General features: G+C 62.7%; 58 protein-coding genes and 3 pseudogenes (1 of these 61 only partly in view). 26 read left to right on the top strand and 35 right to left on the bottom strand.

The genetic code is table 11. From position 1 onward, the window contains the following. Positions 1–374: 374 nt before the first annotated feature. From GGQ63_RS13725 to ppk2, 12 genes are all read left to right on the top strand, one after another. Positions 375–593, top strand: a complete 219-nt coding sequence (locus GGQ63_RS13725) for a hypothetical protein (protein WP_183856763.1) — start codon at positions 375–377, stop codon at positions 591–593. Next, positions 593–2,053, top strand: coding sequence for a TolC family protein (locus GGQ63_RS13720; RefSeq protein WP_183856988.1), 1,461 nt, complete (start codon positions 593–595; stop codon positions 2,051–2,053). Before GGQ63_RS13725 ends, GGQ63_RS13720 begins: the two co-directional genes overlap by 1 nt. A 19-nt stretch (positions 2,054–2,072) precedes the next feature. Further along, positions 2,073–3,470, top strand: coding sequence for a multicopper oxidase family protein (locus GGQ63_RS13715; RefSeq protein ID WP_183856760.1), 1,398 nt, complete (start codon positions 2,073–2,075; stop codon positions 3,468–3,470). Then, positions 3,457–3,954, top strand: coding sequence for a cupredoxin domain-containing protein (locus tag GGQ63_RS13710; RefSeq protein ID WP_210308508.1), 498 nt, complete (start codon positions 3,457–3,459; stop codon positions 3,952–3,954). The genes GGQ63_RS13715 and GGQ63_RS13710 overlap by 14 nt, the downstream gene beginning before the upstream one ends. Before the next feature lie 25 nt (positions 3,955–3,979). After that, positions 3,980–4,264: a copper-binding protein gene (locus GGQ63_RS13705; RefSeq protein ID WP_183856758.1), complete on the top strand. Its 285-nt coding sequence runs from the start codon at positions 3,980–3,982 to the stop codon at positions 4,262–4,264. A gap of 56 nt (positions 4,265–4,320) precedes the next feature. After that, on the top strand, positions 4,321–4,794 hold the full coding sequence (locus GGQ63_RS13700) for a DUF411 domain-containing protein (protein WP_183856756.1): 474 nt from the start codon (positions 4,321–4,323) through the stop codon (positions 4,792–4,794). Between the two features lie 118 nt (positions 4,795–4,912). Further along, positions 4,913–5,020: a hypothetical protein gene (locus tag GGQ63_RS21855; protein WP_210308519.1), complete on the top strand. Its 108-nt coding sequence runs from the start codon at positions 4,913–4,915 to the stop codon at positions 5,018–5,020. Positions 5,021–5,363: 343 nt separating this feature from the next. Beyond that, positions 5,364–7,466, top strand: coding sequence for a heavy metal translocating P-type ATPase (locus GGQ63_RS13690; protein WP_238123034.1), 2,103 nt, complete (start codon positions 5,364–5,366; stop codon positions 7,464–7,466). 278 nt (positions 7,467–7,744) lie between these two features. Next, positions 7,745–9,013, top strand: coding sequence for an MgtC/SapB family protein (locus GGQ63_RS13685; RefSeq protein WP_183856754.1), 1,269 nt, complete (start codon positions 7,745–7,747; stop codon positions 9,011–9,013). Between the two features lie 606 nt (positions 9,014–9,619). After that, positions 9,620–9,781, top strand: a complete 162-nt coding sequence (locus GGQ63_RS13680; RefSeq protein ID WP_183856752.1) for a hypothetical protein — start codon at positions 9,620–9,622, stop codon at positions 9,779–9,781. 35 nt (positions 9,782–9,816) lie between these two features. Beyond that, complete coding sequence (locus tag GGQ63_RS13675) at positions 9,817–11,040, top strand: MFS transporter (protein ID WP_183856750.1); 1,224 nt, start codon at positions 9,817–9,819, stop codon at positions 11,038–11,040. 77 nt (positions 11,041–11,117) lie between these two features. Then, complete coding sequence (gene ppk2 / locus GGQ63_RS13670) at positions 11,118–11,888, top strand: polyphosphate kinase 2 (protein WP_183856748.1); 771 nt, start codon at positions 11,118–11,120, stop codon at positions 11,886–11,888. Positions 11,889–11,973: 85 nt separating this feature from the next. Here ppk2 and GGQ63_RS13665 read toward each other — a convergent pair. Continuing rightward, positions 11,974–13,073, bottom strand: a pseudogene (locus GGQ63_RS13665) (zinc-binding dehydrogenase). A 271-nt stretch (positions 13,074–13,344) separates the two neighbouring features. On the opposite strand from GGQ63_RS13665, the gene GGQ63_RS13660 reads away from it, so the two are divergent. From GGQ63_RS13660 to GGQ63_RS13635, 6 genes are all read left to right on the top strand, one after another. Further along, entirely contained in the window at positions 13,345–14,622 is a 1,278-nt protein-coding gene (locus GGQ63_RS13660; protein ID WP_183856746.1) for an SAM-dependent methyltransferase, read from the top strand. 494 nt (positions 14,623–15,116) lie between these two features. Next, positions 15,117–15,797, top strand: a complete 681-nt coding sequence (locus GGQ63_RS13655; protein ID WP_183856743.1) for an RNA polymerase sigma factor — start codon at positions 15,117–15,119, stop codon at positions 15,795–15,797. Positions 15,798–15,812: 15 nt separating this feature from the next. After that, complete coding sequence (locus GGQ63_RS22410) at positions 15,813–16,121, top strand: SDR family oxidoreductase (RefSeq protein WP_183856741.1); 309 nt, start codon at positions 15,813–15,815, stop codon at positions 16,119–16,121. After that, entirely contained in the window at positions 16,052–17,239 is a 1,188-nt protein-coding gene (locus GGQ63_RS13645) for a thiolase family protein (RefSeq protein ID WP_183856739.1), read from the top strand. The genes GGQ63_RS22410 and GGQ63_RS13645 overlap by 70 nt, the downstream gene beginning before the upstream one ends. Before the next feature lie 84 nt (positions 17,240–17,323). Further along, positions 17,324–17,761: a hypothetical protein gene (locus tag GGQ63_RS13640; protein ID WP_183856737.1), complete on the top strand. Its 438-nt coding sequence runs from the start codon at positions 17,324–17,326 to the stop codon at positions 17,759–17,761. A 115-nt stretch (positions 17,762–17,876) separates the two neighbouring features. Further along, complete coding sequence (locus GGQ63_RS13635; RefSeq protein ID WP_394117595.1) at positions 17,877–19,709, top strand: DUF3141 domain-containing protein; 1,833 nt, start codon at positions 17,877–17,879, stop codon at positions 19,707–19,709. 398 nt (positions 19,710–20,107) lie between these two features. Here the strand turns inward: GGQ63_RS13635 and GGQ63_RS13630 are convergent, their stop codons facing one another. Next, positions 20,108–20,869, bottom strand: coding sequence for a Crp/Fnr family transcriptional regulator (locus GGQ63_RS13630; RefSeq protein WP_246429780.1), 762 nt, complete (start codon positions 20,867–20,869; stop codon positions 20,108–20,110). A 952-nt stretch (positions 20,870–21,821) separates the two neighbouring features. Here GGQ63_RS13630 and GGQ63_RS22440 point away from each other — a divergent pair. The 4 genes from GGQ63_RS22440 (at position 21,822) to GGQ63_RS22050 (ending at position 24,043) form a co-directional block, all read left to right on the top strand. Continuing rightward, a complete protein-coding gene (locus GGQ63_RS22440) occupies positions 21,822–22,223 on the top strand; it encodes a NifB/NifX family molybdenum-iron cluster-binding protein (RefSeq protein ID WP_484573313.1) in 402 nt (133 codons plus the stop codon). 238 nt (positions 22,224–22,461) lie between these two features. After that, the gene (locus GGQ63_RS13620) at positions 22,462–22,734 is read left to right on the top strand and encodes a DUF2933 domain-containing protein (protein WP_183856733.1); all 273 of its coding nucleotides are present in this window, start codon (positions 22,462–22,464) and stop codon (positions 22,732–22,734) included. 28 nt (positions 22,735–22,762) lie between these two features. Next, a complete protein-coding gene (locus GGQ63_RS13615) occupies positions 22,763–23,425 on the top strand; it encodes a methyltransferase family protein (RefSeq protein ID WP_183856731.1) in 663 nt (220 codons plus the stop codon). A gap of 90 nt (positions 23,426–23,515) precedes the next feature. Next, on the top strand, positions 23,516–24,043 hold the full coding sequence (locus tag GGQ63_RS22050) for a Spy/CpxP family protein refolding chaperone (protein WP_246429779.1): 528 nt from the start codon (positions 23,516–23,518) through the stop codon (positions 24,041–24,043). Positions 24,044–24,118: 75 nt separating this feature from the next. On the opposite strand, the pseudogene GGQ63_RS22405 reads toward GGQ63_RS22050, so the two are convergent. Next, a pseudogene (locus GGQ63_RS22405) lies at positions 24,119–24,289 on the bottom strand (transposase); the annotation flags it as partial. A gap of 12 nt (positions 24,290–24,301) precedes the next feature. Then, positions 24,302–24,667, bottom strand: a pseudogene (locus tag GGQ63_RS13605) (transposase); the annotation flags it as partial. Between GGQ63_RS13605 and GGQ63_RS13600 the strand changes: the two are divergent. Beyond that, positions 24,639–25,670 carry a LysR family transcriptional regulator gene (locus tag GGQ63_RS13600; protein WP_246429778.1) on the top strand — a complete coding sequence of 344 codons (1,032 nt, stop codon included), beginning with the start codon at positions 24,639–24,641 and terminating at the stop codon, positions 25,668–25,670. The pseudogene GGQ63_RS13605 and the gene GGQ63_RS13600 sit on opposite strands and share 29 nt — an antisense overlap. On the opposite strand, the gene GGQ63_RS13595 is transcribed toward GGQ63_RS13600, so the two are convergent. From GGQ63_RS13595 to GGQ63_RS13475, 26 genes are all read right to left on the bottom strand, one after another. After that, entirely contained in the window at positions 25,632–25,895 is a 264-nt protein-coding gene (locus GGQ63_RS13595; protein WP_183856727.1) for a DUF2274 domain-containing protein, read from the bottom strand. The genes GGQ63_RS13600 and GGQ63_RS13595 overlap by 39 nt on opposite strands. Beyond that, positions 25,892–27,166, bottom strand: a complete 1,275-nt coding sequence (locus GGQ63_RS13590) for a TraB/TrbI/VirB10 family type IV secretion system protein (protein ID WP_183856725.1) — start codon at positions 27,164–27,166, stop codon at positions 25,892–25,894. Before GGQ63_RS13590 ends, GGQ63_RS13595 begins: the two co-directional genes overlap by 4 nt. Further along, entirely contained in the window at positions 27,163–28,155 is a 993-nt protein-coding gene (gene trbG / locus GGQ63_RS13585; protein ID WP_210308507.1) for a P-type conjugative transfer protein TrbG, read from the bottom strand. The genes GGQ63_RS13590 and trbG overlap by 4 nt, the downstream gene beginning before the upstream one ends. A gap of 14 nt (positions 28,156–28,169) precedes the next feature. Then, positions 28,170–28,865: a conjugal transfer protein TrbF gene (trbF, locus tag GGQ63_RS13580; protein WP_183856723.1), complete on the bottom strand. Its 696-nt coding sequence runs from the start codon at positions 28,863–28,865 to the stop codon at positions 28,170–28,172. 3 nt (positions 28,866–28,868) lie between these two features. Beyond that, the gene (trbL, locus tag GGQ63_RS13575; protein ID WP_183856721.1) at positions 28,869–30,218 is read right to left on the bottom strand and encodes a P-type conjugative transfer protein TrbL; all 1,350 of its coding nucleotides are present in this window, start codon (positions 30,216–30,218) and stop codon (positions 28,869–28,871) included. A 6-nt stretch (positions 30,219–30,224) separates the two neighbouring features. Then, positions 30,225–30,548 carry an entry exclusion lipoprotein TrbK gene (locus GGQ63_RS13570; RefSeq protein ID WP_183856719.1) on the bottom strand — a complete coding sequence of 108 codons (324 nt, stop codon included), beginning with the start codon at positions 30,546–30,548 and terminating at the stop codon, positions 30,225–30,227. Positions 30,549–30,558: 10 nt separating this feature from the next. Then, positions 30,559–31,287, bottom strand: a complete 729-nt coding sequence (gene trbJ, locus GGQ63_RS13565) for a P-type conjugative transfer protein TrbJ (RefSeq protein WP_183856717.1) — start codon at positions 31,285–31,287, stop codon at positions 30,559–30,561. Further along, positions 31,284–33,716 carry a conjugal transfer protein TrbE gene (gene trbE / locus GGQ63_RS13560; RefSeq protein WP_183856715.1) on the bottom strand — a complete coding sequence of 811 codons (2,433 nt, stop codon included), beginning with the start codon at positions 33,714–33,716 and terminating at the stop codon, positions 31,284–31,286. The genes trbJ and trbE overlap by 4 nt, the downstream gene beginning before the upstream one ends. A 4-nt stretch (positions 33,717–33,720) precedes the next feature. After that, the gene (locus GGQ63_RS13555; RefSeq protein ID WP_110372410.1) at positions 33,721–33,984 is read right to left on the bottom strand and encodes a VirB3 family type IV secretion system protein; all 264 of its coding nucleotides are present in this window, start codon (positions 33,982–33,984) and stop codon (positions 33,721–33,723) included. Further along, complete coding sequence (locus GGQ63_RS13550; RefSeq protein ID WP_183856974.1) at positions 33,984–34,256, bottom strand: TrbC/VirB2 family type IV secretion system protein; 273 nt, start codon at positions 34,254–34,256, stop codon at positions 33,984–33,986. Before GGQ63_RS13550 ends, GGQ63_RS13555 begins: the two co-directional genes overlap by 1 nt. A gap of 182 nt (positions 34,257–34,438) precedes the next feature. Next, positions 34,439–35,407 (bottom strand): P-type conjugative transfer ATPase TrbB, encoded by a 969-nt coding sequence (gene trbB / locus GGQ63_RS13545; protein WP_183856713.1) that lies wholly within the window; start codon positions 35,405–35,407, stop codon positions 34,439–34,441. Further along, complete coding sequence (locus GGQ63_RS13540) at positions 35,397–35,900, bottom strand: Ada family protein (protein ID WP_183856711.1); 504 nt, start codon at positions 35,898–35,900, stop codon at positions 35,397–35,399. Before GGQ63_RS13540 ends, trbB begins: the two co-directional genes overlap by 11 nt. Further along, a complete protein-coding gene (locus GGQ63_RS13535; RefSeq protein WP_183856709.1) occupies positions 35,897–37,903 on the bottom strand; it encodes a conjugal transfer protein TraG in 2,007 nt (668 codons plus the stop codon). The genes GGQ63_RS13540 and GGQ63_RS13535 overlap by 4 nt, the downstream gene beginning before the upstream one ends. A 515-nt stretch (positions 37,904–38,418) precedes the next feature. Further along, complete coding sequence (locus GGQ63_RS13530; RefSeq protein ID WP_183856707.1) at positions 38,419–39,093, bottom strand: hypothetical protein; 675 nt, start codon at positions 39,091–39,093, stop codon at positions 38,419–38,421. Positions 39,094–39,269: 176 nt separating this feature from the next. Next, on the bottom strand, positions 39,270–41,234 hold the full coding sequence (locus GGQ63_RS13525) for a relaxase/mobilization nuclease and DUF3363 domain-containing protein (protein WP_183856705.1): 1,965 nt from the start codon (positions 41,232–41,234) through the stop codon (positions 39,270–39,272). A gap of 221 nt (positions 41,235–41,455) precedes the next feature. Beyond that, positions 41,456–42,163 carry a lytic transglycosylase domain-containing protein gene (locus GGQ63_RS13520; protein ID WP_210308506.1) on the bottom strand — a complete coding sequence of 236 codons (708 nt, stop codon included), beginning with the start codon at positions 42,161–42,163 and terminating at the stop codon, positions 41,456–41,458. A 241-nt stretch (positions 42,164–42,404) separates the two neighbouring features. Next, a complete protein-coding gene (locus tag GGQ63_RS13515; protein ID WP_110372405.1) occupies positions 42,405–42,734 on the bottom strand; it encodes a DUF736 domain-containing protein in 330 nt (109 codons plus the stop codon). A 33-nt stretch (positions 42,735–42,767) separates the two neighbouring features. Next, the gene (locus GGQ63_RS13510) at positions 42,768–43,319 is read right to left on the bottom strand and encodes a S26 family signal peptidase (RefSeq protein WP_183856703.1); all 552 of its coding nucleotides are present in this window, start codon (positions 43,317–43,319) and stop codon (positions 42,768–42,770) included. Continuing rightward, positions 43,316–43,786, bottom strand: a complete 471-nt coding sequence (locus GGQ63_RS13505; protein WP_183856701.1) for a DUF2840 domain-containing protein — start codon at positions 43,784–43,786, stop codon at positions 43,316–43,318. Before GGQ63_RS13505 ends, GGQ63_RS13510 begins: the two co-directional genes overlap by 4 nt. Then, a complete protein-coding gene (locus tag GGQ63_RS13500; protein WP_183856699.1) occupies positions 43,783–44,058 on the bottom strand; it encodes a ribbon-helix-helix protein in 276 nt (91 codons plus the stop codon). The genes GGQ63_RS13505 and GGQ63_RS13500 overlap by 4 nt, the downstream gene beginning before the upstream one ends. Then, positions 44,055–44,690, bottom strand: a complete 636-nt coding sequence (parA, locus tag GGQ63_RS13495) for a ParA family partition ATPase (RefSeq protein ID WP_183856697.1) — start codon at positions 44,688–44,690, stop codon at positions 44,055–44,057. The genes GGQ63_RS13500 and parA overlap by 4 nt, the downstream gene beginning before the upstream one ends. A gap of 337 nt (positions 44,691–45,027) precedes the next feature. Continuing rightward, positions 45,028–45,891, bottom strand: coding sequence for a replication initiator protein A (locus GGQ63_RS13490; RefSeq protein WP_183856694.1), 864 nt, complete (start codon positions 45,889–45,891; stop codon positions 45,028–45,030). Between the two features lie 9 nt (positions 45,892–45,900). After that, the gene (locus tag GGQ63_RS13485) at positions 45,901–46,131 is read right to left on the bottom strand and encodes a helix-turn-helix transcriptional regulator (RefSeq protein WP_183856692.1); all 231 of its coding nucleotides are present in this window, start codon (positions 46,129–46,131) and stop codon (positions 45,901–45,903) included. A 115-nt stretch (positions 46,132–46,246) separates the two neighbouring features. After that, the gene (locus tag GGQ63_RS13480; protein ID WP_210308505.1) at positions 46,247–46,888 is read right to left on the bottom strand and encodes a DUF2285 domain-containing protein; all 642 of its coding nucleotides are present in this window, start codon (positions 46,886–46,888) and stop codon (positions 46,247–46,249) included. After that, complete coding sequence (locus tag GGQ63_RS22345) at positions 46,809–47,024, bottom strand: transcriptional regulator domain-containing protein (RefSeq protein ID WP_343061149.1); 216 nt, start codon at positions 47,022–47,024, stop codon at positions 46,809–46,811. Before GGQ63_RS22345 ends, GGQ63_RS13480 begins: the two co-directional genes overlap by 80 nt. A gap of 279 nt (positions 47,025–47,303) precedes the next feature. Beyond that, a complete protein-coding gene (locus tag GGQ63_RS13475; protein ID WP_183856690.1) occupies positions 47,304–48,500 on the bottom strand; it encodes a DUF932 domain-containing protein in 1,197 nt (398 codons plus the stop codon). A 444-nt stretch (positions 48,501–48,944) separates the two neighbouring features. On the opposite strand from GGQ63_RS13475, the gene GGQ63_RS13470 reads away from it, so the two are divergent. Both GGQ63_RS13470 and GGQ63_RS13465 read left to right on the top strand, forming a co-directional pair. After that, positions 48,945–49,190 carry a type II toxin-antitoxin system Phd/YefM family antitoxin gene (locus tag GGQ63_RS13470; RefSeq protein WP_183856688.1) on the top strand — a complete coding sequence of 82 codons (246 nt, stop codon included), beginning with the start codon at positions 48,945–48,947 and terminating at the stop codon, positions 49,188–49,190. After that, positions 49,180–49,464, top strand: a complete 285-nt coding sequence (locus tag GGQ63_RS13465) for a type II toxin-antitoxin system RelE family toxin (protein WP_183856686.1) — start codon at positions 49,180–49,182, stop codon at positions 49,462–49,464. Before GGQ63_RS13470 ends, GGQ63_RS13465 begins: the two co-directional genes overlap by 11 nt. 119 nt (positions 49,465–49,583) lie before the next feature. Here the strand turns inward: GGQ63_RS13465 and GGQ63_RS13460 are convergent, their stop codons facing one another. The 3 genes from GGQ63_RS13460 to GGQ63_RS13450 all read right to left on the bottom strand — a co-directional run bounded on the left by GGQ63_RS13460 (position 49,584) and on the right by GGQ63_RS13450 (position 52,037). Then, on the bottom strand, positions 49,584–49,895 hold the full coding sequence (locus tag GGQ63_RS13460) for a DUF736 domain-containing protein (protein ID WP_183856684.1): 312 nt from the start codon (positions 49,893–49,895) through the stop codon (positions 49,584–49,586). Positions 49,896–50,802: 907 nt separating this feature from the next. Further along, positions 50,803–51,609: a sulfite exporter TauE/SafE family protein gene (locus GGQ63_RS13455; protein ID WP_246429777.1), complete on the bottom strand. Its 807-nt coding sequence runs from the start codon at positions 51,607–51,609 to the stop codon at positions 50,803–50,805. 236 nt (positions 51,610–51,845) lie between these two features. Then, positions 51,846–52,037 (bottom strand): helix-turn-helix domain-containing protein, encoded by a 192-nt coding sequence (locus tag GGQ63_RS13450; RefSeq protein WP_337927146.1) that lies wholly within the window; start codon positions 52,035–52,037, stop codon positions 51,846–51,848. Positions 52,038–52,207: 170 nt separating this feature from the next. On the opposite strand from GGQ63_RS13450, the gene GGQ63_RS13445 reads away from it, so the two are divergent. After that, complete coding sequence (locus GGQ63_RS13445) at positions 52,208–52,645, top strand: PDDEXK family nuclease (protein WP_183856679.1); 438 nt, start codon at positions 52,208–52,210, stop codon at positions 52,643–52,645. A gap of 192 nt (positions 52,646–52,837) precedes the next feature. On the opposite strand, the gene GGQ63_RS13440 is transcribed toward GGQ63_RS13445, so the two are convergent. Together GGQ63_RS13440 and GGQ63_RS13435 are read right to left on the bottom strand one after the other, a co-directional pair. Beyond that, entirely contained in the window at positions 52,838–55,018 is a 2,181-nt protein-coding gene (locus GGQ63_RS13440) for a ParB/RepB/Spo0J family partition protein (protein ID WP_183856677.1), read from the bottom strand. A gap of 404 nt (positions 55,019–55,422) precedes the next feature. After that, positions 55,423–55,512, bottom strand: partial view of a UvrD-helicase domain-containing protein gene (locus GGQ63_RS13435; protein WP_210308504.1) — the 3' portion only. It continues 1,833 nt past the right edge of the window; only the last 90 of its 1,923 coding nucleotides appear in the window; the start codon falls outside the window, past its right edge; the stop codon is at positions 55,423–55,425.

The following is a 55,512-nucleotide window of genomic DNA, read 5'->3' as shown; positions in this document are numbered from 1 at the left end:
CGCTGCTAAGCATCAACACAGCGACACATCGAGTTCCTGCTGCGCTATGGCCTGCCACACTGCAATTCCGGCTAGCGCATGCGCCATGGTCGTTATCGCCTTCGAGCGGACCATCGATCATCCGTCGCTTGAGGCGGGTGTAAAGGGATCGTCCGCGACGCGCCTTGAACGCCCGCCGAGATCCGCCGACGTCTGATCGTCGGCCGACTCCCTTCACGACCTCTGATCGCTGACGGACAAGATCCGTCTCCGTTTCTGTCTTCGGGTTTCTGCCGACGGCTTTTGCTGCTGCGTCTCCGCAGCCGCTGAAGATCGCTGTTCGATGCCGCGCGGCCATGCCGCTCGGGCCGACTGGGCCGATTCCGAGGATCTCCATGAAACCTGTCTTCCTGACGGCCTTCGCCGTCGTCCTGTCCGCATGTTCCGGACCACCTTTGATTGAGGTGGGTCCCAGCCCGTCCGACGCGAGTTCGAGCGTGAAGCCATTGCGCTACGCGCCCGTCACCGCGGGAACGGTCGACTACCGTCCGGTCGATCCGAAACCCTGGATTGAACGCAATGAGCGCGTCGCTCCCAAGACGGGGGGCGAATGATGGTGCTCACAATCGACAGCCAGGCGAAGCCTCTTCCTGCACCGCCTTGGAGGCGGCTCGTCGCGATCGGCGCCGTCGCCGCGACGCTGGGTGGCTGCGTAACATTCACGCCGGATGGTGGCATGAGCCCGGTGTCGGCGGAGGTCTCGGCCGCGATCGGCAAGGACACCGTGAAGATCGCATCATCGGCCGAGGCGTCAGCGGTCCAAAGCCGCGTCAATGCGCTCTTGACCAAACCCCTGACCGCGGACGGCGCCGTTCAGCTCGCGCTCATCAACAACCGGGGTCTTCAGGCCGAGTACAATGCGCTCGGCATTTCCGAGGCCGCCTTCGTCGAGGCCAGCCTGCCGCCCAATCCGGTCATCGGGGTCGAGCGACTCTCCACCGGCGGCTCGCTGGATATCGAACGTCGCGTGATCGCCAATATCCTGGCGCTCCTGACACTTCCGGCCCGCAGCGATATCGCCAGGACGCAGTTCGAAGCCGCTCGACAGAAGGCGATCGAGGCAACCTTCCGCACCGCCGCGGAGACACGCCGTGCCTACTACCGCGCCGTGGCTTCGCGGCAGACGGCGTCGTTCCTCGAACAGGCGCGGGTCTCGGCCGACGCAGCCGCCGACCTCACGCGCAAGCTCGGAGAGACCGGCGCCGCGAAGAAACTCGACCAGGCCCGAGCAAGTGCCTTCTACGCCGAGGTGTCCAACGAGCTTGCCCAGGCTCGATTGAGGGTCGGCACGGATCGCGAGGCGCTGACCCGCATGCTCGGCCTGTGGGGGCCCGACGTCGACTACAGATTGCCGGGGCAACTCCCGGGCATGCCCCGCATCCAGACGGCACAACAGGTCGAAGTCGATGCCATTCGAAAGCGGGTCGATCTCATCGCGGCACGCCTCGAGCTCGACGCCATGGCCAAGACCCTTGGGCTGACCGAGGCGACGCGGTTCATCTCCATGCTCGATGGTGGCTGGCGCGGCAACTACGAGCGATCAACCGTGGACGGCGTGCGGGAGAGCTCGTCCCCGCGCGGCTTCGAACTTGAAATCCAGATCCCGATCTTCGACGGCGGCGAAGTCAATGTGCGCCGATCGCAGGAGACTTACATGCAGGCGGTCAACCGCCTGATGGAGAAAGCAGTGAACGTGCGCTCGGAAGCGCGCGCGGCCTATCTCACCTATCGCGGCAGCTACGACATTGCCCGCCAGTATCAGAACAGCATTCTGCCGCTGCGCCGGACGATCAACGAGCAGGCCCTGCTCGAATACAACGGCATGCTGATCGACGTCTTCGAGCTTCTGACGACGGCGCGGGAAAGCATCGCCACCAACGTCGCGGCAATCGCCGCCAAGCGCGACTTCTTCATCGCCACCGTGGACTTCGAGACCGCGATCATCGGCGGAGGCAGCTCAGCCGGTTCGGCCGAGGGCTCCGTCGTAACCGCGGCCGCCGAAGGCGGGAACTGACCGGAAAAGGGAGACCATCATGACGATCTCACGTCGAAATTTCCTCGGCGCCTCCGGTGGCATGGCGCTGATCAGCGCAAGCGCGGTCTCAGGCCGCGCCCAGGCGGCTGCGATCCCCGAAGCCGCAACCATGAAGGAATCGGTCATGCAGCCACCGCTCGTTCCGACGAGCGGGCCGGACTATCAGCCCGTCGTCACGCTCAACGGCTGGACCCTGCCGTGGCGCATGAACGGCGACTGGAAGGAATTCCATCTCGTCGCCGAGCCGGTGGTGCGCGAGTTCTCGCCCGGCATGGTCGGCCACCTGTGGGGCTATAACGGCCAGTCGCCAGGACCGACCATCGAGGCGGTCGAGGGCGACAAGGTCCGCATCTTCGTCACCAACAAGCTGCCGGAGCACACCACCATCCATTGGCACGGGCAGTTGCTGCCCTGCGGCATGGACGGGGTCGGCGGGCTGACCCAACCGCACATCAGGCCAGGCAAGACCTTCGTCTACGAATTCCAGCTCCAGAAGAGCGGCACGTTCATGTACCACCCCCATGCCGACGAGATGGTCCAGATGGCCATGGGCATGATGGGCTTCTTTGTGGTGCATCCGAAGGACCCCGCCTTCCGGCGCGTCGACCGCGACTTCGTGTTCCTGATGGCGGCCTACGACATCGATCCCGGCACCTATGTGCCGAAGGTCGCCGAGATGACCGACTTCAACATGTGGACCTGGAACAGCCGGGTTTTCCCCGGCATCGACCACATCGTCGCCGGCAAAGGTGAGAAAGTCCGCATCCGGTTCGGTAATCTCACCATGACGAACCACCCCATCCACATGCACGGCTACGACTTCAAGGTGTCGTGCACGGACGGCGGCTGGGTGCCGGAGGCGGCGGCCTGGCCGGAGGTCACCATCGATTGCGCCGTCGGACAGATGCGCGCTTTCGATTTCGTCGCCGACAAGCCCGGCGATTGGGCGATCCACTGCCACAAGTCGCACCACACCATGAACGCCATGGGTCACGACGTGCGCAACTTCATCGGCGTCGACAAGAAGGAGTTTGCCAAGAAGGTCCGCAAGCTGGTGCCGGACTACATGCCGATGGGCACCGCCGGCATGGCCGACATGGGCGAGATGGAAATGCCGCTGCCCGACAACACCCTGCCGATGATGACGGGCTTCGCCCAGTTCGGGGCGGTCGAGATGGGCGGCATGTTCTCGGTCGTCAAGGTGCGCGAGGGGCTCGCATCCGGCGACTACAAGGATCCGGGCTGGTTCAAGCACCCGGAAGGGACGGTCGCCTTCGAGTGGAAGGGCGAACCGAAAAAAGCCGAACGCAAGCCTCCCGCCGCGTTCGACAAGACGAAAACTGCCGAGTTCACCGTCGTGAAACCCGGCAAAAAATCCCCCCATGGCAATCATTGAGAAGGATTTCTACGTGCAACCACGATTCCTGATCGCCGCGCTTGCGGCCCTTACTCTGTCGACCGCAGCGCTGGCCGACGCTGGTCATTCCCACGGGGATGACCGGGCCTATGGCGAACCCGGAGATCCCAAGAAACCAGCACGCACCATCCAAATCACCATGCGCGAAGCGGACGGGAAGATGGTGTTCATCCCGAACAAGATCGACATCCGCAAGGGCGAGCAGGTCAAGTTCGCCATCCGCAACAATGGTGAGCTCGATCACGAGATCGTCGTCGGCACGCTCGACGAAAACCTCAAGCACATGGCCGAGATGATGAAGAACCCGGACATGGAGCATGACGATCCCAACGCCAAGCGCCTGGCCCCGAAGAAGACCGGCGACATCGTCTGGAAATTCACCAAGGCCGGGGAGTTCGACTTCTCCTGCCTCATCCCCGGTCATCGGGAAGCCGGGATGTCCGGCACCATCATCGTCAAGTAGTTGCACCGAACAAAGGAGCATAGACATGCGCAAACTGATGATAGCAGCAGCGATCTCCGCGTTCTCGACCGTCGCCTTGGCGCAAACCGCGCCGGTCGACGGGCAGATCACCAAGATCGACCAGGCCCAAGGCAAGGTCACGCTCAAGCATGGGCCGATCAAGAACCTCGACATGGACGGCATGACGATGGTGTTCGCCGTCGCCGACCCGGCCATGCTGAAAGCGGTCAAGGTGGGCGACAAGGTGAAGTTCGAGGCCGATCGGGTGAGCGGCCGACTGACGGTCACCAAGATCGACAAGTCGAAGTAACATCTCGTTGTCTCGGGGAGCGCCGCAGCGCTCCCCGTCCGCCGGAGGATTGCCCGATGAACATGGACCGCAGACGCATGCTCCTGCTCGCGGGCGCGACACTGTTCGCGCCGGCGGCTGCCAGGGCCGCTGGCCAACCTCTGGTCACGGTCTACAAGGACCCGTCCTGCAGCTGCTGCAGCGCTTGGGCCGACCACATCGCGAAGGCCGGCTTTCCCACGAAGATCGTCGAGGAGCCGAGGATCAACGCGATCAAAGTTCGCTTTGGGATTCCGTCGGCGCTCTGGTCCTGCCACACGGCCGAGGTCGAGAACTTCCTTCTCGAGGGCCACGTTCCGGCCGCGGCTTTGGCCCGGCTCTTGGCTGCCCGGCCGTCCGTGCGCGGAGTTGCTGTTGCCGGCATGCCGGTGGGATCACCCGGCATGGACGTCGCCGGAATGGAACCCGAGACCTACGACGTGATGGCTTTTGGTTCCGAACCGCCGAGCGTGTTCATGCGCTTCCGCGGCGCCAGCCCGATTCCAAGTTGAGCGCACAGCCATGGACGAACGATCGGAGAGCATTCGGAAGGCGCTGCCGATTAGTGGCATTGTCGCGATGTATGTGGACAGCACGGCCTTCGCCCCAATCCATTGAGTTCTCACATGGCTGCTGCTCGCCGTCACGGTCGTTCATGTGAGCGCTGCCCTCTGGCATCATTTCGTCCAGCGCGACGAGGTTCTTCGTCGAATGGTCGTCGGCATGAAAAGAACGTGACCAGACGAATTTGCCTAGCGCACGCATGGAAGCGTGGGGCGAACTCTCTGTCCGAGAGCCGGCTTGTCTTCCCGAAATCGCTGGCCGCACGAGCTTTCACGATTCGGCCCGGCAAGCCGTGCCTGCTCGGCCGTTGGTGCACGACGCCAAATTGAGCTTCATCCATGACCTCTTGGCCCATCGGCGAACTTAACCTCGATCAAAGACATGCCTTGAGCAACCGGCGACCAAACAGGCGCGGCATGAAAGTGCGCCCACGTTGGGGGTGCGCAGGCCGAACTTCATCGATTCCGTAAGCACCACAATCTCCCGAAGGCCGCAACAAACAGCAGGATTGCGTAGAATGACCTCCGACCGGCCACATGCCCACGATCACAACGGTCATGCCGATCATGCTGGCAGCCTGCGGCAGGATGATCGTCACACCGATCCCACGATCGTGGCGGCAGCCGGTTCCAGTCATTCCGAGCATGCCGGGCATGATCATGGCGCGATGGTCGCCGACTTTCGGCGCCGTTTCTGGGTCACGCTCGTTCTCACGCCTCCGGTCTTGCTTCTGTCGCCGATGATCCAGCATTGGTTTGGCATCGCCGAGAAAATGGCATTTCCGGGCGACAGCATCGTCCTATTCGCGCTCTCGACCATCGCCTACGTCTATGGCGGGTGGCCATTCCTCACCGGTTTCACGTCCGAGCTGCGCAAGGGGCAGCCCGGGATGATGACCCTGATCGCCCTGGCGATCTCGGCGGCCTACTTCTTCTCGGCCGCCACCACTTTCGGCTTTCCGGGAGAGCCGTTCTATTGGGAACTCGTGACCTTGGTCGCGATCATGCTTCTCGGCCACTGGGTCGAGATGCGCTCCGTGATGGGTGCCTCGCGGGCGCTCGAGGAACTGGTCCGGCTGCTGCCCGATAGCGCTACGAAGATCGGCGCCGACGGCTCGATGCAAGAGGTTCCCATCTTCGCATTGCAGCCGGGGGATCGGGTTCTCGTACGCCCGGGCGCCAAGGTGCCCGTGGACGGGAAGATCATTGAGGGGTCATCCGGCTTCAACGAGGCGATGTTGACCGGCGAATCCCGCCCGGTTTCCAAGACGGTCGGCGCCACCGCCATTGGCGGCGCGATCAACGGCGCCAATGCCGTGACCATCGAGGTGACCGCTACGGGCGACGCTACCTATCTCGCCCAAGTCATCGATCTCGTGAAGAAGGCGCAGGCGACGCGCTCCAGAACGCAGGACATCGCCAACCGCGCCGCCTCATGGCTCACCTATATCGCTCTCGCCGTCGGCTTCGGCACGCTCTTCGTCTGGTGGCTGGTTCTCGGAGAGTCGCTCGAGTTCGCGCTTGAGCGCATGGTGACGGTTATGGTGGTCGCGTGCCCACATGCGCTCGGGCTTGCCGTTCCGCTCGTCGTCGCCGTCAGCACCTCGCTCAGCGCTGGGAACGGACTTCTGATCCGTGACCGCGCGGCCTTCGAACGCGCGCGCAATCTGAACGCTGTGGTCTTCGACAAGACCGGCACGTTGACGGAAGGCCGGTTTGGCGTCAGCGACATCGTGCTGCTCGCCGGCGGTGACGAGAACGAGGAACTCGCCCTCGCCGCAGCGGCCGAGAGCCAGTCCGAGCATCCGATCGCCCACGGCATCGTAGCCGAGGCGAGAGTTCGCAACTTGACCATCCCGAAGGCCAGCGAGGTCAGCAACATCACCGGCGAGGGCATCGTCGCAAAGGTCGATGGCGCCGACATCCGTATCGTGAGCCCCGGCCATCTCGCAAGGCAGGGCAAGGCGATCGGCCGCGATCGGCTCGACCAACTGGAAGCTCAGGGCAAGACGGTGGTCATCCTCGTCCGCGATGGCGAGCCGCGCGCCCTGTTCGCGCTGGCCGACATCGTCCGGCCGGAATCGAAGGCGGCCATCGCCGAACTGAAGTCGCTCGGCATCGACTCCGTGATGCTCACCGGCGACGCCACGGGGGTCGCGCAAGCGGTGTCGGAGGAACTTGGCATAGCCGAGTATTTCGCCGAGGTGCTGCCGAATCAGAAATCCGAGAAGATCGTGGAGTTGCAGGCGCGCGGACTGCAGGTTGCCATGGTTGGCGACGGCGTGAATGACGCGCCAGCGCTGGTTGTGGCCGATCTCGGGATCGCCATTGGCGCCGGCACCGACGTCGCGGTGGAATCCGCCGATGTCGTCTTGGTCAGGAGCGACCCGCGCGATGTAGCCGCGATCCTCGGCCTGTCACGCGCTACCTATCGCAAGATGGTGCAGAACCTGATCTGGGCGACCGGCTACAATGCAATCGCCATCCCGATGGCGGCTGGCATCACCTTCGGAACGGGCTTCCTGATGACCCCGGCCGTCGCCGCTGTCTTCATGTCCGCCAGCACCGTTATCGTCGCCATCAACGCGCAGTTCCTGCGTTTCTACAGGCGGCACAAATGAGGATGCGGCGCGGGATGTTTCGCTCGCTGCGGCGTGTATCTCCAAGGTTCCTATCGCCTCTACGCAGTCATTGGCACCGCCGCGACCAAGCTGAAATTCAGCTTTGCTACGCTCCCTAGCGTGTTGAACGCAATGTGCAGGGCCACGGATTCTCACGTGGATCGCGGCAGCGCTTTGGCATTCATTCCATCGGTGCGACAAGCTACTGCTCCGGATGAACGGGCAGAAATCCTGATCAGCTATGCAGATCGGGTGACTTATCCATCATGGACCAAGCCATGGACGTCTTGATCTTGCAACTCGGCCTGTCGCTTGCCATCGGCTTGCTCGTCGGCCTGGAGCGTGGATGGCGTGAGCGCGACACACCGGAGGGCGGGCGCGCGGCGGGCATCCGGACATACGGCATTTCCGGACTGCTCGGCGGCGCGACGGCAGCTCTCGGCGTCCGCCTCGACGCCCCCTCCATCCTGATCGCCGGCTTCCTCGCCTTCACCGCGGTCTTCGCCTGGTACAAGGCGCGCGAATCCCTCCACGACGAGGATTACAGCGTGACCGGCACCATCGCCGCGCTGGGTGTGTTCGCCCTGGGTGCGCTTGCCGTCGTCGGGGATCAACGCGCCGCCGCCGCCGGCGGGGCCGCGCTCGCCGCCGTTCTCGCCAGTCGCGAGCTTCTGCACGGGCTTCTCAGGCGAATTTCCTGGATCGAGCTTCGTTCGGCTCTGGTGCTCGCGGTGATGACGGCGATCATCCTGCCGCTGCTGCCCGATCGAGCGGTCGATCCCTGGGGCGGCTTCAATCCCCGGCAGGTATGGTTCTTCACCGTGCTGACGGCGGCGATCTCCTTCCTCGGCTACATCGCGGTGCGGGTTCTCGGCACCACCCGGGGTGTTCTGGTCAGCGGTCTTGCCGGGGCCGTCATCTCGTCCACCGCGGTAACCCTGTCGCTGGCGCGGACCGCCAGGACGGGAGGGGATCCCTGGCCGTTGGCGGGTGCCGCGATCCTTGCGGCGGGCGTATCCGCGATCCGGGTTACCGCAATCGTCGCCATCATCGCGCCGGCGGTGCTGGGCGTCGCGGGTCTGGCCATCCTGGCCGCATTCGCCGGCTTTGCGGCCTGCGGCAGTCTCATCCTGCTGTCGCGCCACACCGTCTCGGGTGAAGATGCGCAATCGCCGCGCAACCCCTTCGAGGTGGGGCCGCTGATCCTGTTCGCGGTGCTCTTCGCAGTCGTCTCCACCGTGAGCGCCGCCCTTTCGGTCGGAAGCAGCGGCGGGATGGTGGCGACCTCTGCCATCTCGGGACTATTCGACGTCGACATCGCGGTGCTCAGCGCGCTGCGGTTGCTCGGGCAGTCGGCAACCGTTGAGGCGGTCGGACATGCCGTCCTTCTGGCGCTCGCCACGAATGCCATTGGCCGCCTGTCCATCGCTGCCGCCGCGGGACCGGTTCGTTTCTGGCTCCCGCTGGCGGGCGCCACGGTGGCGGCAATAGCGCTCGGCTATGCCGCCTTTGCGACGCTGCCGCATTTTGAGTGGCCGGTTCCGTGAGCCCAGGTCGAGTCTTGATCCGAGCGACATAGCCCGGCGCCAGAGGGTTTCCCTGTTCCAACCGCCGCGTATCGCAGCGATGCAAGTCGAAATGCGGCCAAGTGAGACAACCGGAATGTTGAGTCCAAGGGGGAGCATCTAGTACGACAACAATGGGCGCCCCAATGACGACGGACCTTAATCGAGGTTAAAGATGCCTGCCCGGACCAGCGCCTACTCTGGAAAATGACGAAATGGGAGGGCATGGGCGGCATAGGGTGAAAGCGCCCGCAAAGCCGCCCTCGATCGTCATGCCCCGAAAGCTGGAGTCATCGGAATGAGCAACACCTCCGTCCACCACACCAAGGCGACCCCTGAGCCTTCGGTTTCGAATGCGTCGTCCTGCTGTGGCGGGGACCATACCGGCACGGAAGCCTCGGAGAAGGCGAATGCCCCTGGCTCCCGCGGGAATCACGGAAGCGCGGCGGCGCCCGACACCGCCGTGCCTGCCAGCGATCAGGACCAACCGGTCTCCAGTGCTGGTCATCACCCGAAGAAATCCGGTTGCTGTGGTGGTGGCTGACGCCGCGATCCGGGCCCAGGTAGACGGTGCCGCGTGAGCGCCCGATGCTGCTCAATCCGGAAATCGCCGCTCTCGCTATCTCCAGCCGTTCGGTACTGGTGGCGATCAACGTCCTGATGCTCAACCGCCCGTGGCGGGCCGGCATTACGCGCGGCAGCAGAATCCAAAGCGGACCAACGGAAGCCGCGGCCGAGGCGGCGACGTGATTGGGGCAACCGCCTTCCAGCCACTGCGATGGTGGATGGCATTGTCATTGCTGCTCGCAATGTTCACGATTTCCGTGGGCTATGGGTTCCTTCTGCCGATACTTCCGCTTGCGATCGAACGGCTCGCAGGAACGACGGATCCCATTGTTGTGTCGCGGCACACCGGCATGTTGACTGGCACCTACACCCTCGCGCTGTTTCTGTTCGCACCTCTATGGGGCCGCCTTGCGGATCGGCATGGCCGCCGCCCCGTGCTGCTCGCGGGACTGGTTGGATTCTCCTTGACCCTGGCACTGTTTGCGGTTGCCGATGGCCTCCCGCTGCTCTATCTCGGCCGCTTCCTGAATGGGCTGTTCGCCGCTTCCATTGTGCCGGCGGCCTATGCTCTTGTCGGCGACTATGCTCGGTCCAGGGAATGGCGCGCGCGCCGCTTTGCTCTGCTCAACATTGCCGGCGCCATCGGCTTTCTGGTCGGACCGATGCTGGGAAGCTTCACCGTAGTTGTTACCGCTGCCCTCGTTCCAGGCTCGGGCGAGGTTGCGGCCTCTCGTTCGCCCTACTTTGCCATATCGGGCTTTTCGCTCGTTGTGGCGCTGGCAATATGGATCTTCGTGCCCGGCTCTGTTCAGCGCAGCCCTGGCGAGGGGGGGACTGCAAGCGGGCCTGAGGCCGGTGCTGCGTTGCCACGCTTGCTTATTATCTCATTCGCAACCGCCGCGGCTCTGGGAGCCTTCGAAGTCAGCCTGGCGCTTCGCGGAACGCAAATTCTCAACATGAGCACTTACCAGATCGGGCTCATGTTCAGCGTGTGCAGCCTCGTCATGTTGGTCGCCCAAACGGTAGTCTTCTCGCCGCTCGTGAAGCCAGAGGTCACACGCTGGTTTCTCACGCCCGCCCTCGCTGTCTTGGCGGTGAGCGTCGCGGCCGTGCCATTCGCGGAAGCGACCATGTCCACCGCCGTCGTCGTGGCGGCGATCGCGGCCAGCGCGGGTATCCTTTCCCCCATCGCGACCTATTGGATTTCGCTCAATGCCGATGAGCGGCAAGGGATCGAGTTGGGCAGACAGACCGCGGCAGCAAGTCTGGGCCAGGCTAGCGGATCGGCCGCCGGAGGTCTGTTGTTCGGCCTCGCCTTCTTGCCGAACGCACCCTTCATGCTCGCGGCCGTCGTCGTCGTGGGAGGTCTCGTCGCAAGCATCGGCATTTCGAGGCTTCTGGTACATGGCCGCTGCCGCGGGCTGCTCGAAACGACGCCATGATCGAATTCGCTCGCTAAGTCTGGATCGCCTCAGCGAGGAACCAGCATCAAAAGCGCGCATACCAGCAGGAGTTCCAAATGGGCGAAAAACAGAAGCGTGCGGCGGCCAAGGAGGCACTTCATGACCTTCAAGTAGACTTGGCGCGTCTCCAGAAGTACCTCATCAGTTCTGACAAAAAGGTGCTTGTGATCTTCGAGGGGCGCGACACTTCCGGCAAGGATGGAACAATCAAGCGAATCATCGAGCATCTCAGCCCACGGGAGACCCGCGTGGTCGCCCTGGGTAAACCATCCGATCGCGATCAGAAGTCGTGGTATTTTCAGCGGTGGGTGCCGCACCTACCGGCAGGCGGGGAAATCGTGTTGTTCAACCGCAGTTGGTACAATCGCGCCGGTGTCGAGCGGGTGATGGGATTCTGCACCAACGAGGAATATGACGAGTTCCTCATGACGGCTCCGTTGTTCGAGCAATTGCTCGCTCACTGTGGTGTCACCATCCTCAAATACTATCTGGATATTTCACGAACCGAACAGAAGCGCCGGCTGAAGGATCGCCGCGACGATCCGCTCAAGCAATGGAAGCTCAGCCCCATCGACGATGCGGCGGCGAAGCACTGGAACGATTACAGTGCTGCGCGGAACGAGATGTTGGCGCGCACGCACACGCCATTTGCGCCGTGGACGGTTGTGCGTGCTGATGACAAGCCGAACGCGCGGCTCAATGTCATCCGAGATCTCCTGACCCGCTTTGACTTCGAGGGCAAAGACCGAGCTCGCGACCTTCCCGATCCCAACATCGTATTCCTGTACGACAAAGCGGCGATCACAAATGGCTTGGTCGCGGAGTAGCTGCTGTGTCGCGCCGCCTCATAGAGAAATGTAGCAAAACGCGTGGACGGGTTCGACGTACTAGCCGCAAGCTGCCCTGCAGGGACTAGGGCGTAATGGCAATCTTCAACACCCTGTCACGCTGATTGGAGAAAAGCTCATGGGCACTCTCGATGTCGTTGAGCTTGTAGCGGTGAGTGACGAGCGGCGTCAGATCGATCCTGCCGGAAGCGATCACGTCCATGAGCCGCCGCATCCGCTCCCTGCCGCCCGGACACAGCGCCGTGACGATCTTGTGGTCCCCCAGCCCTGCGGCGAACGCCGCGAGCGGAATCCGAAGATTGGTCGAGTAGACGCCGAGGCTCGACAGCGTGCCGCCCGGCCGAAGCACGCCCAACGCAGCCTCGAAGGTTGTATGCGTCCCCAGCGCTTCGATCGCGACGTCGACCCCGCGGCCATCCGTGATCCTCATGATCTCCTCGACGGGGTCGGCATTCTTGAAATCGACGACGAAGTCCGCGCCGAGCATGTGCGACACGGCCATTCGTTCGGCGATTGCATCGACGGCGATGATAATCGTGGCGCCTCTCAATTTGGCGCCGGCGGTGGTACAAAGCCCGATCGGCCCTTGAGCGAAAACCACGACGCTATCGCCGATGCGGATGTCTCCATTCTCTGCACCGACGAAGCCTGCCGACATGATGTCCGGCACATCAGCACCTGTTCGTCGGTCAAACCGTCCGGTACGGGACTCAAATTGACCATGGCGTCGGGGACGCACACGAACTCGGCCTGACAGCCATCGATCGTATTGCCGAATTTCCAGCCGCCCGCCGGTTTCCAGCCGTGCCTGGTGCCCGCGCCGTCCTGCGAGTGATAGCCGCAAAGACATGCATTGCTGTGACCGCTTAGTGTGATCGCGCCGGCGATGACACGCTGGCCCTCGTGAAAGCCGGAAACGGCAGAACCGAGCTTCTCGATCACTCCGACCGGCTCGTGACCAATGGTCAGGCCTTTTTCCATCGGATACTCGCCCCTGAAAATATGCACGTCAGTTCCACAGATCGTCGTGGCCGCAATCCTGATGAGCGCGTCGAGCGGACCAATCTCTGGAATCGCCTTTTCATCAAGGACAATGCGACCAGGCTCGACAAAACGGCTGCTCTCATCAATGCCATTGAAGATCTCCTTGGGTCGATCGTGCATTCACGGGGCACCCGAGCCGTCGTCGCGGCCGCTCTCATCGGCGATCGATTGAAGCCATCATCGAATACCGATGTTTAACTCCAATCAAAGAACGCGCCCGCCCTGCAGGGTTGATTGGCAGCCAACCGTCGTCAGCGTGGGTCCGAGAATGAGCATCCCATCCGATCCTTCGTCTGCTTCCGCCGTTTCTGAGAGGCACCAATCGATTGATATCGAAGTGAGCCGATCAAGCCCAATTCGGTCGCTCAAAAACGTGAGCACGAATGCGACAATGCTCCTGTTGCGGAAGATGCTCGGGCAGATCATCCACGACGGTAGATTGACTGTGATCGCTCCGAACGGAGGCATCCATCACATCGGCAATGGCACACCGTCGATTACGATTCGTATTGTGGATCCAGCTGTGATTCCGCGCCTGCTCCTCAATCCAGATCTTGCCCTCGGCGAGGCCTACATGGATGGCGCGCTATTGGTGGATGACGGGGATATTTACGGTTTTCTGGATATCTGCTTTTCAAACATCGGCTCGAGTTCTGGCCAAGGGGTAAGGCGCGCGCGTGCATCCCTGAGTCGCCTCGTCCGACGCTTTGTTCAGCACAATCCCATCCCAGTCGCACGTGCGAACGTCGCGCACCACTACGACCTCTCGGACACACTCTATGAGCAATTTCTAGACGCAGACCGTCAGTATTCCTGTGCGTACTACAATTCTAGCGACGACACCCTTGAGCGCGCGCAAGAACAAAAGAAGCGGCACCTGGCGGCTAAGTTGCTACTGAGCTCAGGACAGCGGATTCTCGACATCGGATCGGGGTGGGGTGGGCTCAGCCTTTATCTTGCCCAGATCGCCGCTGTTGACGTGACAGGCCTGACACTTTCGACCGAGCAACACGCATACTCCGAACGCCGCGCTGCCGAGACCGGCTTGGGGGACCGGGTGAGATTCCTACTGAAAGACTATCGCCAAGAAGAAGGCCGGTACGACCGCATCGTCTCGGTCGGCATGTTCGAGCATGTCGGGGTGGGACATTACCGCGAATACTTCAAGAAGGTCAGGAGCCTCCTGACGAACGACGGGGTCGCAATGATCCATACGATTGGGCGCGCCGATGGTCCGGGCGCGGCCAACGCCTGGATCAACAAGTACATCTTTCCGGGTGGGTACGTCCCGGCGCTGTCAGAGATTCTGCCCGCCATCGAGCAGGCGGGGCTGTACGTCACCGACATCGAGATACTGCGGCTGCACTATGCAGAAACGCTGAAGGCGTGGCGGCAACGCTTCATCGCAAACCGTGGGCGCGTCGCGGAAATCTATGACCAGCGGTTCTGTCTCATGTGGGAATTCTACCTGGCCAGTTGCGAAGCAGCCTTTCGTCACGGTGGCCTGATCAATTTCCAGATTCAGGTGAGTAAGCGTGTCAATGCCGCGCCGTTGACCCGCGATTACATCCAGAACTGGGAGCGATTACACAAGATTGATGCGGCGGATGTCGATGTGCCCGCTCACTCTGTTTCCCATCCAGCGAAAAGCGGAGGCTTTGCACAGTGACCCAACGATATGGAATTCCCCGCGGGTGGCGGGCTGCCCGCTATGCATGGAATTCTCCGTGTGGCCTTGCGGATGACCGCGGATCAATTCCGACAGCAGGATTCCCATATAGATCTGGACATCGCTGACGACCCTGCTGTCGCCGCTAGGGGCCGCTGCCGTGGTGTGGGCCAATCCAGAAAGCAGAAGCAAGCTCAGCGCCACTCCGACACTCCTTGCTCGCATGGTCGTAAGCCCTCCCACCTCTGGCCAAAGCTCTACGGCGGCGTGCGAAGCACCGGCGGGGGGCGCTCCGTTCCGAACCCGCCGCGATAGCAGCCCGCCGCAGCCAGAAAGGCAGATATCCAAGAGGAATTCATAACGAGGGTTGGCAGAGGAAAGCTTGATCTGCGTTAAAGAACGTGGGTGGGTGCGGTCGTAACGTCAAATTCTGTCTGGTTCTGATAGGGACAGTTTAAGAATACGTCTCAACCATTCAAAGATTTGGCTGGACGATGACCAATAGGCATGAAGAGGATGTCCGGCATTCGGAAGGTGATGCGGAAGGACAGGAAGCCGCGAAGCCGGCGGACGCGGCTGTACGACGAGCGCTTGTCGAGGCACGCGAAGAATTTCTGGTCTTTCTGCATCATCGGGTAGGCAGCCGGGACGAGGCCGAAGAGTTGTTGCAGCAGTTCTCGCTTCGGGCGCTCGAGCGCGCCTGGCAGTTGCGGGACGTCCGCACGGTTCGCGGTTGGCTCGGGCGCATTCTGGCGACCACCCTCGTCGATCACCAGCGACGCGCCATCAGACGCCGTCGCCAGGAGGTCGACATGGACCAGTCGGATGTGGAGAGCCTGCCGATCGAGCCGGATCGAGAAACCGACGAGGCCGTCTGTAACTGCCTGCATAAGCTGCTACCGACGCTCAAGCCCGAATATGCCGACGTCGTCTGGCGCTCTGACATTCTTGGCGAGCCGCGTGATCGGATCGCCGCCAGCCTCGGCACCACGCTCAACAACATCGCGGTCAGGCTCCACAGGGGGCGCCAGGCGCTCCGCAAGAGGCTCGAGGAAATGTGCCTGACCTGTCCGGTCCACGGCTTTCTCGATTGCCGGTGCGATGAGGCCGAGCGCATTCGCCAACGAGCTCGCGGTCTCGCCGACGAAACCAAGTCGCCGCCCCAGGACGGATGAATGCAATGAACACAGATGAATGTTGTCGCGCCCGGCTACATCGCAACGGACACGCTTGATGCCATGTCTGAAGATACTCTTGCAAAAATCGAGGGGCAAATCCCTGTCGGGTGGCTGGGCAATGCCGACGAGGTCGCACGCATCGTCCGGTTCTTGGTGAGCGGGGAGGCAACGTTCGTCACGGGCTCGAAGGTCACCGCCAATGGCGGCCTGTTCATGGCATGGCGCCCCCCGGAAATAGAAAGGACATCCACATGGCACAGTCGAACGTCGTGCTCTGCGCCCCGGTGCGGACAGCCATCGGCACGTATGGCGGAACGCTGAAGGACATAGCGGCACCCGATCTCGGGGCGGTGGTGATCAGGGAAATATTGTCGCGCGCGAAGATCGCAGACGGCGCGATCGGCACCGTGGTGATGGGGCAGGTCGTCCAGGCCGGCGCCAAGATGAACCCAGCGCGGCAGGCGGCGATCACGGCCGGCATTCCGGTCGGCGTTCCAGCGATGACCATAAACCGGGTATGTGGCTCGGGTGCACAAGCGATCGCGACCGCCGCGCAGGAGATCATGCTCGGCCTCGCCGAGAGCGCCATCGCCGGCGGCATGGAGAACATGGACCAATCGCCCTACCTGATGTCTGGCGGACGGTGGGGCTACCGCATGGGCGATGCCCAAATCTACGACAGCATGCTGCGCGACGGCCTCAACGACGCCTTCTCCGATCACCACTCGGGCTTGGTGACCGAGGACCTCGTCAGCAAGTTTCAGGTGACGCGCGAGGCGCAGGACCGCTGGGCGGAGCGGACGCAGCAGCGCTTTGGCGCGGCGCAGGCGGCCGGCATGTTCAATGCCGAGATCGCGCCGATCGAAATCCCCGGTCGCAAGGGGCCGACGATCTTCGACAAGGATGAGCACAACCGCCCGGACGCAACGCTGGAGTCGCTGGCCAAGCTGAAGCCGGCTTTCCGCAAGGATGGAACCATTACCGCCGGCAATGCACCGGGCCTCAACAGCGGCGCCGCGGGCATGATCGTTGCGGATGCCCGCTGGGCCGAGAAGCATGGCCTGACGCCGATGGCCCGTCTTGTGGCCTTCGGGGTCGGCGCGGTCGAACCCGGCCTGTTCGGTCTCGGGCCTGTTCCCGCGGTGCGGCAGGCCTTGGATCGCGCTGGTTGGACGCTCGGCGACGTCGAGCGCGTGGAGATCAACGAGGCCTTCGCGGCGATCGTCTTGGCGCTCATCGGGGAACTCGGGCTCCCCGAGGACATCGTCAATGTCGAGGGCGGCGCCATCGCACATGGCCATCCGATCGGTGCGACAGGAGCCGTGCTGACGACCCGCCTCCTTCACGCGATGCACCGAGACGGTATCCGGCGCGGATTGGTGACGCTGTGCATCGGCGGCGGTCAGGGGGTCGCGTTGGCGCTTGAGGCTCTCCACTGACCGCGAGAGCGAAAAAAGCGACCCGTGACAATAAACCGAACGTCGAATTCCTGAAGCCGCAACCAAATAATGAAGGAGAGAACAATGGCTACGAAGAGTGAAGCGCCCGTTGGTTTCGATCGCGTGAACGCTGTATTCACATGGTGGGGACTGTCGGGCGTCGACAATACCGGCAAGCTCGACGGCCAGTTCAAACGGTTCCAGGCATTCACGACCGATCTGCAGAAGGCCTATGGCGAGACATACAGCGCTCAGATGAGCACTCTCCTCGGCGCCAACGAGCGTATCGGACGCTCGCTTCTGGAATTCGTCCAGTGCCGGCGACCGCAGGACGTGGTCGCCGCAGAATCGGGCGTCATGGCGGCCATCCTGGAAGAGACGTCGCTGCAGACGAAGACCTGGCTCGAGCTCTCGCAGAAGGTCCAGCAATACTGCGCGAACATGGCACGGGAGACCGCAGGTGAGATTCGTCAGCAAGCAACTGAAACCCCTGACGCCAGAAGCAGCGTCAAGGCATCTTAGCCGCACGCTGGGTTGAAGAGCGTTCGGCGGGGTCTTGTCGAGACCTTGGTATATGGCTGACACAGCATCCTGACTTCTGGCCGCTGTTCAACGTCCTCGCCCTAAAGATCGGATGATGGAGATGGTGATGCCCGAAGCAAGATCGGATTCCGCGCTGATTGACCAGCCGAAGGCGTCGCCGGGTCGGCAATTGGCTGTTCGGCGGGATATCGCAGCGGCCGCCGCGCTGAAGAGCCCGGAACCGGCCGTCGCGGCGAATCCAGCCGGACCGCCGATCAACATCGATGATCCGTTCGCCTATCAGCGGGATTTCTTCGAACGGTCGATTCTGTTCTGGGATACGCTGCGCCAGCGCGCCAACAACATGATCGCGCATGAGCGGGCCGGCAAGCCGCCGCTTCTCGACTTCGATTATGAGACGCTGGTCGATGCCCGCCGCTTCGAGCGACCCGTCAACTACGCCCTCCTGCGGATTACCCGGATCGGCGACGATTGCATTGAGGATTGTGTCGATCCGGCGAAGCCGCCCGTCGTTGTCCTCGACCCTCGAGCCGGCCATGGGCCCGGCATCGGCGGCTTCAAGCGCGACTCCGAGGTTGGGATCGCCATGCACGAGGGCTATCCGGTCTATTTCGTTTCCTTCTTTCCTGAACCCTGCGCGGGCCAAACCCTAGCCGATGTGCTGCACACGCTCCGGCGCTTCGTCGAGGACGTGGTCAAACGCCACCCCGGCAAGCCTCCGGTGCTCTATGGCAACTGTCAGGCCGGCTGGGCGATCACCTTGCTCTCGGCGGATTGCGAAGGCTTGGTCGGCCCGGCCGTGCTCAACGGCTCTCCGCTCTCCTATTGGGCGGGAGAATCAGGCGTCAATCCGATGCGGATCGCCGGCGGGCTGCTTGGCGGCGTCTGGGCTACCCATCTTCTCGCCGATCTCAACGACGGCCGCCTGGACGGTGCGTGGCTCGCCTTCAATTTCGAGAATCTTCAGCCCGAAGCCGTCTGGGAAAAATACGCCAACCTGTTCACGCATGTCGACACGGAACGGGAGCGCTTCCTGGAGTTCGAGCGGTGGTGGAATGGCTTCTATTTGCTCAGCCGGGAAGAGATCGTCGCCATCGTCGAGAACCTCTTCATCGGCAATCGCCTCGAGGAGGGAAAGATGCGGATCTGCGAAGGGTGCGTCGCCGACCTTCGGCGCATTCGCAATCCGCTGGTGATCTTCGCCTCCTATGGCGACAACATCACCCCGCCGCACCAGGCGCTCGGTTGGATCCCGGTGGTGTACAAAGATACCGACGATCTCAAGGCCGCTGGTCAGCGCATCATCTACCTGACGAACCCCCATGCCGGCCATCTCGGCATTTTCGTGTCAGCCAAGGTGGCGAGGTTCGAACATCGCGCAATCCTCGAAAGCCTCGGCGAGATCGAGACCCTCGCTCCCGGTCTCTACGAGATGAAGATCGACAATCCGACCGGCGATCCGGACTGCCGCAAGCCGGAATACTCGGTCCGGTTCGACGAGCGGGCCGTCGAGGATCTGCGGTTCGAGACGCCCCGGGCAGCATTCGAGCAGGTTCGCCATCGCTCAGAGGTGAACGAGCAGTTCTACAAGACCATGGTCAGCCCATTCGTGCGTATGGCCTCCAATCCCTGGACCGCGGCAACGCTCGAATGGCTCCATCCCATGCGCACGAGCCGCTACCTGATGTCGGAATCCTTCAGTCCATGGATGCATGGCGTCGCTGCACTCGCGCGCCTGATCGAGAAACGCCGGCAGCCACTGCCGGAGGACGATGGCAATCTGCGTCGTGAGCGGGAGGCGATTGACCGTGTCTCCGAGGCTATCGAAAACGGCCGCAAGCAGCGCGACACGGCGGAGGAGCGGGTCTTCCAGGCGCTTTACGATCTTCCCGCCTCAGCACGGCCAGCAACGCCACCGGCGGTATAGGCTCGACACCATCGTCGTTCGCCATGGCAAGTTGGTACGATTGAGCTTTCGGCGGAAGGAGTTGGTGTCCGGCTCCGAAAGGGTCATTTTCGCTGACGTCAACAAGCGCCAGGACCTGCCGACCGGAGAGATGGTTTGCGTCGAGATCATGCCGGACAAACCCGGCAAGTTCGGCGGCCCGATGGGGATGTTCGAGGTAGCCTCGTCGTGGTGTGAGATCGCATCTTGGGCGCAGACGCGACGGGCGACGCCGCGACGCAAGGGTCGGTGGCGACGGAAAATCAGCAGTTGTGTTTGTGCGACAATGGAGCCGAAGGAGCGGGACGCGCCAGCACGAAGCAGCGCTTGGATCGGACACTCCGCGCGCTCCATTCCATATTGTCCCGGCCGATCATTCATCAGCGAATCCAGGACATGACGAGTTGCGGGTCAAGACCTGCAACGTCGACGAGTTTGTCCGGATCGAGGATTCGGAGCCGTCGATAGTGGAATTCTAGGATCCTATCCTTTCGCAGATCCCTCAGCACCCGGTTGACATGGACGAAGGTCAGACCCGTTGCATCTCCAATATCTTCTTGGGTCAGCGGAAGATTCATCTCCTCGATATGACTGCCCGGCCATTGCGCGCGGCAGCGGACGAACAGCTTGAGCAGCAGGTGCGCAACGCGCTCCCGCGCTGAATGCCGGCCAATGCTGGTAAGGCGATCGTAGGCCAAGGTGCAATCCCGCGCGACCAGCCAGGCAAGCCGCAGACCGAACTCGGGCTGCTGGCTGACAATCGGCTGTAGAGCCTTGTGCGGAATTGTGCTGACGACGATGTCAGTCAGAGCTTGCGCGCCATATGTCATCATCGCGCCGCCGCCGGGATGGAATCCGAGCACAGCGCCCGGCAAAGCGAAGTGCAAAATCTGTCGCCGACCGTCATCCAATATATTGTAAAGAATAACCCAACCTTCGAGGAGATTGAATATTGAGTCACACGGTTCGCCCAGGCTGAAGAGATCCTGGCCGACCTTGTATTCCCGATCAGCAGTTTTATAACTCGCGACCGCACATGGAGATCCCGGCTGGCAATCCCCGCACAAACCCCGGTTAACCCGGGCGAAGCAAGCCTCACAACCCGGTAGCTGCTTTGTCGTGCCATTCCCCGGCATCGGCATACGGGCGTTCCTTTCCGCATCACTGATTGTGTTTGCGGCTCCCCGGGGAACTGGGGACCGGAGCACGCCGGGTTGCAGACCTTCGTATCGGCCATGGGCGTGATCCCGCGACGCTCGGATAGTGCTCTCCAAATAAGACGCTTGGCTCGGAGTCATATTACAGTCCTCGATCTGGTCGGTTTCACCTGGAAGGTTGAATCCATCTGACCAGGTCGCCCGGCTCAGCCGGCCGCCTTGGCGGCGCGACGCCAGCGGAGATTGGTCAATCCAGCCGCCATCCCGGTCCACGCGAGGCGTGAACCGTTGGAAGCTGGATCGCCTTCCGCTGGGCCGATCGACCCGCTAGGTCGAGCGCCGAGGAACTGGGGGGTCGAGTCCGGGGACGACTGAGTTTGGATCGGCTTCTTCGGGCCGCATCCCCGCTGAAGAGCGGTGGAACGCATGGGCCGGGAGGTTGCCAGGCAGGGGCGCTAAAGTCGTTGAGCAGGCCGCCGGGCAGGAGCAGCTACTCATCGGACAGGAGGTCTTGTCCGAATTCGGACACTCCGGGCAATCATCGCATTCGTCAATATGGGGCCGAAAGTCAGAAGCGCTTACGACCACCATAGTCGCGTCGGCGCTGATCGCTACAGTCCCGGCCATACTCCGCCCGCTCAGCGTCGTGAAGATCGCCGTGGCAAAGATCAATATGGCGAGCAACCGTAGCATCCGCCTCTTTCCAAGAAGGCCTGAGCCGCAAGTTACCACACGGCCCCGCAGCTACCAATTAGCCCGGCGGAAACCTATACGGGGAAAGGCTCGACGAGATTGATTGAAATCAAGTGGCGGTCGGTGCGCACCGACCGCCCGGAACCCTGCGCGCGTGGCGCCTTCCCGCTGTCCGCCGGACACCTTGCAGATTGTGAGGTGCCGCCCCGCCCACGCGAATGTTTGATCGAGTTTAAAGTCCGATATGTTAGCCGGTCATATAATTCGCTCGCTTTGCTGGTGTTCAAACGAGGAGCCGATGGCTAGGTCCGCCTGCGTACCACCCCCGCCGGCAAATCGCATTGCGGTCATCGTGATGAAAACCGACGCGGGCCCAGCACTATGCCCCTTCTTCGGCAAGTGCGATGGAATATGGATCGTCGATACGCTTACGGGCGCGACAGAGTTCCACGCCAATCCCCAGCGCACGTCCGCCGCGCTATGCGATCTCATTGTCGCGGCCAGACCGGGTCGCCTGGTTTGCGGTTTTATCGGCGAGCCAGAGAAACAGAGACTTTGTGCTGCCGGGATCGATGTGAGGCTCGGGCCATGCGTGAGGACGATCCAGGAGCTCGTGGCCTGCTTTCCCGCTCTCGTTGCCGCATGACGCCGGCTGCCGCGGGGCGGGACAGGCGGAACATCTGATCGATCCTGCTGCTTCGGCCCATACCCGGCACAAGTTTAACCGGGATCAAAGATTCAGAACAGATGGCCGGCCATGGTTCGAGCGCTGTCGTGTCGCTCGGAGGATGGCGCCAGGTCGATGCCAGCCTGCATCGTCTAGCGAGCTCTAGACGATTGCAGGGCGTGCCGGTGCGTCCCGGTCTGATGTGGGTGGAGTCTCCATGGAACATGACGGTCATGGTAGTGAGGGTGGCTTCTTTCGCTCCCGCGCAAATTGGGTCCTGATCGGCTATCTCGCGATCGGCGCCTTCTATCTTCTGACCGAGCACCGCGCGCATCTCATCCCGTATCTGGGGTATTTGCCGTTCCTGCTGATCCTCGCCTGCCCGTTGATGCATGTTTTCATGCATGGCGGCCACGGCGGACATGGGCGCAGAGACGATAGCGGAAGCGGATCAGCGGACGTTCGCAAGAACCAGCCCCACAATCACTGAGCCGCGATCAACGGTCCGGAGGTCGACCATGCACGACGACGTTCCTGCCTATGGCCTCTGGTCACTGGTGATTATCAATTCGGCGATCTTCATCTTCTTCGCCTTCAGTTTCTTCAAGCCGCAGACCAAGCGCGACTGGCGGTCCTTCGGCGCCTTCAGCGCCTTTCTGGTCGCGCTGTTCACCGAGATGTATGGGTTCCCGCTCACGATCTATCTGCTCTCGGGCTGGCTGCAGAGCCGCTTTCCGGGTGTCGATTGGTTTTCCCATGACGCCGGGCATCTTCTCGAGGAGATGTTCGGCTGGAGAGCCAATCCGCATTTCGGGCCGTTTCACCTGCTGAGCTTCGTGTTCATCGGCGGCGGCTTTATCCTCATCTCGGCCGGCTGGAAGGTGTTGTATCAAGCACAACGCCATCGCACGCTCGCCACCGGCGGTGTCTACGCCTATGTGCGGCATCCGCAATATGTCGGCTTCGTGCTGGTGATGTTCGGCTTCCTGCTGCAATGGCCGACCTTGCTGACACTCGCGATGTTCCCGGTGCTGGTGTTCATGTACGTGCGCCTCGCGCGCGCCGAAGAACGCGAGTCCTTGGCCGAATTCGGCTCTGACTATGAACGATACATGCAGGACGTTCCGGGCTTCATTCCACGGCTCAGCGGTCCGAAACATAGCCAAGCCGGAGAGGGCTAAGGGCATGCGACTCGGCCTCGCGGATTAAACACGACGGACTGATGACGGTTCCAGCAGGCAATGCATCACATCAACATGGAGTCGGCTTGGATGATCAAGATAAGCTCACATCTTCTTTTCGGCGCCATGCTCTTGGTTGGCGCTCCTGCGTTGGCGGCCGATGAACATCATCCGGCTGACGGCGCTGCGGCTCCTTCCCAATCGATAAATGTGCCCGGACCTCCGATGCCGTCGGGTGGCATGATGTCGATGATGGGTAGCGGCGCCATGCCCATGATGGGAATGATGACGGACCACATCGAGGGTCGGCTGGCGTTTTTGAAGGCAGAACTCAAGATCACGGCAGCGCAGGAGACCCAGTGGAGCACGTTCGCGGAGACCGCGCGGGCCAGTGCGACGGCAATGATGGGGATGCGCGAGAGCATGATGAATGCGCGCGGCGGATCTCTGCCGGCACGCATCGACGAGACCGAGAAGGCGCTCACCGTCTGCCTCCGAACGATCGAGAAGATCAAAGCAGCGGTGGCGCCGCTTTATGCGGGCTTCAGCGATGAGCAGAAGCGCGCGGCTGATCAACTGATGACGAGCCCAATGGGACCGATGGGTATGATGCAGTGACGGGGCAGGCTGGGAGGCCTCCCAAACATCCGCGGGAGGATAGCGCCTGACAATAAGGTCGATCCAGGGTCCGGTTCATAAGCAGTAACTGACAGTCGCGGCGATGCAGACCGCGGTCAGGAAGTTGGCGGCGAGGCGGTCATATCGCATGGCGACACGTCGGAACTCCCGGAGGCGGCAGAACATGCGGTCGATTGCGTTGTGGTCTCGGTAGAGCGCCGGCGAAAAGCAGTTCTTCCAGCGTTGGGAGGTCCGCGTGTGGATCTTGGTCGTGCGCCCGCCACGTGAGCGGCCGATTGCTTGACTGGGCTCTCCCCCTTTCCGCCGGAGGCCGAGCAGTGCGCTTTCACAGCAGAACGGTCGAGATGAGCACTTGGGCCTGAGGACCGCCTGCGCTCGCAAGAGCATGGAAGAGATCGATCCCGCCCCTCGTTGGCCCACCGGATATACCGGTTTTAGAGCGTTTTGCGCGGCTCGTAGTTGGGCAATCCGTCAATCCAGCGGCCACCGGACTTCAACATGAACGATGTCGCTGGCTACCCGGCGGTCATCGACACGCGGCTTGCTTCGCGTGTCTCTCTGAAAATGAGGTTCAATGCGTGAGACTGCGCGTTTGCCGGGCAAAAACGATCCCGATCCATCGCGACTTCCTCTCCGAAGCAGTGAATTGCACGTCGCTGAAAACGCCAAACAATTCATGGGTTCGGACGCTAACCTTTTGATATCAACGGGAGCGGGAATGGAGCTTCGTCATCTTCGGCATTTCGTGGCGGTCGCAGAAGAGCTCCATTTTACACGTGGCGCGCAACGCGCCGGCATCGAGCAATCCCCATTGTCTCGATCAATCAAGACTCTCGAACGGCGCCTTGGCGTGGTATTATTCGAGCGTACACGGCGATCCACGAAGCTAACGCCGGCCGGTGAACGTCTTCTCGTCCATGCGCGTGCGCTCCTCGCATCCGCCGACGAAGCGCGCATAGACGTTCGCACGGCAGCAACGACGGGAGACACAATCAGCCATTTGCACATCGGCATTTGCGACGGTGTACCACTAGCACGCCTCGCACGGCTGATTTACGAAGTAAAACAGGAAAGTCAACAAGTCGTCGTGTATATCCATGAAGCGTCAGTGACGCAGAATATCGAAGGCTTGCGAAGCGGCTTTCTTGATGCGGCGCTCACGCCAGAGAGCGGATACGGCAAGGGGATTTTGTCCGAAGCAGTCTGGCGAGACCCGCCGATCGCTTTGATGCCGAGTGGTCATCCCCTGGCCGGAAAGAAGCGGATCAAACTGTCTGGGATTGTTAAAGAGCCTCTCATTCTAAGTAGACCCGACACGGGTCTTAGCCAACAATCCCAGATCGAACAGTTCGTTCGAAGCGCAAGCTCGACCCCCAATATTGTTAGTCGCACCACGACGCTTCCGATGTTGGTTACGCTGGTTCTTGCGGGCTATGGCATCGGAATAGCGACCGCCGCTCAACTCGAGGCGGTCGAGGTGGATGGCATTGCCCTCCGGCCCCTGAGCGATGCGCCCGCTGATCTGAAGACTTGGTTGATGGTGCGTGAGGGGACACTCAACGAGCCACTATCTCGTTTCATCGAGCGAGCCCGGGCCATTATTTAAAGCGCCTCTACGGCAAGGCCGCGCGGCACGGAATCCCTTGTCACGAGCAATAAAGGTTTCGAGCATGAGTGGGGCCAACGTCAAAGCATCGACAACCGTGCCGTGAAGCTCGGAATGAAGAGCGGCATATCGATCGAGGTCGGCTCGAAGTTGCACCGTCATGGTGATGGTGAGTTTGACGGTTTCAGCTTTCGGCACCGGTCCGAGGCTAAGTTTTCTGGTCAATCATCCCTCCTGATGTCAGCCGTCATCGGGGCGGCGCGATAGGGTCGCAAGACGAGATCCTTATTGACGATGACGCGGACCGGAAAGCCCGGCCGCACCTTCAAGGTCGGCTGGATATTGAGATTTCGCCGTGTGATCTGCTGGCCGACATCGTTGATGGTGTCCTGGGCACCATCCCGGGTCGCGATGATGACCTGATCGCCGTTCGTTCCCTGATTTTGAGGGGCTGCCAGTTCGGCGCCAATGCCGAGCAGCGAGGAGAGGACCGCGCCTCCGATCAGGCGGAGCCAGTGATTGTCGACCTCATCTTCAAGGCCCGAATAGCCGGCGGTATCGACGCCGGAGAGACGATCCAGCACGATGGAGGAGCCGTCCGGCATGATGAGGCGATTCCAGACCAGGAGCACACGGCTCTGGCCGAAGGTGACGCCGGAATCGTACTGGCCCATCAGGCGGGTGCCCTGGGGGATCAAGAGATGCCTGCCCGTAGCCGTGTCGTAGACATTCTCGGTGACGGTACCGATGATCTGGCCCGGCAGATCGGAATTGATCCCCGTCACCAAGGCGGCCGGAATGATGGTGCCGGCCATTACCTGATAGGGCGAGCGTGGCGTTTGGAGAGTTCCAGATCCGTAAATCTTCTGGTCGGCTTCGCGGCTTGCGAACGCCTGCTTGCGATCCTGCATATTCTGCGTGGTCATTTCATCGACGGGCGGAGCAACGGTAGATTCCGCACCGGTAGCGCGTATGGCGGTGAGATCGAGCCGGTTTGGCTCCGGCGAGGCGGCCGCGGTTGCCGATACCTCCTGCTTCGGGCGTGTCGTCTGAAAGAACACGGCTGCTTTCGCTGCGGCTTCCGCTTCCTGCTGGGCACGAAGGCGCGCCGCGCGTTTGGCATCCTCTTCCGGATCAGCCCTGAAACTCGGCCGCTCGGGCATGGGCGGAATGCCCGCCTCCCGTTCGGTGCGCACGACTGGCCCACCGAGCTCACCGGGCAAGGGGGCACCGAGCTTCGGTGGTTGAACCTGCGTATAGTCGCGCGGTAACGTTTGCAGCCCCTCCGCCGGGTTGACGCGATCGGTGTTGTAGAGCTCCTCATCGGTCCGGGCTGATCTGTCCCGGCTTTGCAACGCCCAAATCATCGCGCCAAGCACTGCGGTAGAGACGGCGCCGGCGAGCACCATCAAGGTCCAGCGATTGAGACGGGTCACGGGACGCGGCTTGGCGCGAATGGCGAGATCGGGTGGCGGGGATTTGGGTGGCACGGTCATAGCCCGAAGATCCCCAGCCGGTTGCCATCGGTGCGCGAGATACGCACGATCTGCTGCTTCTCGCCGCCGAGACGAAGCTCCGCCGCACCGAACAGGCGATCGACGATGTAATAAGGCGGCTTTGCGCGGTAGTTGACGAGCTGGTTCTCCCCAGTGGGGCCGACAACGAACAGCGGCGGCAACTCGCCCTGGGCGATACCGGCGGGAAACTGGATATAGACCTTCTCACCGTCATCGAAGACGCGGGTCGGCCGCCACGATGGATTGTCGCCTGTGATCTCATAGCGGAACTGGACTCGCTCGAGCGCGACGGCATTTGCGACCGGCGTGGCAGTCCCCGCACGATCATTCTGACGTTGCAGCGCGAGAAGACGGTCGTGTGGATAGTCCCAGGAAACCGATGCCATCCAGGTCTGGGGCGTCGATGTGAGTTCGAGGAGGTAGGTCCGGCGGTTGGTGTTGACCACCAGATTGGTCTTCAGATCCGGCCGCGTGGGTTTCACCAGGATGTGGGTCTGCTGGCTTCCGCCCCCACCGCTGGTCGTGTCGCCGATCACCCATCGCACGGTGTCGCCGGCCGAGACGGAGATCAGCTCTTCGCCGCTCTGCAGGGCGATGTCCGTTACTTTTTCAGGCGCCGCATAAATCTGATAGAGCGCGCCAGCCATGTAGGGCCAGACCTGCGTTGCATTGACATAGCCGGTGCGGGTCGGTTGCACGCGGGCCGCATCATTGGCCGTCGTGACGCGTAGCTTCGGATCGGCAGGTTCAACTGTTCCGCCCTTGACTGGCATCGGCTTTAACTGGCCGGGCAGTGGCAATGGCTTCGGCAGCTCGACTATCTCGACGGGACCAGCCGGCTCGACGATCCGGCTCGCCTCGTAGGGTTCATCCAGGGAGATTTCCGGCGGCGGTGTTTTCCCGGCGCAACCCGCCAGCAACGTGACGGACGAGAGGAGGAGAATGCGGAATGGCAGCATGCGGGTCATGATCCTTTTCTCCTTCACGACCCGCCGGCGCCGAGTTCACGGCTCCAGTTGATGCCGTTGACGAAAATGCCGAGAGGATTCTTACGCAGCCGGTCCTCGGTGCGCGGTGGTTGCATGATGATGGTGAGGATGCCGGTCCAGCGATCCGTGCCGGCAAGCTGATTGTTCTCATAGCGCCGCTCGATCCAGCGGATCTGGAAGGAGCTGTCCGATGCGCGCACGACGCTGGTGACCTCGACGGCGACCGACATTTTGCCGACCTTGCCGAACGGATCGTTGGCGCGCGCATAGTCATTCAACCCGGCGCTGCCGCGATCGGTGGTGAAGTCGTAAGCCTCGAGCCAGTTCTGCCGCACCACGATGGGATCGGTGGGCAGTGCGCGCACATTCTGTATGAACCGGGCGAGCGCGTAGGCAATCTGGGCGTCGGTCGGCCGATAAGCTTCCACGGCCGGGCCAACGGTCTTGACTTGACCGAGCTGATCGACCTCGACCACATAGGGCGTGACGGTGGAGCGGCCAGCCTGCCACAGCAGACCGCCAGCCATGCCCACGGCAAGTGTCAGGCAGCCGAAGGACATGAGCCGCCAATTGCGTGCTTGAACGCGGGCGGAGCCTAGGCGTTCATCCCACAACTGGCCGGCGGCCTGATAGGGCGTGGCGGGTTCCGACGTTTGCGAATAGCGCACGCCAGCGCGTTTGAAGCGCATTGTTCAATCCTCCTGTCGCAGGGATGGGTTGGCTCCCGAGCCGCCATGATCCCCCGAGCGAAGGGCGTGAGCCGCAGTGGTTGCTCCGTGGGAGACGCGCGAGTTGCGCGGTCCATGTCTCACGCGATTGGCCCATGCGGGAGCACCGCCGGCACCGGCGAACGACGCATCGTTCCCAGCCCCACCCATCGCTCCCATGGGCTTGCCGCCGGTAGCCGTCCAAGCGCTATGGGCGCCGGCGGAAGCACGGGCGCCGACCGTGCCCGCGACGCGTGACACGACACTGCGGCCCGCCTGCATGACGGCGCCACCACCCGCTTGCGCCACGCTGGCAAGACCAGCTCCGACCTCTCCCATGCCCGATGCACCGGACGTCGCCGCACCAAGCTCGAAGGCGGCACGCGCGCCGCCCGACATGGTGGATGCCGCCTTGACGCCGGAACCTATAGCGGCCCCGCCGAGCCGTGCCGCGCCGACAGCTCCGGCGCCTGCCGCGACCGCCATGCCGCCGGCGGCGAGCGCGGTGCCAGCGACTGCACCCGCGCCGAGCTGCGGGGCGCCGGAGACGAGACCCGTCGCGATCGACGGGCCGAAGATGCCCAGCCCAAGCATGGCGAGCGACGCCAGCATGATCGCCAGCGCGTGATCGATGGACGGCTCTGTTCCCGCCGAGGCACGAAATTCCGCGAAGAGGCCGTTGCCGATGCCAACGATAACGGCAAGGACCAGGATCTTGATCCCGGACGACACGACATTGCCGAGCACGCGTTCGGCCAGGAAAGCCGTCTTGTTCCAAAATGCGAAGGGCACCAGCACGAAGCCGGCCAACGTGGTCAGCTTGAACTCCAGCAACGTCACAAAGAGCTGCACCGCGAGCACGAAGAAGCTGACGATGACCACGAGCCAGGCGAGGAACAGGACGGCGATGGTGTCGATGTTGGAGAAGACGGAGGTGAAGCCGGACAAGTCGCCTATCTGCGCGAGGATCGGCCGGCCGGCGTCCATGCCGACAGAGGCGAGCTTACCGGGACGCAGGAAATCGTCCTGGGACAGGCCGGAGCCAGAGGCGGTCAGGCCGAGCCCGGCGAAAGATCTGAAGATGATGCCGGCCAGCGAATTGAAGTTTGTAATGATGTAGGCGAAGGCACCGACATAGAGGACCTTCTTGATGAGCTTCGCCAGAATCTCGTCATTGCCGGCTCCGAAGGCCCAGAACAGGCCGGCGAGCGTTATATCGATGGCGATGAGCGTCGCCGAAAGGTAAGTGATCTCACCGTGAAGCAGGCCAAACCCGCTGTCGATATACTGCGAGAAGGTGTCGGTGAAGCGGTCGATGACGGAGAGATCGTCCATGGACAATCACTCCGCGTCCGGCGCGATAGGGTCGGTTTTCTCCGGAGTTCCGCTCTTCTTCAGTGACGGGAATAGATCGACCGGATGTGGCGTGTACGGCGTTCTGCCTGAACCCATGAAGCGGCGCCGCTGCGCTTTGCTGGCCATGGTGCACAGCTCGTCGCCTGTCCCAACCCAGTCGTCCTTGCAAAGCTTTTGCACCTCACGGAGCCGTTGCGGATCGGCGGCGAGGCTGTCCACCGTGTCGGCCGCCCGCGCCGATTGGACGAGAAGTCCGGCGCCGGTGGCAACCGCGGCCACGACAGCGAGACGGATGATTTGTCTGAGCATGGCGGGTCCCTCAATCGCGGAACAACCGGACGGGTGCCGGCGTATAGCTGCTGCCATCACCCATGAATCGGCGGCGAACCTCACGCGCCCGCTCCTCCTCCGCGACGGCACGGGCCTGTTCCGCGGCGACGGCGCGGTCCTGAGAGAGCTTGAGCCGGGAGGCGTCGATCGCTTGCTTAGCCTGAAGGGCAAGGAGCTGGTTGGTCGCCTGCGTCGCGTCGAGATTCCCCGTTGCCGACTGGCTGCGAGTGACGAGATCGCCGAGAGTAGCCTCGTCGGAGGCGAGGTTTTCGGAGACCTGCGCCTGCATCTTCATGGCCGTTTCCAGAGCGGATCGAGACTGCTCCCAGCGCTTTCGCACATCGGCGAGGATCTGATCGCTCGATGCGGACGCCGCGTATTCCTTCGGGTAGAGCTGCTGGAATTGCCGTTCCATCGCCGATATGTCGAAGCTCAAGCCCTCGGCCTCGCTGATAAGGCGCTCCGTCTTGGCGACGGACTGTTTCAGATCGTTTAGTGCGGAGAAATCGAGGCTCGTCAGGTTCTTTGTTTGATTGAGGAGCGACTGAGCTTCGTTTTGCAGGCTCTTGATCTGGTTGTTGACCTGGTCCAGGGCTCGAACCGCCGACAGCACATTCTGGCTGTAGTTGTTCGGATCGAAAACGATCTGCGCCGCGACCGGCGGCGCGAGAGCGATGCCGAGCGCGCAGGCACCGGCAAGGCAAAGTGGTGTCCTCATGATGCGGTCTCCTGATTTTGCGGAAGCGGGAATTGGCGGATGAGGTCGGCTGCCCAATCGAGCCCGCGCACGTCGAGCCATGCTGCGGCAAAGGCATCGCGCCCATGGGACACGAGGACATCGTCCATCTGGCGATGATCCTCGGGGCGGCTGGCACCGGCGAAGGCGAACGCCACAGGTCCGAGATCGAGGTCGAACAGCCGATTGCCGAGACGGGATTGGTAGTAGTAATCCCGCTTCGGCTGAGCCCGCGTGATGATATCGATCTGGCGGCTGTTGAGGCCAAATCCTTCATAGATCGTGCGGAGCTGCGGTTCGCTCGCCTGCGGCGACGGCAGGAAGATCCGGCTCGGGCAGCTCTCGACGATGGCTGGCGCGATGGCAGAACGCTGGATGTCGGCAAGCGACTGGGTGGCGAAAACGACGGCGACGTTCTTCTTGCGCAGCACCTTCAACCATTCACGGATGCGCGCAGCGAAGATGGGATCGTCGAGAAACACCCAAGCCTCATCGAGCACGAGCAGCGTGGGCGATCCGTCGAAACGCTCATCGAGACGATGAAAAAGATAGGTGAGGACCGGCGTCACGGCGCTCGCCGTGTGCATCAGTTCCTCCATTTCGAAGCCCTGCACGTCGCCGAAGCCAAGCCGATCGGCATCGGCGTCCAGCAGCCGGCCATGTGGCCCCGACAGGGTGTAGGGTTGCAGCGCCTGGCGGAGCCGGTTCGATTGCAACAGCGTGGAAAAGCCGGTGAGCGTTCGCTCCTCACGTGGGGCGGATGCAAGGCTGGTCAGTGCCGACCAGACGGCGTCCTTCACATCGGGCACGATTTCGACGTGTTCATGCCCGAGCAAGCCGGCGATCCAATCGGCCGCCCACGAGCGGCTGTCGTCATCCTCAATGCGGGCGAGCGGCTGAAAGGCAATGGCGTCGGAGGATCCGAGATCGTAATACTCGCCGCCGAGGCCCAAGATGGTGGCGCGGGCCGAGCCACCCTTGTCGAAGATGAAGATGCGAGAGCCGGCATAGCGGCGGAATTGGAGCGCCAGCATTGCCAGCAGCACGGATTTGCCGGCACCGGTAGGGCCCACGATCAAAGTGTGGCCGACATCGTCGACATGAGTGACGAGCCGGAACGGCGTGCCGCCGGCCGTGCGGGTGACGATCAGCGGCGGAGCATCGAGATGGCCATTCTTCTCGGGGCCTGCCCAAACCGCCGAGACCGGCATCATGTGTGAGAGGTTCAGAGTCGAGATCAGCGGCTGGCGAACATTGGCGTAGGCATGTCCAGGGATCGAGGACAGCCATGCCTCCGTCGCGTTCAGCGTCTCCGGAATGGTGACGAAGCCACGCCCCTGGATGATCCGCTCGACGGCCTTCAGCTTCTCGTCAGCGAGATCCGGACTTTTGTCCATGACCGTAACGGTGGCCGTGACATAGCCATAGGCCACGGCATCTGAGCCCAGCTCCTGCAATGCTTCGTCCGCATCAGCGGATTTGTTGGCGGCGTCTGAATCGACTAGCGAAACTTCCTGCTGGAAGATCGTTTCGCGCAGCAGCGTGACGATACCCTTGCGTTTCGCGAACCATTGCCGCCGCACCTTGGTCAGCTCGCGTTCGGCTTCCGCCTTGTCGAGCGACAGGAAACGGGTCGACCAACGATAGGCGAAGCCGAGACGGTTGAGGTCGTCAAGGACGCCGGGCCAGGTCGAGGGCGGAAAGCCGCGAATGGTCAGCACGCGCATATGCTGGTCCCCCAGCATCGGCGCTAGTCCACCGGTGAAATCGCAGTCAGGCAACAGCGCGTCGAGATGGAACGGCACCTGGGGAACGGCGACAGGGTGCCGCTGCGTGGAGATGCAAGCGTGAAGGTAAGTCAGCGTTTCCTCATCGGAGAACCAGCGGATCTCCGGCATGACGCCGTCGAGCAAGGAGAGAAAGCGGTCGGTCTCGGAAATGAAGGCTGCGAGATGGTCGCGCCAATTCACGGTGCGCCGCTCGGTGCTCTCGTAGAGGAGCTGGCCGGCGCGGGCCTTGCTTTCGGACGGCGGCAGGAAGGCGAGCGTGATGTAGTAGGCGCTCTCGAAATGTGTGCCTGCTTCCTCGAACGCCGCGCGCCGCTCTTCCTCTACGAGCCACGACACCGCGTCGGGAAATTCCGAGATGGGATATCCGGCGGCGATGCGCCGTTCAGCTTCGACGAACAGCGCCCAGCCGGAGCCGAGGCGCTTCAGCGCGTTGTTGAGCCGGGCAGTGGTCGCCACCAGCTCGCTTTCCGTTGCGCTGTCGAGGTCGGGGCCACGAAACTGTGCGGTGCGTTGGAACGCACCGTCCTTGTTGAGCACGACGCCCGATGCGACGAGCCCGGCCCAAGGCAGATAATCCGCGAGGCTCGCGGGGTGCGTGCGATATTCGGCAAGGTTCATCATGAACTCACGCCTCCAGAAACGCGCGGTGCTTCAGGTGGCGGGCGAAGACCTCCATGAACTGGGGATCGGCCTTCGCCCCCCAGACGGCGAGCGCATGGCCCGCCATCCAGAGCACGATGCCGCCAATCCACAGATGCAGGCCGATGCCGATGGCGGCGGCGAGTGTCCCGTTGAGGATCGCCACCGATCGCGGGGCGCCGCCCAGCAGGACGGGCTCCGTCAGTGAGCGGTGCAGCGGCACTTCGAAGCCGTCGGCATGGACCGCCATTAGACCAGCGCTCCGCCGCCAAAGCTGAAGAAGCTGAGGAAGAAGGAACTGGCGGCGAAGGCGATGGAGAGGCCGAAGACGATCTGGACCAGCTTGCGGAAACCGCCGCCGGCATCACCGAACGCCAAGGTGAGCCCGGTCACGATGATGATGATCACGGCGATGATCTTGGCAACCGGCCCCTCGATCGATTCAAGGATGGATTGCAGGGGCGCTTCCCATGGCATGGACGAACCAGCGGCGTAAGCTGGGGAAACCAGAAAGGCGGACATCAGCAAAGCCGCCGTTCCGGAGATCCGGTTTCGAAACTTTCCTGCAACGCTCGAAAGCGGATTTGCTGAAATGGGTGTCTCCGGATTTACGGAAACGCTCGAATCCGCACTTGCGGATTTACGTTTCTGGTTTGTTCCAGCATTCAGGAAAAGCATGAATACGGACGTGATGGGCGGCATCCCTAATCTCCTGTGAAGTGCTCTATTGCGTAGGCATCGCCGTCGAGGCCCATGACGCGGATGATGTCCTCGACGCGGCGTTTGCTACCGCGCCCGGCGATGAAGACGATGATGTCCACGGCCTCCGCGATCAGCGCGCGCGGCACGGTGACGACGACTTCTTGTATGAGCTGCTCCAGCCGGGTGAGTGCTCCCCGCGCAGAGCCTGCATGCAATGTCGCGATGCCGCCGGGGTGCCCGGTTCCCCACGCCTTCAGGAGGTCCAACGCTTCAGCGCCGCGCACCTCGCCAACAACGATGCGATCCGGGCGAAGCCGCAAGGTGGAACGCACCAGATCGGCGGTGGAGACGGTATTAGCCTTTGTCCGGAGAGCCACATGATCGTCGGCTACACATTGCAGCTCGATCGTGTCTTCGAGCACCAGAACGCGATCGCCAGTGGCCGCGATCTCTTGGAGCAGGGCGTTGGCGAGGGTGGTCTTTCCCGTCGACGTTCCACCGGCAATGATGATGTTCCGTCGGTCGAGGACAGAGCTCCTCAGAAACTTTGCCTGCACCTCGGTCAAGATGCCGTTGGTGACATATCGGGCCAGCGGTATGACGCCGGCGGCGCGCTTGCGGATGGCGAAGATCGGTGCGACGGCGATGGGTGGCAGGACGCCTTCGAACCTTTCACCCGTTTCCGGCAACTCGGCGGAGAGAATCGGATGCTCGCGGTTGACCTCCAGGCCGACATGGTTCGCCACAACCTTGATGATGCGGGCGGCATCCTCCGGGGAGAGGATGGCGCCCGTGGGCTCGCGGCCCGAGCCGAGCCTGTCGATCCAAAGCTTTCCGTCGGGATTGAGCATGACTTCCACGACGTCCGGATCGTCGAGCGCGGCGATGATCGCCGGCCCCATGGCACTGCGCAGCATGCGGACCTGACGATCGCTGACGATCCGGGACGGGGAGCGCGGCCTATCCATCATGTGGCGCCGCCTCGGCATCGTGGTCTTCCGATCCAGCGGACCCCTGATCCTCGTTGTCGTCGGCCTGGCCGAAGAAGCAACCTTCATCAGGGAAGATCTCTTCATGGACCTGCCGAACGAGGCTGCCGCCACGCTGCAGGTGGCGGCCGAGTTGGTCGACGAATTGGTTGAAGCGTAGGCGCCCCTGCGCGCGAGCCGCCTTCTGATGCGCCTCCGGAAGAGGAGCTGAAACCGACAACGTGTAGCGGATGAATAGCGCCAGGGTCTCGATCAGGATGGTCTGGTCGCGTTCCAGCCGGCCGAACTGGTTCGACAGTCGGTCGAGGCGTGAGGCCAGCGCCGCCTCTCGCCGGTCGGCACCATCGGGAGAAAGATAGGAAGAGAGCGCAGCCGCGACGATCGCTGATTTCGTTTCACCTTTGAGGGCTGCAAGCTGACGCAGCCGCTTGGCATGGTCGGGCTCGATGAAGATGTTGAGACGGGTTTTGCTCATAGCGCGATCCCGTCATCGGGATCGAGCGAGGCCAGACGCGCCACGCGCCGGAACTGCCGGTCCGGTTTGGGAAGCTTACCGTCGCGTGTGACGGGGTTATCTGTCTCATCGTCGAGGACGGACAGATCGTCATCGCGACCATCAGGCAGACGTATGACTTCGGCTTTGTCGAACTCCGGGACGAGCTGATGTCCGCCTTCTACGGGCACGGCGGATGCCTGTGCGCCCGTAGAAGCGAGGATAGAAGATTTCGACCGCGGAAGGCCGGTCCAATCGTCCGTTCGCGCAGCCGGCCGATCAGCATATCCATCGTCTGAGAGAACCGGTGCTGGCAGCACGCGCGAAGTGAAATTGCTGTCGGTGAAATATCGGATCTTGGTGGCCTTGGCCGGTGGATGGCCGGAGACCATGATGACTTCTTGAGTGTCGGGAAGCTGCATGACCTCGCCGGGTGTCAGGAGCGGGCGGGCCGTCTCTTGCCGAGATACCATTAGGTGCCCCAGCCAGGGTGACAGGCGATGGCCGGCATAGTTGCGCTGGGCGCGAAGTTCCGTCGCCGTGCCGAGCGCGTCCGAAATGCGCTTGGCTGTGCGTTCGTCGTTGGTCGCGAAGGCGATTCGAACGTGGCAGTTGTCGAGGATGGAATTGTTCGGGCCGTAGGCCTTTTCTATTTGATTGAGGCTCTGCGCGATGAGGAAGGAGCGCAGGCCATAGCCGGCCATGAAGGCCAAGGCGCTCTCGAAGAAGTCCAGCCGGCCGAGCGCCGGAAACTCGTCGAGCATGAGAAGCAGCTTGTGCTTGCGGGCGATGCCGTCCGAGCCGTCGAGGCTTTCTGTCAGCCGGCGGCCGATCTGGTTGAGGATCAAGCGAATGAGCGGTTTGGTGCGCGAAATGTCCGAAGGCGGCACGACCAGATAAAGCGAGACCGGATGATCGGCGGCGATCAAGTCGGCGATGCGCCAATCGCAGCGCGATGTGACGGTCGCGACCGTCGGATCGCGATAGAGGCCGAGGAACGACATGGCGGTCGAGAGCACACCGGAGCGCTCGTTCTCGCTCTTGTTCAATACCTCGCGCGCGGCGCTGGCCACGACGGGATGCGGGCCAAGCGCCCCGAGATGCGCCGTGGTCATCATGGACCACAAGGCTTTCTCGAAGGGGTGGGCCGGATCGGAGAGAAAGTTGGCCACACCGCGGAGCGTTTTGTCCTCTTCGGCGTAGAGGACATGCAAGATCGCGCCGACTAGAAGCGAATGGCTGGTCTTTTCCCAGTGATTGCGCCGCTCCAACGCGCCTTCGGGATCCACCAATATGTCCGCAATGTTCTGGACGTCGCGGACCTCATGGACGCCTCTGCGGACTTCCAAGAGAGGATTATAGGCGGCGCTCCTCGGGTCGGTCGGGTTGAACAGGAGGCAATGGGAGAACTGCGCGCGCCAGCCGGCGGTCAGCGTCCAGTTTTCCCCCTTGATGTCATGGATCACGGCAGAGTACGGCCATGACAGCAGCGTTGGCACAACGAGCCCAACGCCCTTGCCGCTTCTCGTCGGTGCAAACGCCATGATGTGTTCGGGGCCGGCATGGCGCAGATAGGTGCTGGCCATGAGCCCGAGAAAGACGCCGGCCGGCTTCGTCAGGCCCGCCGCCGCGATGTCCGTCTTATCGGCCCAGCGGGCGGAACCATAGGTGGTGACGAGCTTCGATTGCCGGGCTCGCCAGACGGAACCGATGATGGCGGACAGAGCGGCAATGACGCCGCTGCCTCCAGCGACCGTACCCCCCGTTTGGAAAATGTCCGGAGCATAAGCATCATAAACATACCACCACTCGAACAACCGCCAAGGGTAGTAAATTGGTAAGTTATCGATTAAGAACCAGGGTTCTCCAAGGCGTCGCTGGAAGCCAAGCTCAAAGGCCACCCACTGCGTGGCGGCCCAGGTGCCGGCAAGCGCGATGCCGAACACCACCAGCATCTGACCGATCAACACCTTCGTCGGTGTCATTCCCGCTCCTGCAACAGCCGCAGTTTTCGGCCGTGCGAACGACCGACAAGGCATAAGGCTTGTTGCTTGAAGGGGTTAAGTCAAAGACCATTCTTGCGCGTAACAGCGGCAACTATGATCTAAGTACGATCCGACATTACTCCTTACTATTTATTACTACTGATGGCAATTTGGTATTGCGGCAATGAGTCACGTAAAGCGCCAGAAATATCTTGGGCACCAAGACGCGTCAGAGACAAGCAGCATACAGCCGCGCAATACAGTACCTGCATTCTACTTTTAGTATACGCGGAAGGCGTCTACCCCGATAACGATTTGTGCAACGCGCCAAAATGGGTGATGCAAGCGGGTATATACTCCGCTTAGCTTAGAAGCCATGTCGACATTCCCGACTTCGCATTGGCTCATGCGATCGATCACGGTCCCGCGCTTCCGATCGATGTCATTGGCATTTTCGGTAAGAATTGAAAGCGCCAATGACGATAAAGTTGAGCTGTTCTCAATTCCCCGCTTGGTTAGGCAGCCAACGCCAGCTTTGCCCCGTCGTTCGTCATCTTGGAGCTGATGTTGAACCACGCATTTGGAGAATCGGGATCGATCTGCTGGACCTTGAAACCAAGGGTTAAGGCGGCTGCGATCAGCATTCCATTCGCGACATAACCACGCGAATGCCGCGAATCCCCGAAACGCTCAGCCTGATGTTTCAGACCATAACTAGAAGATTTGCGGTTGATCGTCTTACGTTTGCTGAATTGCGATAGAAAACGGGATGCTTGGATGAACTCATCGGCGGCGTGATCGCCCAGCATTGACGCTCGGTCTGCCATGAACTCGGCCCGGCGCTCCTCAGGGGTCTTTGAACGGCCGCGATAAACATTGTAGCCGAATTGAGTGAGGAGCGGTTCCAGCGCCATCGCACGTCGAATGCCGACCTTGGCCAAAGTGCGTGCGATCCGTCCAGGTTCGGAATCGAAACCGTGCTCTTGGAGATAGCCCAGGAAGGCTCCTTCGTTGGTGGAAACCTCGGCTGAGCCATTCGCGAGGCTCGCCCTCATGGCGGCATTGGTGTTCCACCCGAGGCCCCGAGCAAGAGCCTCGATCCTATGCGACGATTTCACCTCCGGCAGAGTTGCACGCAGCTCTGCCTTCATGTCCTCGACATCGTTTGCGGTGATTTCCAATCTCATCATCAAGTCCTCGGTTGCGGGCTCGAGCAGTTCGCCGATTACGCAGCCAGCCCAATCCGCAAGGATCGATGAGAGGTGGCATGAAGATCAATATTTAGGCCGTTTGACCCGGCGATAGGTCGAAGGTGGCAAGCCCACGTCGAAGATGGTCGTCGCGTGGCTCGGCGTCAAGGTTGACGTCAAATTCCCAGACCCTTGTGCCGCCCGAATTCCCACGAGACGCTATTGCCACGAACAACCCCAGCGACCGTCTGGCCAAGGCGCTTTTGCAGCACCGGACGCCACGGCACGAGGCTGAATCCCACGCCGTCGTCCAGCATGGCAAAGCGACCACTGGCGAGCATGACGGAGCGGCGATAGATGCCACTGACGTGTTCTCCGTCGCGCACGGCACGATGATGCAGGCCGGTTTCCTCGACGATCTTTCTGGAAGCGGTTTCGACTTCCCGATCGCGCAGCGTGGCGAGCAGATTCCGGACGAGCAACACACGCTGCCCACGCCGCTCGGCCAGGCCCTGATCGACGAGGAAGTTCTCCCGCTCGCGCATGGCCTCTCGAACGCTGGCGCCGAATCCGGTCTGCGCGAGTGCGGAGGTGTCGCCAAAGCGCTGCCGATCGAGCCAAGTCGCACCAATCGCGCGCGTCTGTCGATCAAGCGGCAGATGTGATCGAAGCTCGACATCGACACCACCAAGGCCGCGGGCATCATGAGCTTTACCGCGCTCGGCGAGGTCGGCCGGCACGCGCCAGACGCCGTCTTCCGTACGGTCGACGATCCCGACCCGGCGAAGGGCTTCGAGTCGACGGACGTGTGCGGCGACGAAGCTCTCCGGATCGTATCCTGGCTTGGCTTCGGCGCGCTCCACCGCAAGATGGTGTTCGGCGCGGTAGACGCCGTCAACAGCGAGGCTGGCGATGGTCCTATCCGCCCCGCGTTCCACTACCGCGCGCGTCTCGACGATACCGCCGATCGGAAGGGCTTCGAGATCGGCGCTCCCCGAAAGCGGAACATAGTGTGCCCAGCCATCGATCCCGTCGACAACGAGATAGGCTCGATCATAGAGTTCGTCAGCCAGTCCCTTGTCGACGATGCGACCGATGACGGGCGTTTGTGATGACATCGCGTCAAGCACGACCAGCTCACGCTTCTCGCCGGACATGACGCGCTGCATGGTACGGATGATGTCGCCGCGCTCGCCCATGCCACGCAACGCGGTTTCGGCGTCGTCGTGCAGCGCCCAGATGCAACCGCCAGTGCGGTCGGCAAGGCCCATCTCGACGAGCCGCTGGAGCCGACCGATCATCACCGTGCGTCGGAAGCGAGCGTGGGCGTCGGCGGGTTCGCTAAGCAGGTCGATGACACCCGCCTCCGCCTCATGCTGGATCATTCGGTCGATGGCGGTCCAGCGCTCCTGCTCGACCTCGCGCAACATGGAGTTGTGGATTTCCATCTCAGTGCGGGGACCGAGCCATTCGGTTGCCAGTTCGCGGGCACGGTTGCGCATGCCGTCGGCGATGTAATCGCGGGCGATGACCAGATCCGATCCGTCGTCCTGGCGACCGCGCAGCACGATATGAGTGTGAGGATTGTCGGTGTTCCAGTGATCGACCGCCACCCAATCGAGCTTGGTTCCTAGATCGGCTTCCATGCGGCCCATGAGATCGCGAGTGAAGGCTTTCAGATCGCCAAGATCGGCCGCATCTTCCGGCGAGACAATGAAACGGAACTGATGTCGGTCCTCGCGGCCGCACTGTTCGAAAGCGGTGGTATCGGCCTTGTCCGTGCCGGGTCCATAGGCGTGGGCCTTGCTGCCATCCTTGGTCACGCCGTCGCGCTCGATATAGCGCAGATGGGTGATGGTCGAGCGCGTACCGGCCTTCTCCAACTTGACCAAGCGGGTCTTGATGACCACGCGGCGAGAACTGCCGCGCAGGGTCTGACCAGCGAACTTCGCGGCGACGTGGCCGCGGCCGAGACGGGCGCCGGAACGCACCCGCCCGGAACTGAACGACCGGCCGCTTGTCGAACCGGAATGGGAAACGGCCTTAAGAACGCGTGCGGTGAACTTAGGCGTCCTTGCTCGACCACGCGATTTTGGTGGCGAGGCCCTTGGCCGGAAGCGGTTGTCGTCACGATCTGGCATGACGGCGATCCTGCCAATCCTGTACAAGCCCATGCGATGAAGCACGCGAAAGCTCACGCATAAACAATGGCTTGATGATTCTATAGGCACGCGGGCTCATCCGCCGCGTGCCGCCCCAACCGACGTGCAGACAAGAACTTCGGGACAGGCGCGTGCCGTCCCCTTTTATCTTGCCCTGCGCCTTCAGCGCTCCGAATCCGTGCTTCATCGTGGCTATGGGATCACTTCTGCTGCACGTCGGAGCTGTCGCTGTCGTTTGGTTCGACGTATTCGACGCGTGGCTTGACGGTCACAAAGAGCGCGCCAGCAGATGGTCGAGAGGGGAGTGCACCGACGGTAGATTTCTTGCGCGCGTCGACCGCGAACAGTGGTGCTTCCGGACCGCGGTTTGTGTGCGTCTCCGAACCCGCGAAGAGGCTCGGAGTCGGGCTGCCGATGATCGATGCGAGCTTGTCGAGATAAGCACGCGTCTCATCAGGAAGCGGCACACCGAGGAGTTTGTGTTCCTCATAGCGCGCTGGCCCCGCATTGTAAGCGGCGAGGAATCCCGGCGCCCCGTAGCGATCGTACATCTCGCGCAGATAGGCAGCACCAGCGGTGATATTGTCATACGGATCGAAGGGATCGTCGCCGAGCCCGTATCGGCTGCGCATCGCCTCCCAGGTGGCGGGCATGATCTGCATCAGGCCGATCGCACCTTTCGCTGACACCACGCGGGTTTCGCCGTCACTTTCGACACCCATGACGGAGCGTATCCACTGCTCCGGAATGTCGAAACGTTGTGCCACTTCGGCGATCTGTGCAGCCCACGGATCGGCCGATAGTTGATGGTTCGTGGGCGCTTTCCCAGGCGGCGGTGAGGACGCAGGTTCCGCTCGGGCCACGGCGCCGGAAATCATCATCAGCGTACAGGTGATGATCGCTTGCATGACGCGCCGTAGAGGCGAGCGCGACGACGTTTTGCACCATGCTCCTTGTCCGAGCGCCGACAGCCTGCCACCGTCCTCGCTCCGGTCAAGGGCGAGGCGTTGCCGGCCGCAAAGCGACCGCCCCTGACCTTCACTGCGCGCGGTGGCTGTCTGGCCAGCGATCGGGTCGGAGGGATGATCCCGTTTCCCATCGATCAGAGGGATAAGGGTCAATCCCAGTTCGCGCGACCCACACATGACATCAGGTCCGCTCATCACGCTTCGATGGGCGTGTCCAGAGCAGGTTCCAAGTCGCGTTGTCGATTTCCGACTGGAACAGGTGAGCGCGGAGCGGCTGGGTGAAGGACGGATCGTCTATGGCGAGCGACAGGTAGTCTCCGGCTCTCTCGCCGGTGCGCTTCCAACCAGCACCGGTTTCGATATCGTCGGTGGTGAAGATGCGATAGTGCGGCGCATTTTCGGCGTCCGCATTTTCAGCCGACCTGATGACCAGCTCGGCGTCGAGCGTCAGCGTCCGGATACGGCCGGTGAAGCCGTCCTTCGTCTTCTTGAAAGTCCCGATCTGCGGCATGGCACACTCCTTCTGGGGTCGGACACGAGCCGCCTATGGCTCGTCGGGAACCGGCTCTGAAGCCGGATCAATGTCGCCGTCGTTGGTCCAGATCGGAACCGCGCGACCGACGATGGAAGAGAGGGGAAGCGGGCCAAAATACCGACTGTCGAATGAGTCCGGCGCATCCCAGTTCATGAGGAAAGCGGCGTCGCTCGGGACGACGCGGCAGCCCTGCCAGACAGGCAGTGGTCGGCCACGACTGTCACGCTCACGAGCCGCCCCGTAGCGCCAGCCGTAAGCGATAATGTCGAAGCCCTCACGGCAGACGGTTTGGCCTGCGAGCGCGAGCACGCGCTTCAAGAGCGGCACGCCGCGCGGAAGATAGCCGCGGGCATCGAGGAAACCGGCGAGCGGTTCCGGCGGCATGACAATGGCAAGGTCCGTGACCGCGATCCGGTCTGCCGGCTCGACGCGATAGAGGCCGACCGGCACACTTGCCGACGCATTCCAGATGAAGCGCGGCGCGTGCCCCGACCAGACGGGTGCTGCGATCAGCAGCACACCGCTGGCTGTCATCATCAAGAAGAGGCCACGTGCCGTCATGACAGCAGCTCCCGGCGACGGAGCCAGGCGTCATGCTGTTCTTGCGAATAGGTGCGTGGTGTCTCATGCACCCAGAGCCTGTTGTGGACCTGCTGCCAATATTCCGGCGCGGCGTCAGAGGGAGCCACGCCGAGGGCTTCGACGGTGTCGACCGCCTTCAAGGCGCGCTCGACCTGACCCCATCCGGCGACGAAGAGCAGTATTTTCGCGCCGGGACGCACATAAGGCCACATGCAGCACGTTTCACCCGGCGCAACCGCGCGCATGATGGCGAGATGGGAGAGGGTCGTGCCATAAGCGTTCGCCTCCCAGCGCAATAGCGCGAATGTGCTGCCCGGAGTGAACATCGCGAGGCGTCTGCGACGATCGATCTGACGCTCGCACACCGGCTTGCCGAAGCGCAGCCGGACATTGATGCGGTCGCGCTCAAAGACGGCCAGGACGCAAGTGTAGCGGCGCGTGGTCATGCGTCTGCTCCGCCCTCAGGAAAGCGCGTCTCGAGCAGCGCGCGGATCATCTCGGCGACCGTGACGCCTTGCCTGAAGGCGGCGACCTTGACGCGGCCGCGCAGTTCCGGCGTCACGTCGATGGTAAGGCGCGCGGTGTAGATCTCGGCCTTCGCTGCCGAAGTCGGCGGTGTTGCCTGAACGGCCACCTCGACGCCGTTGCCCTGCTGCACCCAGGCATCGACTGTGGGTGCGGCGGGTTTCGCGCCGAAGGTGACGCGCTTGCCGCTCATGAGCTGCCTCCCATGATCTCGGCAGCGAGTGCGGTGATCTCCTGTGCGGCCGCGCCGCCGGGCTCCAGCTCGCTGGCCAGACGGCCAGTGGCGACGCTCTCGGCGAAGACGACGCGCTGGCCAATGTCGGCGGTGAGCGCGGGCAAGCCCTCCGGCAACGCGGCGCGCACGTCGCGGCCGATGATGGTGCCGACGATGCGGCGGTTGACGACGAAGGCGGCGCGGAGCTGCGGCTTGAACAGCCGCGCCTCGCCGATGAGCGCTACGATCTCGGCACTCGCCCAGACGTCATAGGGCGACGGCTGGACCGGGATCAGCACCAGGTCGGCGGCGAGGATCGAGGAACGCGCCAGCGCGGTTACGCGTGGCGGGCCGTCGATGACAACGTGATCAGCGCCGCGGGCGATGTCAGGAACTTCCGCATGCAGCGTCTCGCGGGGGAGCCCGAGAACGCCGAACAGGCGCGGCAGGCCGCTTTCCGCGCGCCGCTGCGACCAGTCAAGCGCCGAGCCTTGCGGATCGGCGTCGACGACGGCGACACGCGCGCCAGCGGCCGCCAGCTCACCGGCGAGATGGGTGGCGAGCGTCGTCTTGCCGACGCCGCCCTTCTGGTTGAGGAGCGCCACGATCATGACGCGCCCTCCAGGCTGGCACGGTCGTCATGTCCGGGTATCGGTCGCCCTTGGGGGCATGCTGGCGCGATAGGCAGCGCGACGATCGTATGGGATTGTTCATAAGCGTACTTATTCGTATAACTTAAGACATAATCGTCTTTTCTCAGTTTATATTGGTCATAGTTATCAACAATGTCGCCAGATAAATAAAGAGAGTTAGATTCCATATTAGAGAAGTTAGGGGATAATTTTTGCAAAGCGCCGCAATTGCTTAACGCGCATTCGCGCCTTTGATAGCACGATAGCCGTGCCCCCGATAGCACGAGTCCGAATGCCTTCGATAGCACGAGACTATTCACAGCCTTTCCACAGCCTCCCTTGAACGAGCGGACAGAAGCGGTGTGGCCGGCGCGAAGACGAGCAGTTCGCGGCCGTTGTCGAGCCGGTCGATGCGCAACCGATAGCCAGGCAAGGGCTGGCGGCGCACGATGTCGCGCAAATCGCAGGCGAAGTTCGAGAAGCGCGAGAGGCTGCCCGACTTGGCATGGAGATGATGAAAATCGAAGCTCCAGCCGCCGGGCTGGCGGCCGCCATGCTTGCGCACCAGCCGGTACAGCCAGCGTTCGATGCCACCGAACAGATCGAAATAGTTGCGGTCGATCGTCAGGACCAGGGCGTTGTTGAGAACGCCTTCGTAGAACCAGTCCGGCACGATCAGCTCGATGCCGAGCGGTCGGCCTTTGGCGTCGAGCCTTTCCTTCCATTCGTTGATCCAGGAAAAGCGATGCCGGCGCCTCTCGGAGGGCTGGCGGATCGACGTGGCGACGGTGGTGGCTTGCAGGCGGTCGAGCGCGGCCTTGAGGCGCTGATAGTCGCGGACGGAGGTGCCGCGGCCGATAAAGGTCAGGATTTCATAGGGTGTCGTCGCCATCAGCCGCGAGGTGCGCAGGCCGAGGTCACGAGCGTCGACGATCTGCGAAGCGGCCCAGATCAGGATGTCGGCGTCCCATATGGTGGCCAGGCCGAATTCGGCCGGGGCCTCGACATGGATGCGGACGTCGCCGGCCTCGAATTTAATCGGCTGGACGCGCTTCGACTTGGCGAGGGAGAAGAAGGGATAGGCCATGAGATCCTGCGAGTCGCGGGTCGCCATGTCGCCGGGGCGCGATCGGAACAGTTCGAGCTGGTCGCGCTCGGATATGTGTCTGCGCGCCGCCATGCGTTGCCGTCAGCGGGCTTGGGCGTAGCGGGGATCTGAGGTGGTGTTGCAAGCGCGCGCCTCGATCCAGGTTTCGAGGTCGTCGATCGCGTAGACGACGCGGGAGCCGAGCTTGCGGAACTTTGGTCCGCCGCCAATGACGCGCTTCTTGTTCAGCGTGTGCGGCGAGAGCTTGAGATAGGCGGCCGCTTCCTCATTGGTGAGGTAGCGGCTGGCCGGTTTGGATTCGGGACGATCCATGAAGCTGCCTCCGTCTCAGGCTGGCCGAGCGAAGCCCGGTCCAGCGGTTGGGAGGCAGCTTGGGGAAAGCCTGTCCTGCTGCGTATGGAGAATCCTGGCCGGTCGGCTTTCTCCCTCACGGGGCGGCGGCGGGCATGGGATACTCGCCGGCCCGACGCGCGGTCGCGCCCCACAGGAAACGGCGATAGCCGCCGTTCATGAGGGCGCGGCCACGGTGGACGAGATAGCGGACCCTGGCGCGCAGCTCGCTGTCACCATGCCATTTCTCCTCTACGAGGCGTGCGCCGAAGATCGCGATGGCGATCTCGCGCTCGCTGGCTCCGGCGAGATGACCGTCGAGGGCCTGCAAGGACTGCATGGTGATGATCGGCTCGGGCGAGCCGCGCCGGCCGGCAAGTCCGGCTGGGCGAGTGGCGATCACGGCCAGCAGTTCCTTGGCCTCGCGCAAGCGGGCATCGGCCCGGTCGTCCGGTGCGATCGCGAAGGTGAAGGGCATGGTGGCGTCAAGCGCGCCAGCGATATGGATATGCCAGGAGCGGCCGCGCCGGGTGAGCTTCAGCGCGAGGCGGCCGCCGTCATGGCCGATCGCCTTGCGGCCGGGAAAGGTCCAGAGGTCGAAGACCGGCGTACCAGCCTCCGGGTCTTCGTCCGGCACGATCGGCAGGGCGATGTCTGGATCAGGCCGCCAGAACGGCAGCGCGTCGCGCGCGTCGTGTTTGGGGTTCTCGAAGAAATCGTAACCCCCAATTCTGCGCATATGCGCTCAATGATGGACGCCGCTTCGTGCCAAAGCGGCGCCAGTCATTCCGATAGCCGGGATTGCGCCGCAGGTGCTCCCAGGCGACGGCCGGACGGTCGAGAAAGAGGATGTAGAGATAGGCGGCGTTGGCCATCCAGTCTTGCGTGTGGGGCATGTTTTCTCCATGTGTTTCGGAAAGCTTCTATTTTCAAGAGCACGCACCGTGTCCCCCAAAATGAGGCGGCTAAAGTTAAGGTGTCGTGCATCGTCGGGAGAGGGCGATTGCAGGCGGTATTTGTTCGGATAGTTGAGGCCGTACCAGCTATGACTTTGCGAGCCGGGCGGAGCCCGGCGAGCCGCGGCCGCGCCGCCGACCCGGATTTACGGATCGGCGGAAAATTTCCGGATATAGAAGGCCGCGCGGCATCTGCGGCTATGCGGCCTTCTCCAGCAGGGTCTTTGCTTTCGCTTCCAGTTCTAGCCGGCTATCCTGATGCGCCTTGGCGCGGGCGTGCGCCGTCATGCCCTGCACGAAATCGAAGATGCTTTCTGGCGGGCGGCCTTCCTCCTGCAAGACCGTCTCGATGATCTTGCCGGTCTCGGCCTTGCTGAAGCCGCGCTTGCGCATGAAGCTCTCGCGCTCCTCGTCGGTGCGGGCGACGATCTTTTCCCGGGCCGCCTTGATCCCGGCGATGAATGGCGCGGGCGAGGAATTGGCAAAGCTCGTCAGCGCGGGCGCCGCCTCATGGGCGAAGCGCTGGGCCGCGAACTTGCTGTGCCGGATGCTGATCTCCTCGAAACCTTCCACGCCCCAAAGGTTGCGGTTCATGCACACAGCGCGGAGATAGAAGCTCGCAATGCCGAGGGTCTTCGATCCGACTTCGCTGTTCCAGCAGTAGAAGCCCCGGAAATACAAATCCGGCTCGCCGTTCGGCAGGCGCCCTGCCTCGATGGGGTGGGTGTCGTCCACGAGGAACAGGAACACGTCGCGGTCGCTGGCATAGAGGGTGGTCGTATCCTTCGTGATGTCCACGAAGGGATTGTGCGTCATGGTCGCCCAGTCCAGCACGCCGGGCACCTTCCACATGGTGTCGCCAGTGCCGTTGCCGGCGATCTTCATGACGGCGGCGACAAGCTCGTGATCCCAGATGCGGCCATAGTCGGGGCCGGTCACGGCGCGAAGCTCAATGCGGCCGTCATCCGCCTCAAGCGTCTTCACAAGCTCGGCGCGGTGCGACAGCAAGCCGTGCTGCAGGTTGATGCCGGCGAGCGGCGCGGGAAGCTGGCGCATATAGGTGGCGGGCGCGCCGACAAGGCTGCACAACTGCCCGAAGCTCCAATGCGTCGGGGCGATGGGCGCATCCTGTCCGGGAACGATCAGCGAAAGCCGCTCCGCATCCTCCCGGCTTGCCTCCACGCGTACGGCGCGGCTCTCCACGGTGCGGGCCTTGGCGCGATCCGCCCGGGCCTTCACGGCATCGTAAAGCTCGGTGAGCGACAGGAAGCGTTCGTCGTCGGGGCGCGAGAACCACTCCGACGACACGCGGCCGATCCGCTCGCCACGTGAGATGTCCACGCGGAAGCCGCTTTCAACAGTCTGGCCATTCTGGCTGGTGCCGATGATGTTCATGGTCGTTGCTCCTTTTCCCGTAGATGCCGAAGGCATGTCCCCCGACATGCCTTCCGGGGGCGCGAGAGCGCGCGGGAATGGAGGGGGCACATGCCGGCGCGCGGAGCCGGACTGCCAGGCCGAGCGAGGTGGGTCCGATGATGGGAAGGATGACCGTCATGACCACCTTGCGAGGCGGCGGCCCTGCTCCGCAACAGGCGGCATTTGCGGGGAGCAAGGGGAAAGTCCCCCTTGGCTCCCCCGAGGATCGGCAAGGCTCCGGCCGCGGCCGATCGGGACAAAGGGAGCGCAGCTCGCCATACTCGATTCTGGCTGTGGGAACCTTCGTCAGCCCCGGCCGATGGTCGTCCGCCTCTCGCAATCGTTGCGGAGATGGGCTATATAGATCGAAATTCAATATCGAAATCTGACCTGATTTTGATGCCGTTATTCGAGGACGAGGCCATGCAGCGCGTGGAAGCCGAAATTGCCGTCAGCGTTTCCGACCTGAAGAAGAACCCGACTGCCATCGTCGACGGCGCGCGGGGCAGCGCGGTCGCGATCCTCAACCACAACCGGGTCATGGCCTATATGGTGCCGGCCGATACCTATGAGGCGATGATGGACGCGCTCGACGATCAGGTGCTCGTCGAGATCGCCAAGGCGCGCGCGAACGAGAAGGGCGTGCCGGTCAGCCTCGATGACCTATAGGCTGGAATTCCTGCCCTCCGCGCGCAAGGAATGGGACAAGCTCGGCGCGACGCTGCGCGAGCAGTTCAAGAAGAAGCTGGCGGAGCGCGTGAGCCAACCGCATGTGCAGGCCGACGCGCTGCGCGGCATGCCGGATCATTACAAGATCAAGCTGCGCTCGGCCGGTTATCGGTTGGTCTATCGCGTCGAGGATGAAAGGGTCATGGTCGTCGTCGTCGCCGTGGGGAAGCGCGAGCGTTCTGAGGTGTATGAGGCGGCGAAGAAGCGCCGTTAGGACGCTTTACAGCCGATCAGGGCAAAGGGAGCACGGCTCGCCGTATCTCCTTCGGGCGGCGGCGGACATGAACACGGCGAAGCCCCGCTTTCGCGGGGCTCCCCCTGTGGCGGCCGGTGTCACTCGGCGGCGCGGCGGGACCAGATAAGTGCGAACTCACCCTCAGTCTCCGTCTCGACCAGGCTCGCATAGATCGGAGCCGGGAATGACGGATCGTCCAGCTTGACGGAGTGGTAGTCGCGGCCCTCGCGCGAGGTCTTCTTCCACGCCGCTCCGAACTCGGTGGCACCGGAGAAGATGCGGAAGTCCGGCCCCTTCTCGTTGTCGCCTTCGGCGGGGACGAATTCGACCGCCTTGACGTTGAGGCTCAGGGTCTTGACCGCGCCCTTGAAGCCCTTGGCGGTGGCGGTGAAAGTGCCGATGGTGGCCATTGCGGTGGTTCCTTCTGCTGACCGGGCCGCGCCCATCGCGGCCTCGATGGGGGTCGGCAGACCGGGGACGATCGGCCCGCAACATCCGGCGAGGACTTTTTCGCTTCGCGGTGCAAAGCCGGCCCTGGCCGGCGGCGGGAAAAAGCCGCAGGCGGCGTGTTGCGGGTTCAAGATCGAGGTGACGCCCGCGTCGCCGGTCTTCGGTCAGACCCCTGCCTATCGAGGACGAGATGGACGTGGTTTGAGACAGGCGGACAGGAGGAACAGCCCGATAGCTGCAATCGGAACGACGCTTTCACTGCCACCGCCAAGGGCTTCTCTGAGAGGGCCGGACAGGCCCTCAGCCTCACCGGCGGGGGGAAGTGATCGGTTCTCCCTGACGATCGGCCGGCGACAATGAGAGGGGGCCGAACCCTCTCCGCGCCCTGCCTGCCACCGAGTTCGGAGCGGCGTGCAAGAAACGACATTGCTCCTGCGTGGGGCCGTGGCTGCCCCGCCTCCTCAAGCACAGGGACGATGCGGGCTTTCCCGATCCGTTCGATGCAATGCGGGCATGATCGAGACCGGCATCGGGAGGCAGGATCGTCCTCATCCCGTCCCGCCGCGCCGCCGAGTGACGCCGGCCGCCACAGGGAAACCCTGCGAAAGCGGAGGGCTTTATCGTGGGAATGCCCGCCGCCGTTGTCCCGCGCGTCAGATGGGATAATCGGACCACCTCGTCGAACTCCATCATGGAGCGCGGTTGCTGCGACTCCGAATAGAGGCATGATGCGGACTGACCGGCAGAGTGATCGTGACCCGTATGGGCCGAAACCGCTATGGCGGGTTCGGCCGTAGGCGGCATGCGGCCGGAGATAGAGTACGATCGCGCACAGCGCGTCTGCCCCAAGGGCACACCCGAAAGCCCCTAGAATACCAGTTTGATTCCGGAAACCAGCAAGAGCAACGCAAGGATTCCACGCAGCCAGCGGTCCGAGAGATATCGACTTCCGACGAAAGCTCCTATCGACCCACCTGCGGCGACAGCAACAAGCCACAACGGCAAGGAAGTAGGAACCTGATCCCAATAGAAATAGGCACCCAATAAGGCTGCGGCCGAGTTCATGAGATTGTAGACAGCCGTGGTCGCTGCGGTTTGATGTGCTGTTCCCCAGTTCATGGCGAGGATCGCTGGTGCGAGGAACACGCCGCCTCCGGTTCCCGTAGTTCCGGAGACGAAGCCAATGACCGCGCCGGTCGATAGCGCACCCCAGAACGGTGGCGCTGACGGTGAGGCTGCCCTTGTCCCGCCCTTCCTGATAGCAGATCGCGCCATCTGGAGCGACGACAGTATGAGGATTATCCCCACAACCGGATAATAGACCCCTTCGGGCAGATGGATGGCACCGCCAAGCAGAGAGAAGGGAAAACCGAGTACGGCAAAAGGATAGACGTTCCGCCAAGACAACCGCCGCGCCCGGATGAAATAGAAGGTGCCTATTGCTGCGACGAGGAGGTTTAGGGCAAGTGCTGTCGTTTTCATGACCAGTGGCGAAAAGCCGGCCAACGCCATCGCCGCGATGTAACCCGATGCTCCGGCCTGGCCTACCGCCGCATAGATCAGGGCGATAACGAGGAACGCCATCCCCAACCAGATTGCTTCATTCTCCAATGTTGGCAACGCCCCGTCTTCACATTCCTGCTTGGTTATGCCCGCAATAGCCAGTTCAACCAAGCGAAGGTTCGGGCCAGGTGCCTCTCTTCATTGACTGATTTGAACAAGGCGGTCGTGCCTTGATGTCCGAGGTCCGATTATAGAAGGGATTGTTACCGGAGGCGAAAACCCGGAAGGGGCTTCGGGAGCCACCGCAGGAGGCGTAGAGCCCGACCCGAAGGGCGATGCCTAGCATCTCAAAAATATAGGGGGTGAGAATTTGTCAGCGTTGGGATAATTGCACTGATGTTCGATCATCACGTCTTTCGCTTCGCTTTACGCTTCGTCGCAATTGCAGATACCTCGCGGATGACGTCATGGGGATCGAAGCCGATCGTTTCGGCCAACTCAAGGAACTCGACGACATCGATGCGACGGCCGCCGGATTCGATGGCGGCAACGACGGACTGGTATCGGCCGAGCGCTTCGGCCAGATCGGACTGGCTCATGCCGGCCTCCCGGCGCTTGTCGACGATGAGCTGAACCAGACGCATATGCCTTGGCGAGCGAAGCGTTTTTTGCATATGCCCTGCCGGTCATTGACGAAACCGGCAGATCAATTAAACCGAAATACAGATAACCAGAAAATCTGGTTAGCCTTGGCACGACGGATTCCGGCATGGATTCTCGATTGTTGGCGGACCGACATCCAGCGCTAGGTCAGCTTTATCGCGTCTGGCTTGCGCGCGGTGAAGGCGCAGCCATGCCGCTGGCTGGAAATATCACCGAGCGTCTGGCCGATCTGGATGATGTGATCGTCGTGATCCGGCGCCCGTCCGAATCGGATGAGCCGCTGAGGATCGAGCGCAGCGGCAAGGATGTCGACCGGCTCTATGGAGTTGCTTTGGCCGGCGAGCCGGTCGGCCGGCTCACGCCGTCGAGCGCGGATGCGGACAATGAGGCGGCCATCGTTCTCGCATCCGGGCGCACGCTGATGATGGAAGACCAGGCGCAGCTTCCGGGTGGGTCTGCCCGCATCGTCCGGCTCTATTTGCCGTTTGCCGACGAGGCCGGCGCTGTGGCGGGCGTTGTGGTCGGCATCGTCAAGGCCGCCTGAAATCCGCAAAAGCGGATTTCAGGAAACGGAGCGATCATCATTGCGATCGCTGCTCGATATAGCTTCTCATGGTTATGGTTCCTGCTCTCGCGCAGTCGAGGTCTCCGGCCGCGCCGTACCGGCGCGGCCGGAAAATTCTCGATGCTGTCGAGAGACTGGCCGGAACCGCCGAAGCGGCTCCGGCCGTTGGGCTCACTCGGCGGCGTGGTTGAAGGCTGCGCCGTCCTCGACCGTGCCGGTATCGTCGCGACTGGCTGCGGTCGGCGCATTTAGGACCGCGCCGGCTTCAGCCTCCGGGGCATCCAGCCATGCGGGCCGTTCGGTGCGCAGGAGTGCGGGGAGCCATCCGGTGGCGGCGACAAGCTGCTCGGCGGCTTCCGCCATGGGCTGCTTTTTCATGCCGGCGATCCGGTCGGCGGCCTCATCGCTGACGGCTTCCCGCACGGCGGCGGCGATGTGTGCCTTAGTCACTCGACTGAGGTAGGTCCGTGCCGTGGGCGTCCAGTGCGCCGTCATGTCGAGGGCAAGCGCGGTCGCTAGCCGATCCGCTGTCTCATGGACGCGGGGCTTGCGGTCCCAGGGCAGCCTCACCGCATTGACGGTGAGTGAAGCGCAATGGGCAAACAGCGCCAGCACGCTCGCCTGATCCAGCGCGGCGATGAAGCCCCACAGGTCAGCCACATCGCACGGCATATCCGCTGCCCATCCGGCATGACGATCCGCTAGTGCCTTCGCCGGCGCCGTGTCCTCGATGCCGTCCGCGTGCCCGGTGAGGGTGCTGCTCGTCGGCCGGATTTCGAGGCACGTCGCTTCCGCGCCGCGATAGAAGGTCTGCGCGGCGAGGGCATGGGTGACGACGACCAGCGCCATGTCCGGCTGCTCACCAAGGGCGAGGCGCAGGCCGAGCGTGCGGTGAGCGGTGAGGTCCCGCACGAGAAGGTCAGAGAGCGGCTTGCCCGCATCCTCGGTATCCTCGTCCTCGGCGTCGAGCGCGGAAACGGGGTTTCCATCCTTGTCATCCGTGCCGTCCTCGATGATCTCGCCATCCTCGGTGACGCGCATGTTCTCTGCGGTTTCTTCCGGCTCGGGCTTCTCGTCCCCGGCCCGGATGAAGCCGCGCTCGATGCGGGCAGTGCCGTCATGCGACAGCACGACCAACACGCCTCCGCGCGCGACGTCGTCCGGGTCATAGATGTGCCGGAGCGCGTCTATGCGCTCCATGTCCGCTTCAAGCACCCCGAACCGCTCGTCCGCCTCCGGGGGAAGCTCCTCTGCGCCGTCCCATTCCTCCGACAGCCGGTTGTATTCCTCCTGCGCGGCGGCATAGGCGGCGGCATCTTCCTCGGAAAGCTCCACCGGCTGCGGATAGGCGCGGCGCTGGCCGTGGGCATGGGGATAGTCGATGTGGACCGAGACCCACTTCCAGCCTTCCGCCTGAACCTCGGCGCCGATCCGCTCCAGCTTCCCGGTGACGAGCCGGTCCAGCAGCGCGGCATCCTCGTAGAAGCCGCCGCGATCCTCGGTGAATAGGTCGCGCAGGATGGTGCCGCCCGCCTCGGTGTATTCCTCCGGGCCGACGAAGATCGCCCGGCGATCCGTTGCCGGAATGTGTGCCTTGGTGAGGTCGCGGCGGATGATCCACGGCTCGCGGTTGTAGGAGAGGTTCGCAAAAACCTGCTCCTGCCGCCCGTGATCCTCGGTGAGGGCGAAGGCCATCAACTGGTCGAGGTTCAAGCCGCCGTCGCGGTACACCTGCAACAGCTTGGGGCTGACAGCGCCGAGCCGCAGGCGCTGGCGCACCACATGCGCCGTCACGCCGAAGCGGGCGGCGATCTCCTCCGCTCCCCACCCGCGATTTTCCGCAAGCTCGCGGAACGCCTCGAACTGGTCGGCCGGATGCATCGCCTCGCGGGTGACGTTCTCGTCAAGGCTGATCTCGTGCGGGTCATTCGCCGTGTCGATGACGCAGCGCACCGGCTCGGTCTTCCTGATCTCCTTGCGCTTCACGCGGAGAAGCTGGGCAAGCCTGCGGCCTTCGCCCACCGTCACGAAATAGCTGTCGGTGGGCTCTCCCGCTGCATCAAGCTCGGGCTCCACCACAAGGTTTTGCAGCATACCCTTGACGGCGATGCTGGCGGCCAGCGCCTCGATGGTCGCTTCGCTGTGCGGGGTCTTGCGGGCATTGCGCGGCGACTTCTTCAACTTGTTGAGCGGAATGAAATCCGCCGCGCCGCTCGCGGCCTCCGCCTCCGGTGCGGGCAGCGCGCCGACGATTTCTTTCGCCGTTTCCCCAATGCTACGGACTTCCGCATCCGCAACCTGATCCGCCATCGTCTCGGTGACGGCCCGTGCCTTCTTCGATGTTCTGGCCATTGTTCCGATCCTTTCTCCGTAAATGCCGAAGGCATGTCCTCCGACATGCCTTCCGGGGGCGCGTGAGCGCGCGGCAGAGAGGGGGGCGGCTGCCGGCGAGCAGGGCTGGGCTGCGCCGCGAGCGGGGTGGATCGGAACGGTTGGGACAATGGTAGCCATGCGCCGCCTTGCGAGCGCGCGGCCCCGCCCTCGCGCAGGCGGCGGTCGCGGGGGAGAGAGGGCTAAGACCATCTCTCCCCTTTCGGGATCGGCAAGGCTTCAGCCGCAGCCGATCAGGACAAAGCGAGCGCAGCTCGCGGTATGGTCTTGGGACGGTGCAGGCGGTGAGGAGCTCAGCCGTTCTCCGTCGGATCGACGCCTACGACCGGCTCTGATCGTTGCTGAGCGAATTTAAACCGATGATGTCAGCCAGCCCGGAGCGTATGAACTCGCCAGCCGTTACCTTCGAGCGCCGCGATCTCATTGGCCTCTAGGTGGTCGAGAGGCATCGCAAG

Origin of the sequence: Prosthecomicrobium pneumaticum, assembly GCF_014199915.1 — a bacterium.
Classification (GTDB): Bacteria; Pseudomonadota; Alphaproteobacteria; order Rhizobiales; family Kaistiaceae; genus Prosthecomicrobium; species Prosthecomicrobium pneumaticum.
Note: the sequence above shows the minus strand (reverse complement) of the source record. Positions and strands in the feature narration are given on the sequence as shown.

Coding starts and splice junctions, on each gene's coding strand:
- GGQ63_RS13655 (WP_183856743.1), top strand. CDS start 15,117: ATGACCAATAGGCATGAAGAGGATGTCCGGCATTCGGAAGGTGATGCG.
- trbG (WP_210308507.1), bottom strand. CDS start 28,155: ATGACCCGCATGCTGCCATTCCGCATTCTCCTCCTCTCGTCCGTCACG.
- GGQ63_RS13535 (WP_183856709.1), bottom strand. CDS start 37,903: ATGACACCGACGAAGGTGTTGATCGGTCAGATGCTGGTGGTGTTCGGC.
- GGQ63_RS13720 (WP_183856988.1), top strand. CDS start 593: ATGGTGCTCACAATCGACAGCCAGGCGAAGCCTCTTCCTGCACCGCCT.
- ppk2 (WP_183856748.1), top strand. CDS start 11,118: ATGGGCGAAAAACAGAAGCGTGCGGCGGCCAAGGAGGCACTTCATGAC.
- GGQ63_RS13445 (WP_183856679.1), top strand. CDS start 52,208: ATGGATTCTCGATTGTTGGCGGACCGACATCCAGCGCTAGGTCAGCTT.
- GGQ63_RS13505 (WP_183856701.1), bottom strand. CDS start 43,786: ATGACCACGCGCCGCTACACTTGCGTCCTGGCCGTCTTTGAGCGCGAC.
- GGQ63_RS13640 (WP_183856737.1), top strand. CDS start 17,324: ATGGCTACGAAGAGTGAAGCGCCCGTTGGTTTCGATCGCGTGAACGCT.
- GGQ63_RS13680 (WP_183856752.1), top strand. CDS start 9,620: ATGCTGCTCAATCCGGAAATCGCCGCTCTCGCTATCTCCAGCCGTTCG.
- GGQ63_RS13715 (WP_183856760.1), top strand. CDS start 2,073: ATGACGATCTCACGTCGAAATTTCCTCGGCGCCTCCGGTGGCATGGCG.
- GGQ63_RS13465 (WP_183856686.1), top strand. CDS start 49,180: ATGACCTATAGGCTGGAATTCCTGCCCTCCGCGCGCAAGGAATGGGAC.
- GGQ63_RS13615 (WP_183856731.1), top strand. CDS start 22,763: ATGCACGACGACGTTCCTGCCTATGGCCTCTGGTCACTGGTGATTATC.
- parA (WP_183856697.1), bottom strand. CDS start 44,690: ATGATCGTGGCGCTCCTCAACCAGAAGGGCGGCGTCGGCAAGACGACG.
- GGQ63_RS13660 (WP_183856746.1), top strand. CDS start 13,345: ATGCTCCTGTTGCGGAAGATGCTCGGGCAGATCATCCACGACGGTAGA.
- GGQ63_RS13440 (WP_183856677.1), bottom strand. CDS start 55,018: ATGGCCAGAACATCGAAGAAGGCACGGGCCGTCACCGAGACGATGGCG.
- GGQ63_RS13480 (WP_210308505.1), bottom strand. CDS start 46,888: ATGCGCAGAATTGGGGGTTACGATTTCTTCGAGAACCCCAAACACGAC.
- GGQ63_RS22345 (WP_343061149.1), bottom strand. CDS start 47,024: ATGGCCAACGCCGCCTATCTCTACATCCTCTTTCTCGACCGTCCGGCC.
- GGQ63_RS13550 (WP_183856974.1), bottom strand. CDS start 34,256: ATGTCCGCCTTTCTGGTTTCCCCAGCTTACGCCGCTGGTTCGTCCATG.
- trbE (WP_183856715.1), bottom strand. CDS start 33,716: ATGATGAACCTTGCCGAATATCGCACGCACCCCGCGAGCCTCGCGGAT.
- GGQ63_RS13705 (WP_183856758.1), top strand. CDS start 3,980: ATGCGCAAACTGATGATAGCAGCAGCGATCTCCGCGTTCTCGACCGTC.
- GGQ63_RS13635 (WP_394117595.1), top strand. CDS start 17,877: ATGGAGATGGTGATGCCCGAAGCAAGATCGGATTCCGCGCTGATTGAC.
- GGQ63_RS13470 (WP_183856688.1), top strand. CDS start 48,945: ATGCAGCGCGTGGAAGCCGAAATTGCCGTCAGCGTTTCCGACCTGAAG.
- GGQ63_RS22440 (WP_484573313.1), top strand. CDS start 21,822: ATGTTAGCCGGTCATATAATTCGCTCGCTTTGCTGGTGTTCAAACGAG.
- GGQ63_RS13690 (WP_238123034.1), top strand. CDS start 5,364: ATGACCTCCGACCGGCCACATGCCCACGATCACAACGGTCATGCCGAT.
- GGQ63_RS13510 (WP_183856703.1), bottom strand. CDS start 43,319: ATGACGGCACGTGGCCTCTTCTTGATGATGACAGCCAGCGGTGTGCTG.
- GGQ63_RS13645 (WP_183856739.1), top strand. CDS start 16,052: ATGGCACAGTCGAACGTCGTGCTCTGCGCCCCGGTGCGGACAGCCATC.
- GGQ63_RS13515 (WP_110372405.1), bottom strand. CDS start 42,734: ATGCCGCAGATCGGGACTTTCAAGAAGACGAAGGACGGCTTCACCGGC.
- GGQ63_RS13725 (WP_183856763.1), top strand. CDS start 375: ATGAAACCTGTCTTCCTGACGGCCTTCGCCGTCGTCCTGTCCGCATGT.
- GGQ63_RS13620 (WP_183856733.1), top strand. CDS start 22,462: ATGGAACATGACGGTCATGGTAGTGAGGGTGGCTTCTTTCGCTCCCGC.
- GGQ63_RS13710 (WP_210308508.1), top strand. CDS start 3,457: ATGGCAATCATTGAGAAGGATTTCTACGTGCAACCACGATTCCTGATC.
- GGQ63_RS13675 (WP_183856750.1), top strand. CDS start 9,817: ATGGCATTGTCATTGCTGCTCGCAATGTTCACGATTTCCGTGGGCTAT.
- GGQ63_RS13540 (WP_183856711.1), bottom strand. CDS start 35,900: ATGAGCAAAACCCGTCTCAACATCTTCATCGAGCCCGACCATGCCAAG.
- GGQ63_RS13475 (WP_183856690.1), bottom strand. CDS start 48,500: ATGAACATCATCGGCACCAGCCAGAATGGCCAGACTGTTGAAAGCGGC.
- trbL (WP_183856721.1), bottom strand. CDS start 30,218: ATGGACGATCTCTCCGTCATCGACCGCTTCACCGACACCTTCTCGCAG.
- GGQ63_RS13490 (WP_183856694.1), bottom strand. CDS start 45,891: ATGGCGGCGCGCAGACACATATCCGAGCGCGACCAGCTCGAACTGTTC.
- GGQ63_RS13530 (WP_183856707.1), bottom strand. CDS start 39,093: ATGATGAGATTGGAAATCACCGCAAACGATGTCGAGGACATGAAGGCA.
- GGQ63_RS13520 (WP_210308506.1), bottom strand. CDS start 42,163: ATGCAAGCGATCATCACCTGTACGCTGATGATGATTTCCGGCGCCGTG.
- GGQ63_RS13685 (WP_183856754.1), top strand. CDS start 7,745: ATGGACGTCTTGATCTTGCAACTCGGCCTGTCGCTTGCCATCGGCTTG.
- GGQ63_RS13555 (WP_110372410.1), bottom strand. CDS start 33,984: ATGGCGGTCCATGCCGACGGCTTCGAAGTGCCGCTGCACCGCTCACTG.
- GGQ63_RS13460 (WP_183856684.1), bottom strand. CDS start 49,895: ATGGCCACCATCGGCACTTTCACCGCCACCGCCAAGGGCTTCAAGGGC.
- GGQ63_RS22410 (WP_183856741.1), top strand. CDS start 15,813: ATGAATGTTGTCGCGCCCGGCTACATCGCAACGGACACGCTTGATGCC.
- trbF (WP_183856723.1), bottom strand. CDS start 28,865: ATGCGCTTCAAACGCGCTGGCGTGCGCTATTCGCAAACGTCGGAACCC.
- GGQ63_RS13570 (WP_183856719.1), bottom strand. CDS start 30,548: ATGCTCAGACAAATCATCCGTCTCGCTGTCGTGGCCGCGGTTGCCACC.
- trbB (WP_183856713.1), bottom strand. CDS start 35,407: ATGATGGATAGGCCGCGCTCCCCGTCCCGGATCGTCAGCGATCGTCAG.
- GGQ63_RS13600 (WP_246429778.1), top strand. CDS start 24,639: ATGCGTGAGACTGCGCGTTTGCCGGGCAAAAACGATCCCGATCCATCG.
- trbJ (WP_183856717.1), bottom strand. CDS start 31,287: ATGAGGACACCACTTTGCCTTGCCGGTGCCTGCGCGCTCGGCATCGCT.
- GGQ63_RS13525 (WP_183856705.1), bottom strand. CDS start 41,234: ATGCCAGATCGTGACGACAACCGCTTCCGGCCAAGGGCCTCGCCACCA.
- GGQ63_RS13590 (WP_183856725.1), bottom strand. CDS start 27,166: ATGACCGTGCCACCCAAATCCCCGCCACCCGATCTCGCCATTCGCGCC.
- GGQ63_RS13500 (WP_183856699.1), bottom strand. CDS start 44,058: ATGAGCGGCAAGCGCGTCACCTTCGGCGCGAAACCCGCCGCACCCACA.
- GGQ63_RS13450 (WP_337927146.1), bottom strand. CDS start 52,037: ATGAGCCAGTCCGATCTGGCCGAAGCGCTCGGCCGATACCAGTCCGTC.
- GGQ63_RS13700 (WP_183856756.1), top strand. CDS start 4,321: ATGAACATGGACCGCAGACGCATGCTCCTGCTCGCGGGCGCGACACTG.
- GGQ63_RS13485 (WP_183856692.1), bottom strand. CDS start 46,131: ATGGATCGTCCCGAATCCAAACCGGCCAGCCGCTACCTCACCAATGAG.
- GGQ63_RS13630 (WP_246429780.1), bottom strand. CDS start 20,869: ATGCCGATGCCGGGGAATGGCACGACAAAGCAGCTACCGGGTTGTGAG.
- GGQ63_RS22050 (WP_246429779.1), top strand. CDS start 23,516: ATGATCAAGATAAGCTCACATCTTCTTTTCGGCGCCATGCTCTTGGTT.